Source organism: Hydrococcus rivularis NIES-593, from assembly GCF_001904635.1.
GTDB classification, from domain to species: Bacteria; Cyanobacteriota; Cyanobacteriia; order Cyanobacteriales; family Microcystaceae; genus Hydrococcus; species Hydrococcus rivularis.
On the sequence record NZ_MRCB01000023.1, the window covers coordinates 1 to 57671 of the forward strand.

Consider the following 57671-nt stretch of genomic DNA (forward strand, 5'->3'; position numbering starts at 1 on the left):
CTGGCAAGCTTTACAGCCTTAGCGTAAGTTTCTGTACGGTTGCTACCAAAACGCCTATGTTTACGCTGTCAACATTGATGAGCGAAAATAGAGTTAAGAAAAATTACGAAGTCCTATGCAGTTCAAAAAAAACTATCACCACGGAGATCTACGCCAAGCTTTGATTGACACGGCTATAGAATTAATCGCAGAACGAGGCATGAGCGATTGGTCGCTCAGAGAAGTGGCGCGACGCATCGGCGTGTCTCATACCGCTCCTTATCGACATTTTGCCGATCGCGAAGCTCTCTTGGCAGCCGTTGCCGAAAAAGGGTTTCAAGAGATGAGTAACTATTTGCTCCAAACCCTAGAGAAAATACCGAACGAGCATTCCCAACGATTGCAGTCCATTGGCGTTGCATACGTGCAATACGCGATCGCGCATCCCTGCGAATACGAGGTCATGTTTCGCTACTCTCAGAAAGACAAACGACGATATCCTGCCTTAAGCGAAGCAGCTACAACAGCCTTTATGGTGCTAGTCAACGTTATTGTTGAAGGTCAAAAAGCCGGAGCCTTTCGTGCGGAAAATCCCAAGGGATTAGCCTGGGTTGCTTGGTCTCTGGTACACGGCTTAGCCATGCTGCTCGTTGACGGTCAACTTCAAGTTCCAGAAAACAGTACGGTAGAAACTTTAGCTAGCTTTACAACGCAAATGTTGACTGAGGGCTTACAAGCTGATAGATAACGATTGATTAATTAATACACATTACAGATATTTAAGTAAAAGCTTATCAGCCTACAGACTTTCCATAAATGTCATTGACAGCCGTCACAAATAATCTACGTGCAATCACGGAACCTTACGAAAATTCAGCAAGTTAATTCCCTGTTACTACCGATGGTCTCAAAGAAAGATTCCCATAGGATGATATCAAGCTAAGAAATTTAAGCTTATAGATTAGCTCGATAAACATGAGGATATTTATCCTATGGTCTATACTCCAACCAATTCCAACCCCGGTCAAAAACTCTTTCTCAAAACAGCAGAACATACTCTAAAAAAGAAATATCCTAAAAAGCACCATCACTTTCGCTGGGAAGATTTCTTCGTCTTCCAAACTCAAAGCGGAGAAATTCTCGATTGGAACGAATCCCGTAACATTTTAGCGAGCGAAGACTTCATCGTCGGATTGATCGAAGGTTTAGAGCAAGAAGTCGGTAATGCCTCTGGCGTTGTTATGTACAACATCGGCAAAGAATGGGGCAAAAGAGATGCCGAATTTTTCCGAAACTGGTTTATCAAAGAGTACGAGTATGAGACCGAAATCAGCCAACTCAATCTGCCCTACGTGCTAGAAGCGTGGTGGTGGCCCTTTACCGCTCAAGGCTGGGGCAACTGGGATTTCGATCTAAGCGACCAAAAAAATGGCTTCATGTTCGTCAACATCTTCGATTCAGCCGTAGCCCGGACATTAGGCGATGTCGGCAAACCCGTTTGTCATATCTATGCAGGTCTTCTAGCTGGATTCTTCAGCAGCCTAGTTAAAAAAGAATTGAACTGCATTGAGATCCAATGCTACGCCATGGGAGAAACCTACTGCAAGTTCCTCTTAGGCAAACAAGACCGCCTCGATGCCGCTACCTTCTGGATGTACGAAGGCGCGACAGCAAGAGACATTGAAACGCGCTTGCAAGATGGGGAACTCAGATGAATGAGGTAACTTTCTGGCAATGCCTAAGCGTCCAAGATTTTTTTGGCAATTCCAATTGGGAAGGTCGTCAGCTTGCCGCACAAGGAGAGTTTTTTGAAAATGCGATCGCGCCAACTTCCTGGCTGTGTCTGAGTCTCGAAGACTTCCTCAACCAAAGTAACTGGGAAGGCAAGCTTCTCGGCAAACAAATTTTCTACCAGCAGGCACCTAAAGAACTGTCACTTACCCTATCAGTTGGCGAATTTTTCCAAATGAGCGCATGGGACGGCAAACCAGGAATGGCTCCTCTTGCCTCTCGCAAATCTACTCCTGCGTCGAATCCCATCCCTTCTCGAAACCAACAAATGAAACTCAGTAATTTATCCGATTTATTTTAGAAAGAACTCCTATGCATACTGACTTTGAGGCTTTGTTTCAACAAGCCGAAGATCGCTACCTGCAACGCATGGAAATTAACGCTTTCAATCTTCAGGTTTCGTCTTTAGCCAAACGACTCGAAACCTATAAATCCTTGCGCGACCAAGAAGTCGTTGTTTTCCAACCCGTTGCCGACAAACTGCTAGAAACTTTTCCTAATGAAAACTCTAAAACTCTAGAACGCGCGCTCAAGCACTGGCTCTCAGTCATGCGCTACTGTGCTATGGCAATGCTGCTAAACAATCCCGAATATTTAGAGCGCCGCCTGCTCGAATGGCTCACCGATATCATCAAAGCTCACCAAATGGAGGCAATTGAAAAGCACCTTTACGAATCGTTAATCTTCAGCTTGCGACAAGAACTACCCGCCGAGCAATTCGTCCTAATTCAACCTTTCCTGGCACAAGCCTATAAAACCCTGGTGGGTGAAGCGTCCGTAGAAGCCAATACTAACAACTGATAACGGGGTAGGAAAAATAATGATTAATATTGCAACTTTAGTTAAAGAACGTTCCTCGCTAGGAAATTATTTCGCTCCCGATGCCTACGTTAAAGGCGAATTTGAATTCGGTCTAATTGAAAACCGCAGTGGCTCTCGCTTGCTGGCTTTACCCCATACGCTGCTGCAAGCCATCTATACAGGACTCGAACAAGAAGTCGGTCAAGAAGGATCGGGATTAGTCATGTTCAACTGCGGTCGCTGGTGGGGCAAAAGCTTCTTCAAGCGATTCTCTGAGGAAGTCGGCGAATACTATGGCAAGCCTATCGTTCAGATGGAGATGGTAGAGTTCTTACAATGCGTTAAGCAATGCTGGAAAACCCACGGTTGGGGCGTTATCGATATCGACTTCGATTTCTACCAAAAAGGATTTCTGGCTGTCAAAGTTGAGAATTCTGCCTTTGCTCGAGTGGCTCCTTCGGGAAAGCAACCTATGTGTTTTTTTGAAGCAGGGATTCTGAGCGCCTTCTTCAGCCAGCTAACCGGACGCAACTTGCACTGCGTGCAAACTGCCTGCGAATCGATGGGTGCAGAATGCAACTTTTTTATCTTAGGTTTAGCCGAGCGACTCGAATCCGTAGAAGCATGGCAAGAAGAAGGACACGACCATAACAAGATTATGGAACTACTGTGCGCAAACCAATCATAGGAGGGTAAATTAAGTGGCTAAAGTCGTTAAACTCGACCCCATTAACACAGAAATAGCTATCCAAACTAACGACAATCTTTTGTCTGGGTTGCTCAAAAATGAGTTGAACATCATGAAAGAATGCGGTGGTCGGGGAATGTGTGCCACTTGCCACGTATTTATTAAAGAAGGCATGGAGAGCTTGTCTCCAATGAACCGCCGAGAACAGCGAACCCTCGAAGTCATTACCACCTGCAATCAATTATCTCGCCTAGCTTGCCAGGCGAGGGTAATGGGAGAGGGAGTTGTGATTGAGTTGCCTTCCGGTACTTACGTCAACCAGATCGAAGACGTTGAATCCTTGATCGGTCGCCGAGCCGAACAAGATATTCTGCATCCTTTAACTGGTGCCGTTTTAGTCGAAGCCGGAAAGTTAATCACCCGTACCATGATTACCCAACTCAAAGATACGAAGGGACAAGTCTCGGAGTATCTAGCGAAAACGAAAGACGCTTAATTGGTTGGTTAATGGTTAGTCGTTAGTGGGATGAATGCCACAGCTATTAATTAACAGTTTTATCGAGGAAATTTAGGACAATGTTGAAACAATTGGCTCGTTTGAGTGTGGACGTTGAAGGTCGTTACGCTACTGACAAAGAGTTACAGTTTCTCGAAGCATATCTTGAATCTGTCAAAGATCGTCTGAGCGCTTACGAGAAGATTCGGGACAATGAAGAGCAAATTATCGCTCAGTGGGAAGCTCAAAAGCGCAGTCGCAATGAAAATCTCTTTGAGCTGAACGGAAAGGATATTACCGAAATCTGCCGTCGAGACATGACAAATATATTGCGCTGCTCTGCTACTTTCATGCTATTTGATGACTTGGATCGCCTGCAAGACGGTCTGTTGCTCTGGTACAAAACCATCGTCAAGTCTTTTGGCTATACCAAATACGCTCAGATCAACTATCAACTCATTCAAGATGTTATCAAACTATATCTGAGTGCTGAGGAAGCAGCACTCATGCTCCCTGTCTTGCAACTCGATCGCGCGGTTTTGGGCGCTGCTTAACTCAGTCTACTCTCTCAGCTCAATTTTCTAGATTATGAACGACAAAACCTTTTCCGTCACTTTAGTCAACGAAGCCAAGGGAACTCAGGAAGCGATTCAAGTTCCTAGCGACCAATTCATTCTCGATGCCGCACAAGAAAGAGAAATAGAACTTCCTTACTCTTGTCGAGCGGGTTCTTGTTTCGACTGTCTGGGTAAAGTCGTTGAAGGGAAAGTAGAGCAAACAGGACAAGCCTTAAGCTTCCTAAAATCTGATGAAATCAAGGCTGGTTTCGTTCTTCTGTGTTCTTGTTCTCCGGCCTCAGATTGTACGATCCTTACCCATCAAGCAGAAAAATATCTCTCATAGTTTGTAAATAATTTAGAACATTTTATTCAAAGGTAGCGTGACACTATGGAAAAGCCATTAGAAAATCCCCAAGCAACCGTCAAAAGCGCTTCTGGGTTAAATACTTTAGATATTATTGCCTTAGTTAGTGCTGCTGGCGGCTCGGTTGCCTCGCTCGTTTTTCAACAAGTTGCCTTCGCTGCGATTCCCCTATCTGCCTCAGTTGCCTTTCATGTTTTCAATCGCAAGCAACTGATGACCCAGATGGCTGACAGCCAGCAAGTCGCGATCGCGCAATTAAACCAGCAAATTAGCCAGCAACTTAGTGGCGTACAAAAGAGCATTGCCGAGTTGAATCAATTTCAGCAAAAGTCTGTTGCTCAACTAAGCCAACAAACGCAAGCCCATCAAGCTAGCCTCGACACCTTATCGGGACAACTTGGGGAACTTCAGAAATTTACAGCTAATCTCAACCAAGAAACTCACAAGTTAAACGACTTCGATCGCGCCCTAGAATCCCAACAAAAGCAGTTGGAAGCCGTCGTGCTGGAAATGCGAGAAATCCAAGAAATCACCCAGAAAATGTCGGCTAATCCCAACTCGGCTGAATTCTATTTCCAACGCGGATTTAGCCAAGAGCGTTTGGGAGACAAGCAAAAAGCCATTGAAGATTACAGCGAAGCCATTCGCCTCGATCCCACCTATGCCAATGCTTACTTCCATCGAGGCATGCTCAACAAAGATATCGGACATCGCAAGATGGCGGTTGAAGATTTTCGCAAGGCAGCTAAATACTTTCTCGAACAGGGAGATATCGGGAATTACCAAAAAGCTAGAAATCTTAGCCAAGGAATGCACGACTTCCGCACTGTAGCCAAACACGAGGAACCAGAAACTAATAATCATTTCTCTGAAAGAATCCCTGTTAGCGGATTGTTTGAATAAGAAAGAGTCAGAAGTAACTGTACGGGCGGGTTTAGATTGTTTCCTGGGAAAAGATTAATGATTTTGACAAATCAACCCGCCTCCACCACTGGTCACTGATAAACATGCAGCGCTCCAAATACCGAATTTTGGGTCAGATAGGACAAGGGCAATTTGGTCGAGTATTCTGTGCCGTCCACCGCGAAACCGGAGAGATAGTAGCGCTCAAAGACCTCGACAAAGACAGATTTCCTACTCGGCTATTTTTAGGCGAATTTGCCCACCTTACCAGCCTGAAACATCCTAACATCGTCAGTTGCCAGGGGCTTGAATATGGTAAGACTGGGCGCTATCTCGTGATGGATTACTGCGAGGGCGGAACGTTACGAGACGTGATGGAATCTGAAGGTAAGCTTAGTCTAGTGCATGGTCTAAAAATTATTACCGATGTTTTGTTGGCATTAGAACATGCTCACAGTCGAGATATCGTTCACTGCGATCTCAAGCCAGAAAATATTCTCCTCAAGATCGATCGCTCTGGTTGGATCGCTTGCATATCTGATTTCGGGATCGCTCGGCTCAAGCTAGAGGCAGGCGGGAAAGGGACGGGACGAGGATACACAGGCAGTCCCGCTTATATGGCACCAGAACGGTTTTATGCACAATATTCTCCTGCCTCCGATTTCTATGCGGTTGGCGTGATGCTCTACGAACTAATTCTTGGCAAACGACCTTTTTCTGGAATGCCTGGGGAATTACAGTCAGCTCACCTCAATCAACCCATAGAAATTCCTAAAAGCGTGCCTTTTCTGTTGCGTTCTACCATTCTGACTGCCCTACAAAAATTACCCCAAAGGCGATTTTCCTGTGCCAGCGAAATGTTAAAGTCGGTTCGGTTAGCGGCTGAAGTCTTGGCAGCCGAGAAGTATCCAACCGGCTTTTTATCGCTTGCTCCCTTAGAAGTCTCCTCTAACGATCTGAAAATTCTCTTTCAAGAACCTCTTTCAGAACCCATTACTCATTTAGCTGTTGACTCGCAGCAAGTGTATTTAGCCATTGGCAATCGCGTTTTGGGTCGCATTTATGCCAGTAACGAGCTAACTGGCAATCCCGTACAGCAGTGGCAAGTCAAATTTGATGCGCCTGTCGTCGATTTGAACGTGCGTCCTCAAGGCGGATTTGTCACCACGAAGTCCCACCAGGAGACTTATGCGATCTATTGCTTGTCCAAAAGCGCCATCGATTTAATATACTGCTTATCTGGCGGTGCCAACGATTCGGAAACATCCGAGCTAGTACCTTTATTTTCTCGCAACGCTAAAACTCTCGTCAGCGCGATCGAACCCCAGGGACATTGGATCGCGATCGCTAGCGATACCCCATCCAAGTCGCTACAAATTTTCAAATTACCAGATTTTCAATCCCTTGGAACATCGATCGATTCTCCTCTACCTTCTCAATTAATTGCTCTCGATCGCCATCATGGACTCGCGATCTTTTCTCCCCTCGAAGAGGGCAGCGACGGTACGGTATTTCGATTGTTTAATCGTCGCGGAAGACTAATAAATGCTTTTTTGTTACCCATTACCTTACATCGCATTACGCCAAGCGCGATCGAACCCTATCGCCTCTTTGCGATTGAAAAAAGCGATCCGATTATGGGCGTACTCATCAATCTCAAACCTTTGAAAGTTACTCGCATTGCTCTCGAAATCGTCCCAGAATTTATTCTCGAACGAGAGTGGGGTTACATTCTTGTGGATCGTTCGGGGCAATTCCGCCTCTTGGATCGAGAGGGCAACCGTATCGGACGATTTGAAGTGCCTTTCCCTCCCACGACAATGGCAGCGTTTGGAGAATTTAAATTGTTAGTTGCGACGTGGTCCGAACGCAAAGGAATGTTGTTTGCGATTGATTTCCAAAAAATTGTTAATTTCAAGAAAGATGATGAAGGAGATTAACGAGAGTTAGATTCGATACCAAGACTAATGTTTACTACATCTTCTACCAATTTTCAGGTTTTCGCGATCGACATTCTTCTCCCCTCTCCCAAATAGGGAGAGGGGTTGGAGGTGAGGGCGATCGACTATCTCTGTCATTAATGAATGAAAAATGGTATTGTTCTATGACATTTGTCATAGTCTGAATCGGGATTGCGATCGAGGCGAGCCTTTTCAGTGTTTAGTTTATTTTTAGTTTATTTAAATTCTTTCCTGCATACTTCTCACAATTTTGGTCACAAGATTTCTGGGAGTAAACCTAACACTGAGAGTCAGCAGCTTATTTTTTAAACCGGGGACGACAACCGTTTGGTTGTTCATTAAGCCGCGATAGCCTATCTCGGCAACAGTTTTCGCATCCATAATGCGTTTTCCGCTCACCAGCTTGGATCGCTCTATGTTGGCTCTCGCTTGAAAGCCAGATTCTGTCGGTCCCGGACAAAGCGCCGTGACGGTTACTCCCGTTCCTTGTAATTCATTGGCAAGTGCTTCAGAAAATGAGAGAACGTAAGCTTTAGTAGCATAATAAACTGCCATCAAAGGACCTGGCTGAAAAACAGCAGTAGAGGCAATATTTAAAATTTTCCCCTGCCCTCTAGCCACCATTTCCTTGAGAAATAATTTGGTTAAATGGGTCAGCGCTACCATATTAACTTGCATCATTTGCAGTTCGGCATCCAGGTCGGTTTCCCAGAAAAAACCATAGGCAGCAAAGCCAGCATTATTGACTAGAACGTCAATTGCGATCGCGTCTTGTTGCAGTTTTTGAAAAATTTTTGTTGGCGCATTTGGTATAGATAAATCTTCAACAATAATCCTCGCTAAAGTGCCAAATTTTTCTTGGAATTCATCGGCAACCCGACTGAGTTTTTGTTCGTTTCTAGCAATCAAAACTAGATCGTAACCGCGATTGGCAAATATCTTCGCCAATTCATAGCCAATGCCGCTGGAAGCACCGGTAATTAGGGCGGTTTTGGAAGAATTAAAATTGTTTGTATTCATATCAAATCCGTTTAATTAGTCGTAATATGTAGTGCGTTCGCGTAGCGTGCGCGTAAGCGCATACGTCCCGCTCGCGACTCCTGTTGGTCGCACTACTGGTTATTGTGGTCGTTCATCCGGATTTGATATCACGATCTTAAGCCTTATTCAAACTTTGCATTCATTGGCTGAGAGCGAGCCCGAATGAATAACTGTGGGATGTAATACCAATTTTCAGGTTTTCGCGATTGACATCTTTTTCCCTCTCCCAATTTGGGAGAGGGGTAGGGGGTGAGGGCAATCGACCATCTCTGTCATTAATGAATGAAAAATGGTATAAACTTCTCCTCTTAATCCCCCCTTTTCAAAGGATAAGTGGGGATCGGGGTAAGGTCAGACCTTCAATTAAAGAGTCTTCAGGAACTCAATCAATGCTCGCTTGTCTTCATCCGGCAGATCCGTGCCAAAGTAGTGTCCGTGGTCTTCGATGAAATCAGGTGATTGGTTGTTTTTCAACAGCAGTGGAGCAAGCACATCATCGGGAATAAATCTAGCCAGCAATTGCAGCTTCTTAACCCCTACTTCCGAGTCCAACTTCCTTTGCAGGATCGCTGGGGTATTGCGGGGGTCTAGATTTGCCAGCAGGTTAATCGGCGTGCTTTCAGGAACCGTCGCTTTGAGTCTGCCGATTTCTAGATAAGTTTCTCGATCCGTTCGCTCGATCCTTCCCTCCCGCTTTTCGGGCCACAGAAGCTTTTCAATCGCATCGTTGAAAGCTTCCATCCGTCCGGCTACCGAGGGATCGCCATTATATTTACCCAGCTCATTATTGTGGAAGAAGGGAGCGCTCGACCAAAGACTAATCAGCGATGGAGTTCGATAATAGCCCGTGCCTCCGGCTGGAATTTTAAACGCGATCGGCTTATCTTTGTCAAAAGGATTCTCAAGCGTAAGCTTACCCGGCGATGGGAGTTCTTTGTAAGTCTTCGACGAGAATTGCTCCCAAACATGACCCTGCGCGGCATTAGTTGCCAATGCGCGGGAAGCATTGGTGCCAATCAGCGTGACTGGTTTGCGCAGATCGTCTGACAAGAAGTTATGGTCGAGAAAATCCGAACTCACAACCGACTCGCGATACCATTGCTTGGCCTGTTCGGGATCGGCTGCAATTTCAGCAGGTGGTTGCTTGCTAGAATGACAAGTCGCGCAAGTATCGGCAAAGACAATTTTTCCGCGATCGAAGACTGTTTTATCGTTGGTTAAGTAAGCTTTCCCTCCAGGTGCATCTGCCAGATGCATCGGTTTGAGAGTCTTCAAGAAGGCTTCGGCATCTGCCATGCGTGCTTCCGTTTTAGACCAATATTCGCATTCTTTCCTAGCTGTTTCAATATCAAACGGCTTCTGCGGCTTTCTTCCTAGCAACGGATCGTGGAGTGTCAGCCAATAATCCGAACACGAGCCGATATTGATATATACGCGTTCCGAAGCAAGGGCAACGCCAACGGAGTCCGCACCATCTTTGAGAACGTTTGGCACTCCCTGGGTTGTCCCATCGTTCATGACTTGTTGGTGACCGGGCTGATTTGCCAAGTTCAGTCGATCTTCGAGATTAAAAATCGCGTTAATCGCATTAGGGTTATTGATATGGTCGGTGGCGATGCGAGAGGTATCGGAAGTCCCTGGCGGTTGTCTGTCAATCACCTGTCTGCGAAAATCGTTGGCTGGTAGATTGCCGCTGAATAAAGCTCCTTCCTTAAGATACTGGTTGCCGATCGCCGACGCTAGATTCTCCCATCTCGGATTTTCTGCATCGGCAGGGGGTTTGAGAGGATCGTAGGCGATGTGGCAAACGCCACAAGAAATCCCGATTCGGTAAGGAGGTTCGAGCTGCGCTTTTTCGTCTCCGGCTGCATAATATTTGGCTAAATCCCATTTCTGGGGATCGAAGTTGGGATTGGGAAACTTACGCGCTCCCATAATTCCCGCCGCCTGGGGATCTTTATCGCATTTATCCAGCCATAAGCCATATTCGTCTGGTTCTGTTGCTTGTTTGCATCCAGGATCGTTAATGGCTCCAATGGTCTTAAAACGCTCGTTGCGTTGAGTGTGATGGGTGTCGCCTGGCAACAGTTCGCTATCGGGACGGGCATCGAGAAGGCTAAAAAAATCAGCTTCCCCGTGGGTTTGCTTGGCAAAATCGCGGAAGAATTTTTCATTGCCGCCAGTCCAAAAGTACCAAGTTTGCAAACCGCGCTTCTCGGCTTCGGTTAAATCGCCATAATAATTGTCGGGCACATAACCGAGATAATCGCGATCGTAGGATTCTGCATTTTTTGTAGATTCGTTCTGGCTATACTCAGTTGCTTGTGTAGATGGATTTGTGTTTTGGTCGTATTTGGGCGATGCCGAAGAGACATCAGCTTTAGGTGCATTAGCTGCCTCGGCTTGTGCTATCAACTCTCTGAGGCGTTCTACAGACGTCGTTTCGTATTCATAGGGGGAACAACCCAGAAGCATTAGCATCAGCACCACTAAACAGGCGATCGCGCCCATACGTGGCTTATTCATAAATTTCTCCTGTCGGATATTAAAGCTTCGATTAGGGAACTTTTTATCAACTGTGATTTCATATACTACACTGTCTTTTTGTTAGAAATAAATCTCGTATTTGTAATAATTTGTAATTTAAAATCGGCTTATTTTTTTAATATTTGTTACATTAACTTTATGTTAAGAAAGGTTGCTATTATAAACAGGTTAAATAGCCTACAGTTCAAAACCTATTAACAATTAAAATTGCTTCAATGCAACAATTTGACAGATCGTGCTTAGCCCATCTTCTGTTACTTGATGGCGAGCGAGTCTCAAAAGCTTTACCAGGATAAGGATACTAAAATTGTATCTATTGTATCGCTACTTCTGTTAAGAGCGGATTAAATAGACATTTAATCTATATTTTTTTTGAATAACCATAGAGTATTAATAATTTTACTTGCTTTTATTAAAGAGTCTAATCCTCTCATAAAGCTCTCGAACGGCTTAGCAAGACAATGATTCGCCTCAAAGATAAATTTTTGTCACAAATAGGCTTTCAATCGGGCGATCGGTAATGTATTGTGGGGTAGAAATCGTCTAAATATATTAAAAGAACGGTTAAAACTAAGCAAAAAATTCCTGAATTGTTTAAGACAGAGAGAGATTTAACGAGATTCTACGGAAGTCAAACGTGGATAAAAAAACTCTTGTGCTTATCCCTCGATCCCACTGTATTTCCCTCAATACCGCTTAGTGATTACTTCATAAAAATTACTTCCGAATCGGTCTATCTTTAGCATTGCTACAGATCTAGATTCGGTTAGTAGTGCATCGCAGCAAATTTAAGGGATTGCCAATAAAGCAAAACGCGCATGGAAAACGATATTATTTTTCAACCGCTGGAATTCCGCCATCTAACCATTAAAAATCGGATCTTTCGCTCTAATATCTCTGGAAGATTTGACAACTACGATGGTTCGGGCAATCAGGCAAGGATAAATTGGGAAGAGAAATTTGCGCGAGGCGGTGTCGGAGCAATTGTTTCTTCCTTCGTCCCCGTCACGATCAAAGGACGAATCGTTCCCAATTACGCGACGATTGACCGCGACGATTGCATTCCTTTTTGGCATCAAGTCGGCGAAAAAGTCCACGAGTACGATTGCAAGTTTATCATGCAACTGAGCCATTCCGGTCGTCAGCAGGACATACAGGGCGTTGAAAATGATTATATACGCCAGAGTTCGACTGGTCGTACCGAATCATTCCACGGATTGGAGTGTCGGACAATGAGCGTAGATGAAATTAAACAGGTCGTGCAAGCGTTTGGCAAAGGGGCTAAACGCGCTAAAAAGGCAGGATTAGATGGTGTAGAATTGCATGGAGCGAACGGCTATCTGATTACACAATTTCTCAGTTCGGGGATCAACGATCGCACGGATGCATTTGGCGGTTCTTTAAAAAATCGCGCTCGCTTTCTGCTAGACATTATCGAGGCAGTTCGCACAGAAGTCGGAGACGATTTTCACTTCCAAGTCAAAATCAGTGCCGAAGACTTTAACAACGCAGTCATTCCCTGGGAAAAAACCGGAAATAAGCTAGAAGATACCGTTCAAATTTGTCAGTGGATGGAAGAGGCGGGAGTAGACGCGATTCATGTTTCGGTTGGCAGCCTTTTTCCTCATCCCTTGAATCCGCCAGGAACATTTCCCCTCGAAGGCAAGTATGCCACCGATAAAGCTGAAAACACCTACGATACGATGCTCTCTAGCGGCAACCAAACCTTCCGCAATTATCTCCTATTCCGTTATCGAGCCTTGCATAAGATTTTTGAGTGGCTTTGGTATCGGATTCCGCGAAAAGTATACCGAGAGCCGAATCTCTTGCAAGGATTGCCCGTCAAAGCAGAAGAGTTGCACCCCGATTTTCGTAAATTTGTCTCGCCGCAAGAGCTACAAAAGCTCCTAGAGACTTATCAGGGAAGAAATCTCGGCTATGCACGGGAAATTAAGAAGAATGTCAAGATTCCAGTTATCTGCACGGGTGGATTTCAGCAAGCATCCTATATTCGCAAAGCCATTAGCGAAGGATTTTGCGATGCGGTGAGTATCGCTCGTCCTTTAGTGGCGAATCACGATTTGGTTAAGCAATTCGAGCAAGGAAAAGACCTTCCAGAGAGACCTTGCACTTACTGCAACCGTTGCTTGCTCAACACCTTAGAAAACCCGTTAGGATGCTACGAGCCAGCACGCTACGGCGACGACTACGAGGCAATGATTCGAGAAGTGATGACCGTATATAACCCACCACCATTTAAATGATTTTGGATTGAAAATTTGCATGCAGGCGATCGATTTATGAGCGAACAAGAGAAACAAGAGAAGGCAGCAGGATTTAAAGCGATTTTTAAGCAAATTTTGATGTTTGTGGGTGGAGTCGTCGTAGTTGCGGCTCTCATCGTCTTCATTCTTGTCTTGCCCATAATTAGCAATAACGGATCTGTCAGATATGCAGACATTAACGAACATTTTAAATATGGGTCGATTGGCGGCGAGAAGGCTAATGGCATTCCTTATTGGATCTGGAAAGTGCTTCCAGTCGTGTTTGCCGATAAATTACCCGGCGAAGGGTATACCTCTTTAGGCTTCATTCAAGAACCCGGACAAGATCTTCCGATAGGCTTCTCGAAAAGTAAGATTGGGTTTGAACGGGTCGCTCAAAACTGCGCTACCTGCCATGCTGGAAGCTTGCGAGAGACACCCGATAGTCAACCGCAAATTATTACTACCATGCCTTCAAATACCGTCAATTTGGGGGCGTATATTCAATTTCTCTCCGACATCGCGATCGACGAGCGGTTCAATGCTAGGGAATTGATGCCGCAGATTGAAGCGATAGGAGCCAAACTCAACCCGCTTGAGAAATTGGTTTACCGCTTTTTTGCGATTCCGCAAACGCGAGATGCGCTGCTCTTGCAGAGAAGTAAATTTGCGTTTATGGATGACCAATCAGAATACGGTCCGGGGAGAGTCGATACCTTTACTGGCTATAAAACGCGCCAGTTTAATTTTCCCATAGAGAAGCTCTCAAAAGACGAACTGAACGGCATCGCAGATTTTCCGATCATCTGGCAGCAGAGACCGCGCCAGGGAATGCAGCTACACTGGGATGGCAATAACGATTCCATTGACGAACGCAATAATAGTGCGGCTTTGGCATTAGTTACCCCGACCACCATCGACTTTGATGCGATTCACCGCGTTAAAGATTGGCTCCTAGACCTTCCTGCTCCTCGCTATCCATATTCGATCGATGAAGAATTGGCAGCTGTCGGGAAACCCATTTTTGAAAACACTTGTGCCAGTTGTCATGCATTTGGGGGGTCTGGGGTAGGTAAAGTAGTCCCGATTGAGGAGATTGGCACCGATCCCGGTCGTCTGGATTCTTATACCTACGAGACGCTCTCGAATCAGAATACCCTCTTTACTGACGTTTCTTATCGAGGTGTGGATCGGCGATTTCAACATTTCCGCAAGACGAATGGCTACGCCAATATGCCTTTAGATGGGGTGTGGTTAAGAGCGCCCTATTTGCACAATGGCTCTGTACCGACGTTAAGAGACTTGTTAGAAGCTCCCGAAAAGCGACCCAAGGTGTTTTATCGGGGGTATGACGTTTTCGACCAAAAGAACGTCGGCTTTGTCTCCAATGTCGCCTCAGAAGGCAACAAGCAATATTTTAAGTTCGATACAACCTTACCCGGTAATAGCAATAGCGGTCACCTATATGGCACAGATTTCTCGTCCGAAGACAAAGAGGCATTGGTTGAGTATATGAAGAAGCTTTGAAGGAGAACGCATGAACGTTTATGCAAAATGGTTTGGGCGAGTTGTCTGGCTGGGGATTGTCGTCAATCTGTTTTTTGTCGTTCCCCTACTTTTCTTTCCAGAAGCACTACTTTCTTTGCTAAGGATGCAAATTCCCGTTCCGATTATCTGGGTGCGTGCGGCTGGGTTGCTGCTTTTAGAAATTAGTATTCTCTATATTCCCGGCGCGATCGACCCCTTTCGTTACAAGGCAACGGCTTGGATGTCGGTATTGGTGACGCGAGGGGGTGGGTCGTCGTTTTTCCTAGTTGCCGTCCTCTTCTTCGGTCAAGAACTGGGGTTTGTGACGATCGCTTTAGTCGATCTTTTCTTCGGAGTCGTCGAGGGCATTCTCCTATATCTTGCCATGCGTAACGAACCGACGGCTGTTAAAGCGATGGGGTGATGGGGAAGACGGGGAGACAACTAACCACTAACTACTAACCACTAACTAAAAAATGGAAATATTAAAGAGTAAATTAGCAAGAGCGATCGCAGCTATCGCTATTAGTCTAAGTCTCCTGGTAGGCGTGGTGGCTTACGTCGGTTGGTATAACCTCTTTCGAGAAGTTCCCACCTACTATGAATCGCCAGAGGAACATTTTAAATATGGTTCCATCGGTACGGAAAATGCCGAAGGAATGCCCTATTGGGTATGGCTGGTACTTCCTCGACTGTTCCCAGAAAAGTTGCCAGGACCCGGTGGCTATACTTCTCTAGGACTGACTTGGGAAGAGGGAAAAGAGACTCCCGTTGGGATTTCTAAGAAAACGATCGGGTTTCCTCGTCAGGGAATTACTTGTGCGGTCTGCCACAACACCATCTACCGAAAAGACCCTAAAGATAAGCCTACTATCGTTCTCGCCGGACCGGCTAACAAATTTGATTCTCAAGGCTACTTGCGATTTTTGTTCGCCTGTGCCAACGACCCCAGATTTACTGCCGATTACATTCTTCCGGCGATCCAATATAATCATCAATTGTCTTGGTTGGAAAAACCACTATATCGCTATCTGATTATTCCGCAAACCAAAAAAGCAATTCTCAAACAACAGCAATCTTATACCTGGATGGATTTTCGACCTAATTGGGGTCCCGGACGCATCGATCCGTTTAACCCAGTGAAGTTTAGAACCCTAAGTCTGCCGCTAGACAATACGATTGGGAATTCTGATATGATGTCGCTTTGGAATCAAAAGCAGCATCAAGGGTTTGCGCTGCATTGGGATGGCTTGGAAACGTCGCTGACGGAGACTGTGAATACGGGAGCGATCGGCGACGGCGCAACGCGAAAGTCAATTCCGATCGCAGATCTCCAGCGCGTAGAAGACTATATTACTCAACTCGACCCACCCAAATATCCCTTTGCGATCGATCGCGCTTTAGCTGACAAGGGAAGTAAGATTTTTGACAATAGTTGTGCCTCCTGTCATGCCTTTGGTGGCGAAAGAACGGGAACGGTTATTCCGCTTGAAGAGGTAGGAACCGATCGCCATCGCCTCGATATGTGGACTCAGCAAGCGGCAGATGCCTATAACCAATATGCAGAAGGCTACGATTGGGACTTTGACAACCTTCGCAAAACCGATGGCTATGTATCTGTCTCTCTCGACGGACTGTGGTTGAGAGCGCCTTATCTGCATAATGGTTCGGTTCCCTACCTAACAGACCTTCTGGAAGTTCCAGAGAAACGCACTCCGGTTTTTTATCGAGGCTACGATGTCTACGATCCAGAAAAAGTCGGCTTTGTTGCCCAAGGACAAGAAGCCCAGAAAGTTGGTTTTAAATACGATACCAGGGTTGAGGCCAATGGAAACCAGGGACATCTCTACGGCACCGATCTGCCTGCCGACGATAAAAAAGCCTTGATCGAATATCTCAAAACTCTATAAGTCCGCCCTACTTCAAGGTAGTAATAGCCTCAGGAGGCTAATATGTCTAATTTGCTCAAAATTCTCTCGATCGATGGCGGGGGAATTCGGGGGATTATCTCAGCGATAATTCTCGCCGAAATAGAAAAGCTGACGCAAAAGCCAATTTCCGAGTTGTTTGCTCTGATTGTCGGAACTTCGACGGGTGGGATTTTAGCGTTGGGTTTAACCGTGCCCAATGCCGAAGGAAAACCTCGATATTCGGCTGAAGATCTCATCGCTCTTTATGAAAACGAGGGAGGGCGAATATTTTCCCGATCGCTCTGGCACAAAATTCGAGCGGCAGGTAATCTATTGGAAGAAAAATACCCATCAGATGGGATTAAAGGAGTTTTAGCCGAATATTTTGGAGAAACTCGCCTTAAAGAAGCATTGACTGAGGTTCTCATCACTAGCTATGAAATCGAACAGCGCATTCCCTTTTTCTTCAAAAGTACTTCGGCAAAAGATTCGCTCAAAACAGCAAGCCGCGATTTTTTCATGAAACAAGTTGCTAGGGCAACTTCGGCTGCGCCAACTTATTTTGAGCCTATTAGGATAGAAACGGATGACTTAGCAAAATCCTATGCGTTAATCGACGGCGGCGTTTTTGCCAACAATCCAACTATGTGTGCGTTGGTTGAGGCGAAAACCACTTTTCCAGATGTCAACGATTTTTTAGTCGTCTCGCTGGGAACTGGGGAACTCATCCGTCCTATTCTCTATGAACAAGCGAGAGAATGGGGGAAAGCCGAATGGGGTCAACCGTTGCTAAGTGTTGTTTTCAGCGGCATCAATAAAACAGTAGATTATCAACTGCATTAAATATCAAATGTAGTGCTCTAGATCCTTCGCTATCGCTGCACGATTATTATCCCTCGAAGCTTTTTAGACAAGAACTCTATCAAGTAACGAGTCAGCCCCAAATCGAACGACATCGGTGCAGGGAAGCCCGGTTTCTTGCTTTACCCGTTCGATCGCTTCTTGCGCCGCTTCTGCATCGAGATGAGACGTGTTGAGCGCGATCGCTTTCACTTTAACCTGCCCAAACGCCCCAGCCGCACTCGCTACCATCTCATAAAGCTTCACGACTTCTGTTAATGGCGGGATTAAAATATCTGGTAAATCCCGGATATGCTTTTGTCCTGCCCGATGAACCAAAACCAATCCTGTCGGTTGACTGCCTCGAATCAGGGGTAAGGTAGCAGTGGAACCAGGATGTAGCAAAGATCCCTGTCCTTCTATAAATAGTACCTCATGCTCGTCTTCCCAATCGAGTACCATCTGTTCCACCGCCCCAGCCGCAAAATCGACTCGCACGGCATCGAGGGCAATTCCATCCCCGGCGATCGTCAATCCGCCTTGTCCGGTTGCTAGAAACTTAGATTTAATTCCCCGTTTCTGTGCGGCTCGATTTAACTCTATACTGGTTGACATCTTGCCGATCGCCATATCCGTACCAACTGTTAAAATCCGCTTACCTAAAAGCGATCGCGCCTTTCCTTGACCGATGTGCAATTCTTTCGGTTCCTGACGAATATCCCAAATCCACTGCCCTTCGCGCAACTGTCCGAACCGATTTGCCATTGGCGTATGCAAACCGTTTGCTATAGATAACCCGGCAGCAATACCACATTTGATTTCTTCCCACCAAGCATCGGGTAATGCACCTCCCGATGGGGCAATGCCGATTAATAAAACGTCGGGATTGTAGCGCAATGCCTCTGTCACATTCCCCACAATGGGAATGTCTTTCTCAATCCCCGTCAAGGCAGCTAAAGACTCTCCGGCACATTGCGCGTCGATCGCCGCTACGACGGTTGCTTCTCCGTAGCGCAAATATGCCAACCCCGTTTTTCCATGAGTTCCGCGAATTCCTTCGTGGAGTAATATGGCAACTCGATTCTGAGCCACTATTCGCATAAGTTTAGTACTATTTCAATGGTTATTGACATGGTGCTAAATTCCTACGATACTGCACTCCCAATCCTGGTAAATCGTTGGGAAGCAAGCGCCCTTCCTCTAAGATAGCCCCGGCAAAAGGATCGTCAGCTAAATTGAGATGGCTGTCCAAGTCAAGATAATCTGCTAAAGGAGCGAGGTGAGACATAGCTGTATTGGCTAAACTGCTATCGGAATAGCAGCCAAACATGATTTGTAACCCGCACGCCTTCGCTACATGGATCGATCGCATTACTTCGGTTAAACCGCCCGCTTTCATCAGTTTGAGATTAATTCCGTCTGCATAGTTGGCAAGTCGGGGAATATCGCTACTGGTAAAGCAACTCTCATCAACAAAGATCGGGATGGGCGATCGCGATCGCAATTGTAACAAATCTTTCTCTTCTCCTACTGGCAATGGTTGTTCTACATACTTAACCCCTTGCTGTGCCAGCCAATCGCACATTTCTATTGCCCCTTCGAGATTCCATCCCCCATTGGCATCTACGGTTAATTGGGCACGGGGGGCTTCCTCGCGAATTGCCAGCAACATTGCCCGATCTGCTTCAATTCCTTCTGGACTTCCTAGTTTTACTTTCAATACTTTTGCCCCCATCAATGCTATCCACTCCTTAACCCGTTTTCTAGCCCCTTGAGGCGTATTAATTCCAATTGTCACCGAAGTTGGTACGATGCGATCGCGATTTAATCCCCACAATCGCCACAAGGGTAAACCCGCCCGTTTTCCCAACCAGTCGTGGAGTGCCGTGTCGATGGCTGCCCGCAGCGATGAAGCCACCTGCATTTCTTGGAGGATTTTTTCAATTTCTTGTCGATCTAGCAAGCTATATTTTTCTAAAGTTGGGATAATTGACTCTAATTCTTTTAAAAGTTCGTCGGTATTTTTGCGATCCTCTCGAACGATAGAAAATGGTGAAGCTTCTCCCCATCCTTCAATCTCATCTTGTTCGATCCGAACTAAAATATTTGTTGTTTGAGCCGTTGTACCGCGACTAATCGTTAACGGAAACCGCTTATTAACGGTAAAAGTTTCAAGAAAAATTTGCATCTTGAATTTTCAAAGATTTTATGGATAATTTAATTATTGCTTAAGTCGCGACTGCAGATGAAAGAAATTCATAAGTGGAAAATTCTTAATTCTAAATGGGTTATTAACAATCAGTGGTGCAAGGTTAGGCAAGATAAAGTAGAGCTAGCAAATGGAAAAATCATCGACGACTACTTTGTCAACGTTAGACCAGAAATTACTGTTGTTTTACCCATTACCAAACAAAAAGAAATTGTTTTTGTTCGTCAATATCGTCATGGCATAAAAGATATCTTATTAGAGCTTCCAGCAGGAACTTTTGACGGGCAGAAAGAAGATAGTTTAATTGCAGCTCGTCGCGAACTAGAAGAAGAAACAGGCTATCTTGCCGAGCGATTAATTAAATTAGCAACTATATACGACAATCCCGTTAAAGACACCAATAAAATTCATATTTTTATTGCGCTTAATGCCTCGCCTATTGGCAAGCAAAGTTTAGATGATACGGAGGATATCGAAGTAGTTTTAATTCCTATCGAAGAGGTAAAACAAAAGATAACTAGCAAAGAAATTTGTGTTGCTGGAACAATTACAGCAATTTTTCTAGGATTAGATTTTCTGGAGAGTAAGAATCATCCCAATGTTGATTAATTAATCGAGAGAGAAATGCTATTTTGGATTGTGGATTTTGAATTGTGGATTTTGAATTATGAAATACTGTTCTTATTTTTGAATTTTGGCGAAGCCGCCACATGCTCCCGGACTGCTTTCGAGAAAACGGCGCATAAAAGGATGGTGAAAGACTATTTTCATTAGATTTTGGGTAATCCATCGATCGCAATCATTTTTTAAATTAGGAATGGGTGGATACTTTAAAATTAATGTATAATATCCAGTGCGATCATCTTGCTCGCTTTTCAAGACAAACTAACTATTAGGCTAATTAAACGGATTTGATATCACCCGCCAAGAAATTAATTGTCCAGCGAAATTTGAAGCTTCTGCAAAAGTTCTCTTGAAATTCTATAATCTCTGGAGCACTTTTACCAGGATTGGATTTTCTTGAGAGTAAATAAATTCACCCCGATCGCTCTTAACTAGCTGTTAGTTAACAGCCAATTCCTCGCTACTCAATGTCGAGATTTCCTTTAATTTTTCTGCTACTTTACCTTGAACTAACATCGCCTCTGCTAAGGCAAAACCGGTTTTTAAATCTTCGCAAACGCCACATCGCCAGAGATAAAACCCACCATTGAAAATAGCTGCATCCATCAGTTCGCAGGGTTGGGCTTGCAATACCGATCGCATCTGTTCGATTGCTTGGTCTGTCGATTCGAGAGGCACGTCTTTGGAACTGAAATCGTAATCGCGAGGGTTTAATAACAGACGCTCAAATCTAGGCGGATCGGTAGGTTGTCCTAAACCGATAATAGCAGTGCGGCTGCAAGCGAGATCGCAACTTCCTTCCAAGCCTTTGACCGTCGTATAGTAATTAATGCCCCGCATGGGAAGGGTTTCTTGAAAACGTTCTTCTGTGGGAGGATGAACGAATCCGGCGACGAGATGAACCTTGCCTTCACAGGGCGACCAAATTAATTCTGCCGTGGCGAAAGGAGGGCGTTTGCCAATTTGATCGCGGTAGGGAACGAGATCGTGTGCCTGAGGAAAATGTTTGGGAAGATAAATAAACCCCAGTCCGGTTTTCTTCAGTAGCTGTCGAACTTGCGGGAAGGATAAAGAAGTAAAATCGACTCCCAATTTCTGCCAAATTTCAACCAGAGGAATGCCGTATTTAGTTGGCATGCGATCGCCGCCATGCATCACGACTGGTACGCCTGCTGTGGCTAAGATGAGAGTTGTAATTGGCGTGACGGGAACGGTACGCGATCGCCCGTCGTAGGGAGTACCTATGACAGTAACGGGTTTTTCAAAAGGCAAGTTGGCGACATCGATTTTTGGTCCTAGGCGATCGTAGGCATCTAGGATTCCCGCCAGTTCTTCGGGGGTGGGACGCTTGATGCGGTGCGCGATTAAAAATGCCCCAATTTGCGCTGGCGTTGCCTCCTGTCGCAAGATCGCTTCCGTCGCCACCTCTGACTCTTGGCGGGTTAAATTCTCTCCCGTGTGGACTCCACTGCCAATTTTTTTGAGTAGTTCTCTAAATATATTGCTCATCAGGGATCGGTTTTCAATAGAGACGAGTCGGATCGCCTCTGTACATTAACTATCAGCGTACTAAAAATAATTTGCCGTCGATCGAGTGTTGATGTTCGGCGGCATGGGTTAATTGTCGGACTAAATGGCAAAAGTGAGCAATAGGGGGAATTTGCAAGCGATCGCTGGTAGTGACTAATACGACTTGACGGGTTAAACTGCTTTTGAATCTGCCATTAGACACGACTGTAGCGGCGGAGTCGGTGGGCGGGGCGATCGGGCGCACGGCTAGGGTAGGATCGTGATAAGCTTCTACTAAGGCACTTTTGGGCAGCAGGGCAATCATTTCTCCCTGCCTTACCACGCCCCGGAAGGCATCGAGCGTGTTCAGTTCCATCACGGCTTTGAGAGTGGCATTTTGGCGGGAAAACCATTCTTGTACCAACCTTTGCATTCCATAGCCGTCTTTAAAAACGACTTGGGGACAATGCACCAATTCCGACCAAGGAACTTGTTCGTACTGCGTCAGAGGATGGTCGCCTGCCATTAAAATTTCGATGTCTTCTTCGTAGAGTAACTCGACGACGACTTCGGGACTCGACTTTAAAAAGCAATTGTTCATGACGATCGCTACATCGACTAAACCATCTCGCAGGACTTTTAGAGCGCGATCGCTTCCCAATGCCGTTACCCGCAGTTGAACTTCTCGATAGTTGCGGCAAAATTGTTGTAAAACGGGAGGTAAGTAATAGGAACAGACGGAGTGGATCGCGGCAACGCAGATTTCTGGCTGTTTTCCAGCTTGTAGGTCGGCGATTTCTTGAGTAACCGTCGCCCATTCCTGGCAAATTTTTCGAGCGCGAGGCAATAGTTTTTCTCCTGCCAGGGTGAGTTTAGCTTGAGAGGTTCGATGAAACAGGGGCATACCCAAGTCCTGTTCCAACGCCTGAATTTGTCGGCTAATGGTAGACTGGGTTACGCCACATTTGTGCGCTGCTTGTCCGAAATTCCCCGTTTCTGCAACTGATAAAAAAGCCTGTAACTGCTCGATCCGCATTATTTAGCTTTGCTTGCTCCCATTATTGTCATAATTTTTTGAAGATAGCGAATTTAGTATTTGAGTTCGGTAGAAATTGATACATCTAATTGTTTTATACTAGCCGTCTTCATGCTCAAACGCCCCCTGAAAGCAGTTTCTGTTCCTGAAACTCCAGCAGAACTGACGCACAGAAATTAGGTACAGATCTTTTGAATAGAGACGCAAGCGATCGCGTTCCGTTTAACCCCGTCAGCTTATACCAATTTTCAGGTTTTCGCGATCGACATTCTTCTCCCCTCTCCCAGTTTGGGAGGGGGTTTGGGGGTGAGGGCAATCGACTATCTGTGTCATTAATGAATGAAAAATGGTATTATTACTCTCATCAGGCGAAAAAAGACCAGTTTATCCAACGAACAAATGCCGATCGCTTCATCGTCGTTCATACTATAAAGTAGGAGAGAGTAAGCGAGGTGGTTGCGGATTGGCAAAATTTGCCAGTCTGAGGAAAGTCCGGACTCCCGAAAGACCAAACTTGCTGGGTAACGCCCAGTGTGCGCAAGCGCGAGGATAGTGCCACAGAAACATACCGCCAATTAGTCATTTGTCATTTTGTTTTTTACAAAGGACAAAGGACAAAATTGGTAAGGGTGCAAAGGTGCGGTAAGAGCGCACCAGCAGCATCGAGAGGTGCTGGCTCGGTAAACCCCGGTTGGGAGCAAGGTCGAAGGGACTACGGTTGGTCTTTTACCAGTCCCGCTTCTAGAGAACCGCTTGAGGTGTCTGGTAACAGACATCCCAGATAGATAACCGCCGGTGCAACAGTTAGCCGATTGCTGTAAGCTAAGCTACTGGTTACACTAACAGAATCCGGCTTACGTCCTACTCTCTCCTTTTGTTTCTCTGTAGCTATGAAAGCTCAATTCTTTTCTCGATCGGCAATTGTTCTATCGATCGCAGTTGCTGGGTTGGCAGCCTTCCCAGCTTGGGGAATTCCTTTTAAAGAAATCCCCGTCCATCGATACATCGCTCACTACGATATCGACGAACTCGAAGGCGTTGAAAAAGCGATTCGCGCCAATCCTAACGACGCGAATGCTTACATGCATCGCGGCATGATTCGTTCTCACAGCCAAGAAGACTTTCCAGGCGCGATCGCAGATTTTAGTCGGGTCATCGAACTCGATCCCAATCGCGCAGAGGCTTATAACTACAGAGGAACTTCCTATTTCTGGCTTAAAAAATTTCGACAAGCCTTAGAAGATTATAACCAAGCAATTCGTCTCGACCCCAAACTGACTATCGCCTACTATAATCGCGGCTACGTTCGCATAGAACTGGGCGATAAGAAGGGGGCGATTGCAGACTTTCGCCAAGGTGCCGCTCTATCCAAACAAGAAGGCGATATGATGTCCTACGAGCAAGCCTTAGAAATTATTCAAGACTTAGAACAATCCCAAAAACCCGATTAGGGTATAGTTACACCCTATCTCGCTTCCAATATGATTTTCGATCCTCGACGCAGCAAGCAGTTACAAACATTAGTGCAAAAATTGGGATTACCTGCAACAGCCCCCGTTAATTGGTCGCTGCTAGATTTAGCTTTAACCCATCCGAGTATTTCTAAAGAAAGAAATTATCAGCAGCTAGAGTTTGTTGGCGATGCAGTGGTGCGACTGGCGGCGGCTGAAGTGCTGCTAGAAACTTATCCCGATGCTGCCGTCGGAGAATTTGCCGCCGTGCGATCGATTATGGTCAGCGATCGCACCCTGGCTGAGTTTGCTGAAAGTTATGGATTAGAGCGCTATTTATCAATCTCTAGCAGTGCTGCTGCCGACAAAGCGGGAAGAGTGTCGCGCTTGGCAGATGCCTTTGAAGCAGTACTGGGAGCGCTTTATCTCAGCACCCAGACAATGGCATTGGTGCGCCCGTGGCTAGACGATCTGCTCAAGGAGAAAGCGGCTGAAATTCGTCAAGATCCCGCTCGTCAAAATTACAAAGATGCCCTACAAGAATGGACGCAGGCGCAGTATAAAGTTTTGCCTCAATATCGGGTAAGAGAAATTCAACCGGCAAACGGCGATCGAGAACGCTTTACAGCAGAAGTCTGGCTCAACGATCGCAAATTAGGTGTGGGCACGGGCAGATCGAAAAAAGCTGCCGAACAAGCAGCCGCCAAAGAAGCATTTTTATCAGTGATTCGCAGCTAACAAAAAACTTACCAAGGACTGCCGATTAAAGTAAAACTCGCCCAGTAGAAGGGATGGGAGAGATTGGTTTCTGGGCTTTCGGCTAAGGCTGGCGGCAGGGAAATATCTCCTCTAGAATTGACGAGTTGCCTTTCTCGTAAATAGACTTTTCCCTTGAGCATGGAAATTTGTGTCTGTCTGAGCGCCTCTGCTTTTAGGGGTATATTTTTCAACTGTTGATAGAATTCGCTCATCAGAGCTAACGTTCCGGCATCGCTGACGTACCAAAGGCTTGCCAATGCCGATCGCACGCCCGATTGAAGGGCTAAACCAGCAAAACCCATCTCGGCAGTGCGATCGCCTACCGCTGTCTCACAGGCACTCAGGACCAACAACTCTACGGGAGGCTCTTTCCAGCCTAGCTCGTTGAGCTGGTCTAGGGTTAATTTGCGATCGGAAAATTGAATGTATGAATCGCGAGGCTTTCCGGGAACAAAGTCGGCATGGGTAGCTAAATGAATGATTTGAAAAGGTTCGCGATCGCGTTGAACTTCTAAATTTTCGACAGTAAATTCTTCATTGAGAATTGTCTCTCCTTGCCAAGGATCGGGAGTAATAGCCGATAATTCTACAGCTACGGCAGGCAAAGAGGCTTGCTCTTTAAATTCGGTAGCACCCATTGCCAAAACTTTTGCATCGCTCAAATTTCCGCGACTTATCGGCGTTAGATAAAAGCCAGGAATTCGGGTGAGGCTGTATTTTTCTATTAAAAAACGCTCCCCATCATATAAGGCAGCGAAGGGAAGCGTCCGCAATCCACCTCCGAGGCACATAATTAAAGTATCTATTTGCTCGGCTTCTAAGTAAGGCTCGATTGGAGAAATCAGCCACCGATGCAATAACCGTGCCGAGGCAAGATAACCGTTAGAAAGATTGCTAAGTTTTTCGACAAAATCTTGGGAGACTTTTGAGAGCGTTTCTCGATCCGCTGCCCGAATTTCTTGACTAACTGGCGCTCCTTGAGGCGTAATCAAAAGCAAATTAAGTTGTTTTGGCTGCGACATTACCCATAGGACGGCGGCTTTTTTCCCAGTTTCTCTACTTATTTCTCTCAGTTTTTTGGCGATTTGTTCGGGAGTTAGCTTCGAGCTGGTAAAATCTTCCTCAAAATATTCCTCGTATTGTTGTTCCCATTGACTTTCAACTCCAGTAATGACGCTGCCCCAATTCTGTGAGCCATCGCTTGTTGCTTTTTGGCGATTGTCTATCGTAAGTCTATCTATACTGCGATCGCGCCCTTTACTAGGAATCGCTTGTGAATGACTGGTGAAGCTACTAATAGCAATGACGCAACAAATTGCTATGAAAAATAACAGAAGTTGTCTGGTTGTTTTTCTCAACACGACTTATACATCTAACTCATACAAGTTTCAATTTAGTAGCTACAGCTACTCTAAATTATGCAAATAGCGCTACGGATCGAAATACTTTTTTAAAAGCAGGATGCGATCGAGATCCATTGTCAGAATTTCCAATGAATGCACTATGTATTATGGCTAATTAAACGGATTCGATCTAATTGCTTTTTTGATAAAGAATGCGATCGCCGATCTAGCAATAATTTTTTTTATGAGGCGATCGCGCCCTTTTTTGTTTCTTGCGTTTTCGTCCCTACTAACTTTGGCAAGAACAATCCCGAATCGGCTTTATAGTCTTCAAATTCTCGATAGCGAGAAAGCGACTTATCTTTTTTGAGCATGTTGGGAACGAAAACGAGACTGAAAAAGAATCCTAAAATAACAAAGGGCAGCCAATGTTGAACCAGTAGAGCAAAGCTGAGATAAATTAATACTTCTCCGAGATAATTAGTATTGCGGCAACGAGCAAAGAAACCTTCTGTAATCAATCCGGGTCGATATTTAAGAGTGTAGTATTTTTGCGCGTCGCTGCTATAGTGTACAAAGACTCCGAATAGATTAATCGCAACAGCAGCAGCAACGAGAGGAGGTGCAGGTTCGATCTCGCGACTGATGAGAATAAAGGGCGCAACCCAATACAATCCCAGCAGGATAAAAGTCGTCATGCCCATCCCAAAAGAAATTTCTTGTTCCCACTGTTTATCGGGATAGATGCGATCTTTGAACAGCCATATGAAACCGTAAGTTCCGTGAAGGGCTAGGTAAACCCAAGCTCCGGTAGTAAAGTTATCATAAACTACCATTAATCCGAGAATGACTAGGAAGGTAAAAGCTTTATGGAGATTGATTGCGTGTTTAATTTTCATCGATCCGAATTTCCAATGAATGCAGTAGTAACGAACGATAATCGCTTTTTTGATAAAGATTGCGATCGCTCTTAGCGTAACCTATCCTATTGAACATCAGTTTCCAAATTCCAGACTCAAGAGGTATGGCAAGTCCAAGAACCAGCTATTCGAGTATTGTAGAAATCTTGCGCGATCGCGCTCTCTCCCAACCCCAGCAAATTGGCTATACTTTCCTCGCCGATGGAGAAACCGAATCCGGTCATTTAACCTACGAAACCCTAGATCGACAAGCAAGAGCGATCGCAGCTTACATGCAAGCGTTAGGTGCCACGGGATCTCAAGCGCTGGTCGTCTATCCCTATCACGCTGGTTTAGAATTCATTGCCGCCTTCTTTGGCTGTCTCTATGCGGGAGTCGTCGCCGTTACCGACAATCCCCCGCGCCACGGCAAAGCACTCGATAAACTGCAAGAACGGGTCATTTCCTCGCAAGTAACCGTCGGCTTGACGACGAAAGAACTTTTAGAGAACATTCAAGAAAAACTAGCCCAAAATCCCGACTTAGCACCTAAATTAGCTCAAATCGACTGGATAGCCACCGATGAGATTTCTGCCGCTAGCGCCTCGGACTGGCACGAACCCAAACTGACTAGAGATACCCTTGCCTTCCTACAATACACCTCTGGTTCTACCGGAAAACCAAAAGGTGTGATGGTAACTCATGGCAATCTCGTGCACAACTCAGAAATCATCTATCAGTCTTTCGAGCATCGGAATGACAGCCGAGGAGTGATTTGGCTGCCGCCTTCCCACGATATGGGACTAATTGGCGGCGTAGTGCAGCCTCTTTATGGCGGATTTCCCGTTGTTTTGATGTCGCCCGTGGCATTAGCGCAAAAACCTTTATATTGGTTGCAAGCCATTACTCGCTACAAAGCTACTACTAGCGGCGGACCCAATTTTGCCTACGATCTCGTAACCCACCTAGTTACTCCCGAACAAAAAGAAACCCTCGATCTCAGTTCTTGGGAAGTCGCCTTTTCTGGCGCCGAACCCGTCCGTGCAGAAACCTTGGAGCAATTTGCTACTACCTTCGAGCCTTGTGGATTTCGTCGGGAAGCCTTCTATCCCTGTTACGGAATGGCTGAGACGACTTTGTTTATTTCTGGGGGAGAGAAAAAAGCCCGTCCAAAGATTCAGTATGTCGATGGAAACGCCTTGGAACAACATCGCGTCATTCCCGTCGAACCTTCCCGAGAAAACGCGAGAGCGATCGTCGGCTGCGGTCGTCCGTGGTTGGGCGACAAAATTATTATCGTCGATCCCGATGCTTTAACTCAATGTCGCGATCGCTGTGTGGGAGAAATTTGGGTATCGGGTGCAGGAGTCAGCAAGGGCTATTGGAATCTACCCGAAGAAACCAAACGCAATTTTCAAGCCTATCTTGCCACGGGAGAAGGACCTTTTCTGCGCACTGGCGACTTAGGCTATCTCGACAATGACGAACTGTTTATTACAGGTCGCATCAAAGATTTAATGATCCTATGGGGACGCAATCGCTATCCCCAGCCAATCGAAGCGACGGTGCAAAAAAGCCATCCCGCCTTGCGACCCAATTGCGGGGCTGCTTTTTCAGTAGAATTAGCAGGAGAAGAACGATTGATTATCGCTCACGAGGTAGAACGAAGCTATCTACGACGCTTAGTCGTCGAGGAAGTCGTGGCGGCGATTCGTCAGGCAATCGCTCAAGAACACTCGGTTGATGTCTATGCGATTCAACTGTTGAAAACGGGCACCCTTCCCAAAACGACCAGCGGAAAGATTCAACGCCGCACCTGTCGGGCTAAATTTTTGGAAGGCAGCCTCGATGTCGTCGGCGAATGGCGCAATCCCCATCCAGAGGAAAATAGAATTTCCTATTTAGGATAGATGGCTTATTGAGTTGGAGAGTGGGGGAGGGAGGGGAGACAAGGGGAGACAACCAACAACTAACTACTAACCAATAACTACTATGAAAACTATAGAACAACCCATCTCCAAACAGAGCCGGGAAACGAGCAAACACTATAAACTTAAAAAGCAACTAACGCCTTATTTATTTTTGCTTCCCGCTTTAATCGTGCTGGGAGTGACAGTATTTTATCCAGCCTTGCAAGCCTTTTCTTTGAGTTTTACTCGTTATGAAGGATTTACCCAACCCCCTCAATGGATAGGATGGGAGAATTTTCAACGGTTGTGGACAGATAAAGTCTTCTGGGAAACGCTAAAAAATACTTTTCTCTATCTCGTCGGCGTTGTGCCTATTTTGGTCGTTGCCCCTTTAGGGCTAGCCATTCTAGTTAACCGAAAACTGGGAGGCATTCATTGGTTTCGGCTATCTTTTTATACGCCCGTCATCATTTCTACTATCGTCGCTGGAATTGCTTGGCGGGCGTTGTATGATACTAACGGTATCTTCAATCAGGGGCTGAAAGCGATCGGTTTTACAGAGTCGATTCGCTGGTTGACTAGCCCACAATTAGCCCTTTGGAGCGTGATGGCGGTAACGATTTGGAAAGGCTTGGGCTATTATATGGTTATTTATTTAGCCGGGTTGCAATCGATTCCCGCAGAACTGTACGAAGCTGCCTCCCTCGATGGTTCGGATGGATGGAAAAAGCATTGGTATATTACTGTCCCGTTGATGCGTCCCTATTTACTGCTAGTTGCGGTTATCTCTTCGATTTCTGCAATGAAAGTATTTGAAGAAGTCTATATCATGACTCGCGGAGGTCCGCTCAATAGTTCCAAGACGGTCGTTTATTACGTCTACGAGCAAGCCTTCACTGCTTCAGATTACAGCTATGGTTGCACGATCGGCTTAGTTTTGTTTTTATTCATTGTGGGATTGTCAATTCTCAACCTCAATTTGTCCCGCCATTCGGGAGGAGAGAGAAATTGGCAACTTTAAGCGAACTCTCATTTCCGCAACCAGAACTTGCAGGTTAACGAAGAGACTTATATTCTTAATTAAGAGCGGATATAACCTGAGGTTGCTAGTTGCAGCAATATTTCTCTAGCTCAAGGCAGTCTAGCTGCGATCGCAATTGTTGCACGAGCTTGAGAAAAAGTAGAGTTATGAATCGGAAAATCAACCAAATTCTACGAGAACTTGCAGCTCGAACGCCTGGAATTGAGGGAGTCGTTTTGGTGTCGTCTCAGGGAAAACCACTCACGTCATCGATAGGTATAGGGTATGAAAGGGCATTGATTACCGCAATTGTGATGCTGAGCTTGGGAGAGCACATTCGTCAGGAATTTAGGTGGGAAAGGGTTCAAAAAATTTCCGTACAAGCAGAAGAAGGTTACATTACCCTAATTCCCTGCTACCAGCAGATTTTTTTGTTGATGAGAACGATTAAGGCTCCATTGGGTTTTTTCGAGGATGACCTCAAGCGCGCGATCGCAAAACTAAAAGCCGAATTTGAGAAAATTAATTCAGTCGAACTGGCACTGTTTTTAGACAATCCCCAAACTAGAAACGCCGACATAACGAAAACCCAGGTCGATTCGGCTTTCATCCACGATTGCCAACAGGAATTAGTAGAATTTATCGGTCCCATCGCTCCGATCGTTTGCCAGCACGTCCTCGCTCAAAATCCCGAATTGTCGGTATCTGACTTCGTAGAAGCCATAGCCAATCAAATTCCCGATCGACAACAAGCGATCGAGTTCCAACAGCGTTTGCTCTCCGATAATTAAGCTCATCGCATTTCACGGGGGATGCGAGCCTCCTTTGTCACTTGTCATTTGTCCCTTGTCATTGGTTGTTTTTCAAATAACCAATGACCAATGACTTTCGCTGATGCTCCTGTTACGTACTTCGCTAATTAGCTGTCAGAATCATACTATTAAAGATTAGAGAAATATAATTTAATTTCGGTCTATGCTCTTACAATCTACTCCAGCCGTAAGGCAATTTCTTGGCTTGGAAGCCACATCGACTTACGAAGCTGCCAAAGTCGTGATTTTGCCCATTCCCTACGAAGCCACCACCACCTTTCGCAAAGGTTGCGAAAAAGGTCCCGATGCTTTGCTAGAAGCATCCGACCAACTAGAAGCCTATGATGAAGAACTCAAACGGGAAACCTGTATCGAAGTTGGGATTTACACCCACTCCGCCATTGCCGATACGCGCCAAAATCCCAATATTTCTGCCGACGAAATGCTAGCAGTCACTACCGAAACTGTCTCTCGCTTCATTGCCGACAATAAATTTGTTATTGCTGTAGGCGGCGAACATGCGATTACGACTGGAGTCGTAAGAGCATACCAGCAGGCAATCGACGAACCTTTTACCGTCGTGCAAATAGACGCTCACGGCGATATGCGCCACGAATACGAAGGTTCCTTGCACAATCATGCTTGCGTGATGCGTCGGGTTTTAGAAATGGGATTGCCAACGCTGTCAGTCGGCATCCGCAGTATTTGTCAAGAAGAAGCACTATTAATCGAAGAAAAACAAATTCCCGTCGTTTGGGCGAGAGATATTACTAACAATCCGAATTGGATAGAAGACGCGATCGCGCAGATATCAACCCCTAAAGTTTTCATTACCATCGATGTAGATGGGATCGACCCCAGTCTAATCCCCGGCGTAGGAACCCCAGAACCTGGAGGCTTGGATTGGTATAGCATCACTAAATTTATGAGGCGAGTGTTTGAAACCCATCAGGTTATCGGTTGTGACATCATGGAATTAGCCCCCATCGCCGATTCCGTCGTTTCCGAGTATACCACTGCCAAATTGCTTTATAAATTAATCGGTTATCAAGCACTTACTCAAGGATGGTTTTAGTCAATGACCAATTATTAAATTTTCGATGAAAGGATTGGTGAGAGTTAGTAGTTAGTGGTTAGTAGATTGTCTTGTTCTTCTTCGGAGTCCCCCGTCTTACCTGCCTCTCCTGCTCTCCACTAACCAGTTCCAACTTCTGAATTCTTCCTTTTTCCAATAACAAATGACTAATGACTAGCGACCAAAAATGCTATGTTTATGGGGAGAAAATTAACAATAGAGATCGTAGTTGCGGCAAAGGCATGACTTACCATCGAGTTTTACTCAAGCTGAGCGGCGAAGCATTAATGGGGGATTTGGGTTATGGCATTGACCCCAAAGTCGTCGCAGACATTGCTCAGGAAATTTCAGATGTCGTTCAACTGGGTACCCAGCTAGCCATCGTTGTTGGTGGTGGTAACATTTTTCGCGGGGTAAAAGCAGCCGCAGCAGGAATGGATCGGGCAACGGCTGATTACGTTGGCATGATTGCGACTGTCATGAATGCCATGACCTTGCAAGATGCTCTAGAGCGAAATAATATTCCAACGCGGGTTCTCACCGCGATCGCCATGCAAGAAGTGGCAGAACCCTACATTCGCCGTCGAGCCATTCGCCACCTCGAAAAAGGGCGCGTGGTAATTTTTGGGGCGGGTTCGGGCAACCCTTTCTTTACCACGGATACTACGGCAGCGCTCAGAGCAGCAGAAATCGATGCTGAAGTCGTTTTTAAGGCTACCAAAGTCGATGGAGTCTACGATAGCGATCCGCACGTCAATCCTAGCGCCCGTCGCTATCGGAGCTTGAATTACGGTCATGTCCTTACCCATGACTTGCGAGTAATGGACGGAACGGCGATCGCTTTGTGTAAAGAAAATAACATTCCTATTGTTGTTTTCGATCTTTCGGTTCGAGGCAATATCCTTCGAGCCATCAAAGGAGAACCTGTTGGAACCATTGTCGGAGGTTTTTGTGAAGTTAGCTGACGTTCAAGAAAACATGCAAAAGACCATTGAAGCTACCCAGCGAGCGTTTAATACGATTCGCACGGGTCGCGCCAATGCTGCGCTGTTAGACCGCGTTACGGTAGATTACTATGGGACTGAAACCCCGCTTAAGTCTCTGGCGAATATCAGCACGCCCGATGCAACCACGATTATCGTTCAGCCTTACGATAAAAGCAGCATGGCACAAATCGAAAAAGCTATTTCAATGTCAGATGTGGGTTTAACGCCGAATAATGACGGTCAGGTCATCCGGTTGAATATTCCTCCCCTAACCGCAGAACGACGCAAAGAACTGGTCAAATTGGCGGGGAAATTGGCGGAAGAGGGTAAAGTTGCCCTACGCAATATTCGTCGCGACGCGATCGATTCGGTGCGCAAGCAGGAAAAAAATCACGAAATTTCCGAAGACGAATCCAAGGATTTGCAGGATCGAATCCAAAAAATCACCGATCGCTTTACCGCTAAAATTGACGAGTTACTGGCGGCTAAAGAAAAGGATATTACAACGGTTTGATCCGACTCAAGAGGAGACTATCAATGCAGGTCAAACGGCTTCTAGCTTTGTCTGATAATTACATTTTTCTCCTCCACGATCGCGAACAAAATACAGCAGCGGTCGTCGATCCGGCAGAAGCTCGACCCGTCCTGCGCTGCTTAGAAACCCTGGGAGCGGAGTTGGTGGCGATTTTCAACACTCACCACCACGGCGATCACGTCGGGGGCAACCGAGAACTGATACAGCACTTTCCCAACCTCTGCGTCTATGGCGGAGCAGAAGATCGCGGGCGAATCCCCGGACAGCACGTGTTTTTGCAAGAAGGCGATCGCGTTGAATTCGCCGGAAGAGTTGCCGAAATCTTTTTCGTTCCCGGACATACCCGCGCTCATATCGCCTATTACTTTCCTCGAGCAACAGCAGGCGATCCTGGAGAGTTATTCTGCGGGGATACGCTCTTTGCAGGCGGATGCGGCAGACTATTTGAAGGCACTCCCGCCCAAATGGTCGATTCTTTGAGCAAACTGCGGGCGCTGCCAGACAACACGCGCGTCTGGTGCGCCCACGAATACACCCAGAAAAATTTACAGTTTGCCTTAACGGTAGATCCCCAAAACTCAGACTTGCAAACCCGCTATCGCCAAGTGCAAGACGCACGCCAGCGAGGAGAAGCAACCGTTCCTTCTCTTTTGGGAATGGAAAAGCGCACTAATCCTTTTTTGCGATGGGACGATCGCGCCTTGCAGTCAGTCGCGAACAGCAACGATCCCGTTAGGGTTTTCGGTCGTTTGCGAGGGATGAAGGATCTTTTTTAGCTCTTTTCTAGCTGCGAGCTAATCTCCCGTCGCGGCATAATAATATTTAGAGAGTTTATTGAGTCAAATTCCTCATGCCAAAAGCAATCTGGAGTGGTACCGTTTTAGCCCAAAGCGATAAGTGCGAAATCGTAGAAGGGAACTACTATTTTCCTCCCGACGCAATTAACAAAGAATATTTTAAAGACAGCAATACTCACACGATTTGTCCTTGGAAAGGAGAAGCAAGTTACTACACCATTGAAGTAGACGGGCAGCAAAATAAAGACGCCGCCTGGTACTATCCCAATCCCAAAGAAAAGGCAAAAAATATTCAAGGATACGTTGCCTTTTGGAAGGGAGTAAAGGTAGAACCATAATTTCTCAAACAAACAACTTTAGAGACGCGATATATTGCGTCTCTACAAAACCTTAAAAAAATTTTGTCAGTTAATTTTTTTATGCAAATAACAAAATGCCTTCATACGGCAATTTTAGTTTCTAATCTGGAGAAAGCCGAACATTTTTATGGCAAAGTTTTAGGTTTATCTAAAGTCGATCGCACTTTAAAATATCCTGGGGCTTGGTATCAAATCGGCGATTATCAAATTCATCTCATCGTTCATCCCAATTTCTCTACAACCCTACCTAACACAGAAAAATGGGGTCGTAATCCCCATTTTGCCGTAGCAGTCGATAACTTAGGCGAAGCGATCGCCCTCTTGCAATCGCAAGGATATCCCATACAAATGAGTGCGTCCGGGCGATCGGCTTGTTTTACTAAAGATCCCGATGGGAATATTATTGAAATTGGGCAAGCGTAATTAGAATTCAGAATTTAAAATTCAGAATTCATCCCATGAAAATTATCGCCTATTCCTACAGCGACCCTCTCCTAGAATCTCCGCCAGATCGATCGATTTGGGGATTAGAAGTCGATAAAATTTATCAAGATTTGGGCAAGCGCCAGCAGTTATTTCAATTATTGGAAGATTGTCAAATAAATACTCCAGAGTACTTATTAATTCGTAACCTAGAAGAATTAGGAGATTCTGTAGAAGAAATTAGCGATCGCATGACTCAACTTGAAACTCTCGGCGTAGCGATCGTTGCCACAGAACAAAATTACAATTCTTCCCAACTAAAAAACGCCGATCCGGCAGATATTAGAGCCAATTTAGCCAAAATTTTCCAGGAAATTCAAAACATACAGTATCATCGCCGCCTCCGTCAAGGGCACGCCCGCAACCGAATCAAAGCTTTACCGCCGCCAGGAAAAGCCCCCTACGGCTATCGTCGCGGCAAAGATCGCTATATTCTAGATCGCAGCACTGCCCCAGTCGTTAAAGAGTTTTTTGAACGCTTTTTGCTATTTGGTTCCCTACGCGGTGCCGTCCGCTATCTAGAAAAAAGGTACGGGAAAAAAATTTCGGTATCTACAGGTCGAAATTGGTTGTTCAATCCAGTTTATCGAGGCGATCTTGCCTATCAAAATAATGAGATTGTCCCCGATACCCACGTCCCCATTATATCGAGAGAAGAAGCGGCTCAAATCGATCGCCTGCTGCGCCGCAACGGACGTTTGCCCTCTCGGACTGCTAGCGCCCCCCGTTCTCTAGCAGGTTTAGTTATCTGTGGGCAGTGTCAATCTCACATGACAATTACCCGCGTGACTGCCAGAGGGAAAAAAAAAGAATATCTCTATCTGCGTCCGATGAACTGCCCTTTGCTTCCGAAATGTAGCGCTATTTCCTATCAGGAAGTCCTCGAAAAAACTATCGATCGCATCTGCGAAGATTTACCTCGAACAGTAGCGAAATTAAACTTACCTAATCCAGAGGGACTTAAAGAAATGCTCAGATCGGAAATCCATACAAAAAAAGCAATTATCGAGCAATTATCTTCTCTAAAAGAACAAGGAATTTTAGATGAAGAAACGGCTGAATTACGCCGTTATAAACTGCAGACAGAAATTTCTCAATTGACAAGTAAACTCGATAGTTTACCGCCTGGAGATTTAAAAGTTATCGCTAAAGCTGTATCTCTACCTCAGTTTTGGCTCGATTTATCAGAAGCAGAACGGCGATTTTATTTTCGAGAATTTATTCAAAAAATTGAAATTATTCGATCTCAATCTCAAACTTGGGAACTAGAAGTCACCTTTATTTTTTAACAGACCCAAAAATAGAAATTCTATTTTGCGATCGCTTCGGGGTTTTATTGAATTTGATTTCTGAACCAATTTTAATCTAAAAAAAGATTGATTTTATTAGTAATAATTTTCTATATCTCTGATAAAATTTTGAGATTTACTAGAGTAAAAAAATGTTATTTAAATTTGACAGATATCTCCACTATATTGTCATCTAAACCGATATATTGAGCGCGAATTATTATTCCAGATTTTACGGGAATTGCTGGTGTCATTGTTCCTAAAGATAATAAATCTCCTTTTTTTAGAAATTTCCCTCGCGATCGCAATTCATCTCGCAACCAAACAATAGCTTTTACCGGATCGCCTAATAAAGTTTTACTCTCTCCAATGGCTAGTTGTTTTCCCTCGCGATCGCGAATAATTAGTTGAATTTTTTCTAACTTTTCTTGCCATTCATTAACCTTAGTTAAAGAAATTATTTCTCCCATAATTCCTAATCTAGCTCCAACATTAATAGCAACTATTTTTGGGGCAGTTAATTTGATATTTTCTGCATAAACTAGATCGGGCAATTCTAAAAAAGGAATAACGGCATCGAGTGCGGATAAAACTTCTTGTGGCGTTCTGGCAGTATTAATTGTTTCGCTACCGACTCTGACCATCAAATCGCCTTCGATTAGAGGTCGAGTGCCGAAATTCGCTGGAACAGTCGCACCACTTTTGAGTAACATTTTTTCTAACAAGATGCCAGAAACGGGGCGATCGCTATTAAATTTAGCCTGTACTTCTTTATTAGTCAGTCCAGCTTTATAACCAACTGGCTTGCTATAACTCGGAACCAGAAGTCGAACAAATTGGTCTTGAACTTGTAAGGCTTGCTCTAGGGTTAAATTATCGGGAAGCGATTGGAGAGGAATTTTTTTGAGATAGCGATCGGCAATTTCTTTAGCTAAAGCTTGAGGATTAAATTGAGCGATCGCTATCGACTTTTGATTTTGCTTAAAACGCGATATCTCTTTTCCTATTTCGGATAAAGAAATACTTGGTGTAGCTGACTGTAAAAATATGATTTGAAGGGCAATTAGAAAAGACAAAACAAAAACTTTATTTGTTTTCATAGTTTGATAGAGTGAGTAAGAAGTAAGATTGTTTAAATATACTCTCATGCCAAAAGAGCAAGTTTCCATAACCAAATCTCAGGCGATAAAAATTCTGGGAATGATTTGGTTAGCGAGTAACTTGTGCGATCGCCTGTGGTTGGCTTTGGATCGTTCTGTTCCAGCTTGGGATCAAAGTAATCACCTCTCTCTCTCTCTAAAATATTTAGATGCTCTCCAAAATCCTCAATTAAATCCTCAATTATTCGACGGGCAATGGTGGCGAAGCTTTTGGATGCTTTCGACGAAATATCCGCCTCTGACTTATATTCTCACTGCACCCTTTCAACAAATCTTTGGAACGGGAAATGACCAAGCATTACTGGTCAATTTCCTCTACAGTGCGATTTTGCTGATTTCAGTATACGGCATCGGTAAAACCCTCTTCAGTGGGCAAGTTGGTTTATGGGCGGCGGGGTTGTGCGTGCTGTTGCCCAGACTGTATGAAGCGCGACTGACTTATCTCATCGATACTCCATTGATGACCTTAACCGTCGCCTCTTTTTGCTATTTAACCATCTGGCGCAGTCAGAAAACCTGGTTAGGAGAATGGCTATGGGCGGTAATTTTCGGAATTAGTTGGGGTTTAGCCCTATTAACCAAACAGAGTGTCATGTTTTTTCTATTCTTGCCTCTGCTGTGGTTGGGAGTTAGTTATCTATGGCAGCGAAAATGGTCGAGAATCGCCCAATTAATAACAAGTTTTCTGGTTTCTGTTCCTATTTGGATGCCTTGGTATCGTACTAACTGGATTTATCTGTTCAGTACTGCCCAGAACTCAAATGCAATTCCTGCCACGCTTGAGGGAGATCCTCCCCTTAATACGCTAGCAGCGTGGACTTATTATTGGAACGATTTGCCGAAAGCCGTTTCTTGGGTATTGCTAATCGTTCCTTTAGTCGGTTTGCTGCTGCATTTATTGGGGAGATTTCCTAGAGAGTTAGATAACAAAAAAGTAACCAGAAGTATAGCTTGGTTAGCCCTTTATTTTATTAGCGCTTATTTAATCTGTTCTGCCATTTTTAATAAAGATAATCGCTATATCATGTCCTATCTGCCAATACTGGCAGTATTTTTAGCCTATTGTCTGACTCTGTGGCGAGGACGATGGCAAATCGTTCGTTGGCTGACGGTAGGATTGGCTTTTTCGGTGATGTGCGGCAAATTATTTCCCCTGGTAGGAATGGGGGGAATTGTGCAAGCGTTGAGTCCTGGCAGTTTATCCTACCCCTATCTGGGTGCAGAAGTGCCCAATCTTCAAGTCATTGAGGAAATTATTGAGACGACTCCTTATCTGCGGGCGAATTTGGGCGTAATTCCCAGTACGCCCTCTATTAATCACGATACGCTCAACTATTTTGGGGCATTAGAAAAACGTCAGGTATACGGACGAGAACTCGGTTCTACTGTAGAACAAGTAGCACAGGACGAGCGATCGCTCGATTGGTTGCTGGCGAAAACGGGCGATAATGGGATGGCACGAGAAGCACAATTAGCCCTCGCCAACCGTTTAGAGACCAATCCAGCCTTTCGTCTTCAGGAAAGTTGGCAATTACCAGATCGTACTACTCTCAAGCTTTATCATCGGCGATCGCCTTCCGTTATCGTCGAACCCCTCTCTCACACGAGGGAAAAGGTGCACTTAGATCGCGTCATCGTTCCTACTAGAGTTCCTCCTGGCGTTCCCGTCCCTATTACCTACGAGTGGTCGGGTTCCTGGGAACAATTAGAATCGGGTTTAGTATTGTTGACTTGGATTCCAAAGGAAATTTCACAATCTAACTCGAATTCTTTTTGGCTGCACGATCGCGGCATTGGCATGGGAACTTTATATTCGGGACAATCCGATTCTACCAGTCAAGCTTTTCGCGTCATCGAACAGACTGCCATGCTGCCCGATGCTGAAGTCGTCGAGGGCGATTATATCCTCACTGCTACCTATCTCAATCGCACGACGGGAGAAACCTATCCTTTAACCGTTCCCCCAGTCAGCATTGCGATCGATTCCGATGCGCCTGCCGTACCCGCACCAGAATTAGATTTGGTGACGCAATTGAGAAAACTAGCGTTAAATTTACCAAAAGGACCGAAAGGCTTGGAACTCGTTTTCGAGCAAGTTGCACGCCTGAATCAATACGATCCCATTCAAGACTATTTAGAGCAAGCAGCACAGACTTTAGAATACCGTTTGACGAAAATGTCTCCAATTGGAGACAAAAAATTAGACTGGACTTATGGGTTGGTTTTAGCCAGAGTTTTGCAAGAAGATGCGCCCAGCGCGATCGCGGCTTTAAAAAGTCTCGTCAAACTCGATCCAAACAACGCCTACTCCCATGCCTATCTTGCCTTTGTCTATCTCTATGACTGGCAACCCAAAGCAGCGCAGAAGGCACTTCAACCTGCCCTAGAACTCAAACCCGACGATCGCGAAATTCAAGCGTTAAATGGCATTGCTGCTTTGATGCAGGGAAACCTAATTAAAGCTTGGATGATTCTTTCCCCTCTTTTATAAGAATTGATTCGTACCGAATCCTACAAAAGCGCCAGCCGATAAATTAGAAGCATAAATCTCTTACTAGCGGTAGGAGAACGAAGATGAAAAACTCAGAAAAGTTCTCAAATTTCAGAACTCCTCTCGACCTAATCTTGAGAAATCCTCGGTTGACCCCCATAATCTTATTCGTTTTTGCTGTCGTCCCCTTCGTCACTCTTGCTCTGATTATGGCAATTCTCTTTCTTGACCTGCCTGCGGGGTGAGTAATTCACTTTGCTTTAATTAAAGATGCTAACCCAATACAGGGAAAAGGAGTGCATCTTCTAGGGAAAAATATCCCTTTCCCCCTTACCCTTTCCCCTTTCCCCCGACTTCTGCAAGAAGTCTAATAGTTATAGAGACGCGATCGCGCCTTTAGCCATCTGCGCGATCGCGCGTTCGTTGGCTTTAGGCAGGTGATAATATTTGCCGCCTGCTTTGAGTGCTATCTCCTTGGCAAATCCAGTCGATACGAACTTGCTTTCCGTATCGATGACTAACAGCTTCATCCCCAGGGCACGAAGCTTGGCAGCAATTTCTAACAACTCTCCCTTGATATCTGGCTTTTCTCCTTCGGGTAAGGGTTCGCCCAGCGATCGCGCCAAGGGAATATTCCCCCGTCCGTCAGTAATCGCCACGATGACCACTTGACCGATATCGCCAGACAGCTTGGCATTCATCCCCACGTGTACCGCCTGCGTCAAACCGTGGGCTAGTGGAGAACCTCCGCCACAGGGTAAGGTTTCTAAGCGCCGTCGCGCTAAAGCAATCGAACGAGTCGGCGGCAACAAGACATCTGCCCTTTCTCCCCGAAAGGGAATCAAGGCAACTTGGTCGCGATTCTCGTATGCCTCGGCAAGCAATCGCAAAACTGCGCCTTTAGCCGACTGCATGCGATTGAGCGCCATCGAACCGGAAGCATCCACCACAAATACGATCAATGCCCCTGCTTTTCTGGCGAGTCGCTTTGACCGAATATCCCCTTCTTCTATAATCACCTTGCGACCGGGATGGCGCAAGCGGCGGGCTTTTTGGTAGGGGGCAGCCGCCCGCAGGGTGGCATCTACCGCGATGCGTTTGACCTTGCCCTTGGGCAGCATCGGCTTGATATAGCGCCCTCGATCCTCCGAAAAAATCAAGCTGCGGCTTCCCGATTTCCCTTGTCGCTGCGCCATCTGCGCGAAGTAAAGCACGGCAGGATCGAGAACGACTCCTTCGGGATCGAACACGAATTCCTCTGGGATGCCTGGGGGTTCTTGTTCGGGTTCTTCTGGGTTTTCCTCTTCTCGTTCCTCTTGGTCTTGCTGCGATTCGTCTTTGGGCTGTTCTTGAGGCGGTGGAGGCGGCGGGGGAGCCTCTTCCGGTGGCGGTTGCAGCAGAGTCGCCCTGGGAACGATAACGAATTCTACTGCCCTTCGCAAGTCTTCTGCCGTAACGCGATCGCGTCCTTCTAGGGCAGCGGCGGCTTTGGCAACTCGCACGGCAAAAATTTCCGCCCGATGCCCTTCTACCCCGCCGCGAATGGCTTCTTCGACGAGATAGGCAATCTGGTCGCGGCTAATCTTGACATCTTTCAACCATTCCCGCGCCAGAATAATCTCGGTTTTGAGGTCGTCTATCTCGTCAGCATACTGCTCGATAAAAGCTTGGGGAGAATTGGCGTAGGCGATCGCGTGGTTAATAGCTTCCACTCGCTGGTCTAAATTTAACACGCCATCCGCCGAAAGCGCGATCGCGATGCGATCGAGTAAATGCTCTCGCAGCGCCCCTTCTTCTGGATTGTAGGTGGCAATTAAGATAGGTTTGCATGGATGCTGAAAGCTAATCCCTTCCCGTTCGATCTGATTGCGCCCTTCGCTTAAAACGGTTAGCAGTTGATTGGCAATTTGGTCGTCGAGCAAGTTAATCTCATCGACGTACAACACGCCTCGGTGCGCCTCTGCCAGCAATCCGGGTTGAAAGATGGGTTCTCCTCGTTTGACCGACTCTTCCACATCTACCGATCCCAACAGTCGATCTTCTGTCACGCCTAAAGGAATTTGCACGAAAGGCGCAGGAATGACTTCAGTAGGAATTTCTGCCGCATTTCCATACAATTGCTGCGTTTTGTCGTCCCATTCGTCCGGGTGAGCCGGATCGCAATTAAATGGGCTGCCTTTAATGACTTCAATCGGCGGCAGTAAGGCGTGAATTCCCCGTGCTAATACCGATTTTGCCGTCCCCCGACGACCCGCGATCGCCACCCCTCCCAATCCCGGATCGACGGCAGCCAATAGCAGAGCGAGTTTGATGGCTTCTTGTCCGACAACGGCAGTTAAAGGAAAGCTTAGGCTAGCGCGAGGAGTCGTTAGGGCAGGCATTTGAATGAAGGATGAATTTGGGTTGGCACGATCCAGTTTAGAACACAAGGGGCTTCGGCTTCAAAGGTTATAGCGCGATCGCGCTTTTGGCAGCTCAACGAATTGATAGTGCCATCGTCTCTATCTTATCCAACTTAGTGCGGCGAGGGATATCCCGCTCGCCCGAAGGGGACGCGCCTTAATGTGCGGATGCAGGTTCCACACTCAGCGATCGGGAATCGCCGCGATCTATAACTAGAACTGAGGGGATGATTATTTCTCAACATAAGTCTTTAATGGCTCAAGAGTAACACCGCCGCAACTAGCCGTCCAGAACAAGGGCTTGGTGTAGGATCGATTTACTGTATCCTCAAACTCTTGACGGATTAGTCTACTAGAAACAGAGCCTTAAAACCCCTTTTGTCATTGATTGACATTTGTAGACGCTAGTATTGAGTGTTCTAGTTGCGGGATGAGAGTCGAAAAAACCTTGAAAGATAGAGTACATGAGTGTTCTAGCTGTAACCGGTCGATTGATAGGGACTGGAATAGCGCACTTGTGCTACTGAGTCGTGGACTTGGGGCGGTTGGACTGCCGCTGACTGGCTGCGGAGGTCAAGAGGGGACTCAACCTACGAGGCAGCAATTTTCAATCGTGAGATTGGAAGCCCCCGCCTGAACCCTTTGGGTTAGACGGTGGGAGATGTCACAATCCTGATAATCTTAAAAGATGAAACGTTAGACGGATCGCGCAGGGTGAAAGTTCTAGTTGTTGGAAATGGGGGTCGGGAACACGCTTTAGCCTGGAAACTGCTACAATCTCCCCAGGTAGAAAGCTGCATTTGTATCCCCGGTAATGGTGGCACGGCAGGGCTAAAAGGCTGTCAGAATATCGCAGTATCGGTAGACGACTTCGACAGCATCGCCCGCATCGCCCAAGAAAGGGGAATCGATTTGGTGGTAGTCGGACCGGAATTCCCTTTGTCTGTGGGAATTACCGATCGCCTCCAACGCGATAAGATTAAAGTCTTCGGACCTACTCAAGCGGGAGCGCAAATCGAAGCGAGCAAGTCTTGGGCAAAGGCGTTGATGGAAGAGGCTGGCGTGCCCACCGCTAAATCGGCTACCTTTACAGAAGCCGAAGCCGCTAAAACCTACATTGCCCAACAGGGTGCGCCGATTGTCGTCAAAGCCGACGGTTTGGCAGCCGGAAAAGGAGTTATCGTAGCAGCTACCGTAGAAGAAGCGCAAGCCGCGATCGATACTCTATTTCGAGAAGGCTTTACCAAACTAATCGTTGAAGAGTATTTGCTAGGCGAAGAAGTCTCGGTACTCGCGCTAACTGACGGTTTTACCGTCCGTTCCCTACTCCCGGCACAAGACCACAAGCGCATTGGGGAAGGCGATACGGGCAGCAATACGGGAGGAATGGGCGCTTATGCCCCAGCCCCCATAGCTACGCCAGAATTAATGCAGCAGATCGAGCAAGACATCCTCAAACCGACTGTTGAAGCCCTGCGCCGGCGAGGAATCGACTATCGAGGCGTTCTCTATGCGGGCTTGATGATTTCGCCTCAAGGCGAGCCTAAAGTACTAGAATTCAATTGTCGCTTTGGCGATCCGGAAACCCAAGCTATTCTTCCCCTGTTAGAGACTCCGCTAGACGAACTGCTCTTCGCTTGCACAGAACAACGACTAGCCGACTTCCCGCCGCTGCGCTGGAAAGCAGGCAGTGCGGTGTGCGTAGTAATGGCTTCTGCCGGATATCCGGGGGCATATGAAAAAGGAATTGCGATCGCGGGAATAGATAAAGCCGAAGCATCAGGCGCAATTGTCTTTCATGCCGGAACGAAACTCCAAAACAGGCAACTCGTTACTGACGGCGGTCGCGTTCTCGGCGTAACCGCAACGGGAGATACGTTTGCCGATGCGATCGATCGAGTCTATCAAGCCGTAGATTGCATCGAATTTGCAGGCAAGTACTACCGACGCGACATCGGTTATCGAGTCAGGAAATAGTTCTGTTGCACAAATCGATAAAGAGTCCACTTCAGTAGACTTGGTATATTAGCCAAGAAATTAATGTCTTGGCCTATGAGGAATTTTAAAGGCTAAGAGCTTAATCTTCTCCTCCTCATTGCTACTAGCGATCGCCCTCTCATCTAAAGCTCCTACTCGCCTAACCAAAAACTATGAGCGGTTTGATTGAAAAAAATTTAGAAAAAACCTCCCTACGCCGACTTCTCATCATCCCCTTTGTCTTGCAAGTTTTTGCGGCTGTCGGACTGACAGGATATTTCTCATGGCGGAACGGACAAAAAGCGATCGACGACCTTGCTAGTCAACTACAGCAAGAAGCCAGCTTGCGTATCGACCAACATCTCGATTCTTACTTAGCCGTTCCCCATCAAATCAATCAAATAAACGAGCACGCGGTTCGTTTGGGTTTGTTGCAGCTTAACGATTTAGAAAAGCTGGGACAGTATTTTTGGAAACAAATGAAAGTGTTTCCTATCGGCTATATCAACTACGGCGATGCCAAAGGTCATTTTATTGGCGTAGAACGGTTAAATAATGGCGAGCTTCGTATAGTTGAAGACGCTTCTGAATCTTCCACGCGAGACAACATTTATGAAACTGACAACTATGGCAAGAGAGTTCGTCTCATAGAATCAGTTGACGTGGGAGCAGATCATCGAGAAGAAGATTGGTATAAAGGGGCTGCTGAGGCGGGTAAACCGCTATGGAGTAGTATTTATCAGTGGGAAGATAAGCCAGAGGTACTTTCCATTTCTCTAAGCTACCCCGTCCATAACTTAAAAGGACAATTTCTTGGCGTGATAGGGGTAGATCTAATCCTCTCTCAAATTAGTCAATATCTAAGGCTGATTAAATTCAGTCCTGGGAGTAGAATTTTTATTGTCGAACGCAATGGACTATTAGTTGCCAGTTCGAGTCGCGAGCAGCCATATATCGTCGTCGAAAAAGAAGCGCGACGACTCAATGTCTTTAATAGCAAAGAACCTCCGATTAGAGCTACTGCCGAGTACTTGCGGGATCTTTTTGGTAACTTTAATGGCATAAAAAGCGCTCGCCAGCTCGATTTTAGATCGAACGGCGAGCGTCAGTTCGTCCAAGTTACACCATGGCAAGACAAGTACGGTTTGGATTGGCTGGTAGTGGTAGTTACGCCAGAATCAGATTTCATGGCGCAGATCGATGCCAACACTCGGACTACAATTTTGTTATGCTTGGGTGCTTTGGCAATAGCAACCGTCTTGGGAATTTATACGTCTCGCTGGATTAGCCAACCCATCTTGCACTTGAGTAAAGCGTCCCAAGCTATTGCAAGCGGTCAATTAGACCAACAAGTTCGAGTCGAAGGAGCGAGCGAACTGAGAACTTTAGCCCGCTCTTTTAACCAAATGGCGCAACAGCTTAAAGAGTCTTTTACCGAGCTTCAAAAGACCAACGCCGAACTAGAAATCCGCGTCGAACAGAGAACCGCTCAATTCAAAAAAGCCGTGCAAGCCGCAGAAGCCGCCAATCGCGCCAAAGGACAATTCCTGGCAAATATCAGCCAAGAACTGCGGACTTCTCTCAATAGCGTCATTGGTTATTCCAATCTCTTAATGAACGATCGCGCTCTATCTCCCCAACAAGCCAAAGGAGCCGAAATTATTCAGCGCAGCAGTACCCAGCTACTAACCCTGATTAATGACATTTTAGACTTCTCCAAAGCCGAAACCAGCAAGGTCGAACTCGAACTCAGCGATTTTCATTTTCCTAGCTTTTTAGAAGAAATCTGTAGCATCATCGAGATGCGATCGCAAGAAAAGAAACTCCTGTTTCAGTGCCAGACGACAGACGATCTCCCTACTGGCGTGAGAGCTGATGAAAAACGACTCAGACAGGTATTGATGAATTTGCTCGGCAATGCGGTCAAATTTACCGACCAAGGACAAATACTCTTTAAAGTTAGCGCGATCGGCACCGAGAATGCGATCGCGTCTTTGCCCCAACAACAGATTCGCTTCCAAATCATCGATACGGGTATTGGCATTGATCCCTCGGATCTAGAAAAAATTTTCCAACCTTTTGAACCAATTGGCGATCGCGAACGCCTGCGAGGTGGTATTGGGATGGGCTTGGCGATGAGCAAACAACTACTGGAGTTGATGGGCAGCCAATTGCAAGTAATAAGCCAACCGGGACAAGGTTCGATTTTTTGGTTCGAGATCGCTTTACCCGTTGTTGAGATCGCCTCGACGACACAAGCAAATGCGATCGCACGAGTAAAGGGTTACCTCGGCAACAGACGTAAGATTTTAGTCGCAGACGACAAACAAGAGAATCGCTCGCTTCTGCACAGTTGGCTCGATCCGCTAGGTTTTGAAGTAGTGATGGCAAAAGATGGCGAGCAAGGATTAACCGTCGCTCGCCAACTCAAACCAGACCTAATTATAACCGATCTGTTTATGGGCGTTAAAACTGGCTTGATGATGGCGCGAGAAATTCGGCAAACCGACGAGATTAAGGACGTGCCGATTATTGCTGTCTCAGCTAGCACCGCTGAGATGATAGAGGAAGCAAGTCGGCGAGTTGGCTGCAATACTTTTCTGCCCAAACCTATAGACGAGCAAAAGTTGTTGGTGCTACTGCAAAAGTATTTACAGTTGGAATGGATTTATGAAGGTCAATGACGAGTTCTGCTTGATAAGTACGGACTCAAAATGCTGCTCAAGGCGCGATCGCAACTCTAGTAAAGCGATCGCTATCGAGTTTATTAAGTTATGAAACTTTGACTTGACTGAGATCGTTTTGTATTTTTTAATACAGAAATGTAGAGGAAATTGTCTTCTTAAAAGAGGTTTTCCGAAAAAACGCAGTTAACCTGGCACGACTAAACCTGCCAAACTTTTTTATCCCCTTTAAGCTGTCGCGGAAACCACAAATATCAAACGCGAGGAAAGGGTGAAAGATATTGGTCTTTTCTCGCTGTGCTATGACAAGTTTGCACTTGCCTAGCTGCGATGGGAAGATTTTACAGGGATACCAAGGATACCAAGATGACACTATCCAATATTGCTCAAACAGGCTCTAACGTTCAATGGCGATTGCTTCCCTCTCCCCAACCGAATAGTTGGGTAAGACTGTTAGAATGTCTTAACCCTTTCTGTCACGATGAAGCATTGCTTCTATGTCAGGAATCGGAGTCTGAATGGGTGGCTTGGATTCCCGACCATGGCGAAGCTATTCTGCATATCAGCCAGTTTAGTTTGATTCGCTGACTAGATACATTAAATTGCTATTAGTCGTGCTGTCTTTGAGCAAGTTTTTCCCGAATTACTTAAAGACCATCACAACTGGTTTATTATTATTGAGCTAAATACTGGAGATTATTTCATCAATTCTGATGAAAAAGTAGCCGTGCAAGCAGTATCTAAAACTAGGATAAATAATTCGATAGATGAAGAAGGTATAGTAAATCTCATCACTTGCTTTTCATTTTTCGGATTGCACATATCATTTTTGATTGAGTTTTTATAGACAAGACTTTCTAAAATTCGACATCCTTTTTTATCAAGAACTAAAAATTTATAATGGATAGTCCTGCATACCAAAAAAATGATTGTTTTAGAAGAACAAAAGCGTTGATAATAAAAAGCAGTAAACCAAAAAGTATAATAAAAGTTATTGATTGAAAATCCAATCCATCCTCAATAGTAGCAAATTGATATATTCAGTTTAGAATATAGCATTCTTTTTCTTATGTTCCATGTTTATATATAAAACCAATTTTCATTATGTACTAAAATACTTCGCTACCGGATGATAAGTAATAATCGCCGTGGTAGACTGTTCGGGATATAGCTGTTCGCTTTCATCCATGTACATATTAATGCGATCGCACTTCAACAACTCCAACTGCTTATACTGATCCGCAATATTTGGACAAGCAGGATAACCAAAGCTGTAACGAGATCCTTGATATCGCTGTTGAAGGACATCGCGAATATTATTCGGTTCTTTATCCCCAAATCCTAATTCCCGCCTTATCCTGGCATGCGTCCATTCTGCTAGCGCTTCTGCCGTTTGGACTGCCATGCCGTGATAGTAGAGATAATCGGTGTATTGGTTGCCATCAAATAGCTTCTTGGCGTATTCTGTGGCAATTTCTCCAACCGTCACCGCCTGCATGGGGAAGACATCGATCGTACCAGAGTCTTTGGGTGCAAAGAAATCGGCGATGCAGAGGCGACGCGAGGATTTTTGGCGAGGGAATTCAAAGCTAGTAATTGGTTCTAAATTATCTGGAATCTTGCCGTTAGCTTGTTGGATAATTTCTGGGTCATAAACGTACAGCGTATTCCCTTCCGACTGACAGGGGAAATAGCCATAAATGACCGTCGGATGCAACAAATTCTCTTTAACAATTCGTTGCTTCCACTCTTCTAAAATAGGATAAACTTTCTCGGCTAAAAAGCGATCGTATTCTTCCCGCGATTGTTCTTTGGGTTTGCGGAATTGCCACTGTCCGACGAATAAAGCTTGCAGATCCAAATACCAGAAAGCTTCCTCAAGAGAAATTTCTCCTGGTTGTAAGATTTTTGTTCCCCAGAATGGCGGTGTAGGACGATTGATATTAACTTCAACTGCTTCAGAACGTCTAGTATCTATTTTTTGGGATTCAGTTTCTTGTCTATCTGCTTTATCGATAATTAAAGTATCGGGATTAACTTGAGATTCTGATTCAATTTCTTGAGGTTTTCCTTTGCCATTCTCTTCGGCATATTCGCCTAGAAAACCTTGAATGTCGTCCCATTGATTTGCGGCTTTTGCAGGCATTAATTTATCCATAAAATGAAGGTCGGCAAAGGCATCTTTTCCGTAAACGACTCGACCTTTATAGGTATTTTGACAATCCTCATAAACAAATTTTGGCGTTAGTGCTGCACCGCCTAAAATAACGGGAACGGTAATGCCTTGTTCGTTAAATACTTCTAAATTCTCCTTCATAAACGCCGTCGATTTTACCAATAAACCACTCATGGCGATACAATCGGCGTTGTGTTCTCTATAAGCTTGAATAATATTTTCTACTGGTTGTTTAATTCCTAGATTAATAACTTTATAGCCATTGTTAGAAAGAATGATATCGACTAAATTTTTACCAATGTCGTGAACATCGCCTTTTACCGTTGCAATAACAAACGTCCCTTTAGCGCCTCCATTGGTGTCTGATTTTTCCATGAAAGGTTCTAAATATGCTACCGCCGCTTTCATCGTTTGTGCCGATTGCAACACAAATGGTAGCTGCATTTGTCCCGAACCGAATAATTCCCCTACAACCTTCATTCCATCCAACAGGAAGGTATTAATAATCTCTAGTGGAGGATATTGCTTGAGTGCTTCTTCTAAAGCTTCTTCTAAACCAATCCGTTCGCCATCGATAATGTGGCGCGTTAGCCTTTCTTCTACAGGTAAATTAGCATCGGCGGACTTGTCGCGTTTAGTGGTTTTTCCAGCAAATAATTCGGTTAATTTTGTGAGAGGATCGTAAACGCAGATATCTCCTTCAAATTTACGGCGATCGTAAATTAAATCTCGACAAACTTCTTGATGTTCTGGTTCAATTTTAGAGAGGGGTAAAATCTTACTAGCGCTGACAATCGCGCTATCCAAACCAGCTTGCATTGCTTCGTGTAAAAACACTGAATTGAGTACCTGACGCGCGGCAGGATTTAAGCCGAAAGAAACGTTAGAAACCCCTAAAACGATATGGCATTCTGGAAATTCTTGACGAATGCGGCGAACAGCTTCGATGGTTGCTTTGCCATTTTCTCTGTCTTCTTCAATCCCCGTAGAAATGGGCAAAACTAGCGTATCGAAAAAGATTTCGCGAGGCGGAATTCCATATTCAACAGCAGCATGATAGGCGCGTTTGGCAATTTCAAATTTCTTATCTGCCGTTCTTCCCATTCCTTCTTCATCGATAGTGCCAATAACGATACCAGCACCATATTTTTTGGCTAATTCTAAAACTTTTAAAAATCTTTCTTCGCCATCTTCATAGTTAGTGGAATTGAGGATGCACTTCCCGCCAGCAACTTTTAATCCTGCCTCCATTTTTTGCCATTCTGTCGAGTCCAACATCAGTGGCAAGGTGACATTATTGACTAAACGAGAGACCAATTGGCGCATGTCGCGCACGCCATCCCTTCCTACATAATCTACGTTAACATCGAGAACGTGTGCGCCTTCTTTGACCTGAGATTTTGCCAGAGAAACTAAACCATCCCAGTCTTCTGCATTTAACAAATCGCGGCATTTTTTAGATCCGCTGGCATTCAATCTTTCTCCAATAATTAGGAAAGAATTGTCTTGGATATAAGGTTGGGTGGTGTAAATTGATGCCGCCGATGGTTCGTAGTGAGGATGACGTTCTTTGGGTTTTAAATCCTTCGCCATCTCGGCGAGTTGTCGGATATGATCGAAACGAGTTCCGCAACACCCCCCAATGATTTGTACTCCCAAATCTTCGACAAAGTGCATCAATGCCATTCTCAACTCCATCGGAGTCAATCGGTAGTGTGCTTTACCGCCGACGTTTTCTGGCAATCCTGCGTTGGGAATACAAGAGATAATGAAGGGAGAATTTTCACAGAGATATCTGATATGAGGTTTCATTAAATCGGGTCCCGTCGCGCAATTGAGACCCAAAATGTCGATGGGATAGCGTTCTAAAATCGCTAACGCCGCGCCAATTTCCGTTCCAATGAGCATGGTTCCCTGTTGTTCTATAGTGACAGAAACCATGAGTGGAATGCGATCGCTTTTTTTGAGAAAAACTTCTTCTATGGCATTTAGCGCCGCTTTAATTTGCAGGACATCCTGGCAGGTTTCGACGATGAATAAGTCAACTCCGCCGTCATAAAGTCCTTCTGCTTGTTCGACATAGGCATTTTTAAGCGTATCGAAGTCAATATGTCCCAACGTTGGCAGTTTGGTCCCCGGTCCCATCGAACCCGCCACAAAGCGAGGTTTTTCAGGCGTGGAATATTCTGCGGCGACTCGCTTGGCTAGTTGGGCAGCAGTTTTGTTGAGATAATAAGCCTTGTCTGCCAAGTCGTATTCTGCCAATACAATGGAAGTTCCGCCAAAAGTATCGGTTTCAATTACGTCCGCACCCGCCTCCAAAAAGCCTCGATGTACCGCCTCTACAGCTTCTGGTTTGGTGTGTACCAGATACTCGTTGCATCCTTCATATTGAGAACCGCCAAAGTCTTCTGCGGTCAAATTTTGCATTTGCAGGTTAGTTCCCATGGCACCGTCGAAGATGAGGACGGGACGTTGTGGACTGCGAAGGCGATTGAGAAAGGAACTATTCATAGGTCAATGCGACTCATTTAAAGCGATAGGCGTTAGCTTTCTCTAAAAATATACGATCTTTTGCCTTTTACCATTATTGTGTAAAAATCTGGGGAGTTGGGAGGGGCGCAGAAGAAAAAAGTTCCGATTTCGATATCGTTGACTTCAACGATTATCTATTTTGTTCTTAAGAAGTCGCAGAGCTTGATTGAGGTGAGAGATTTGGGATGGAACAACTGGAAAGTTTATTCTCTCTGTAGACAGATGCCCATGCAAACAATCTATGGTCCAACTCTTACCGAAGGCAGAGGAGAAAAAGCTCCTGGGCAAGATTTTACCGATTTTTTTATTAAGAAGTGTAAAATTGACGGCAACGTTGCTGACCAACTGATGCTAACTCAGCTTGAGGTGTCATAGGCAAAATGGAAGTTGACATCTATAATTAATTCCCCCATACTCCCCTGTTAATTATTAATTTGCCGTTTATCATGCAAATCTTTAAACCCGTTGCCGAACCGAGTAATTCAATCCTGCCACTGCGGACAGCCACTTTAGTCCTTTTAGGAATAATAGGGTTTTTCGGAGCGATCGCAACTGCCTGGTTTCTTGAGGAAAGAACGATTTCAGAACTTTTTGAACGGTTGTATTTCTGGCAAGAAAATCCTCCCTTTTGGTTAGCCGTACCGGAGTTTAGCAATCCCTATTTTTTATTATTTCCGACAATAATTCTCTTTAGTATTGTATACACAATCATGAAGTTATCGCCCCAACCCAAACCTTGGTCGCGGACGATAGTTGTATGTATTTTACTGGCGTTAACCCTTCGCTATATCCTATGGCGATTGTTCTCTACGCTAAATCTCTCCAATCCCCTCGATGGAATTTTTAGTCTTGCCTTATTGTTCCTAGAAATGATGGTGATTGCTGGAGGAACCATTCAGCTATATTTAATGCTAAATATTAAAGATCGCCGTCGCGAAGCCGACCGATACAGTCAAGCCGTCCAAAATGGCACCTACTTACCTTCAGTCGATATTTTAATTCCCACTTATAACGAACCAGAATTTGTTTTACGGCGAACGATTATTGGCTGTCAAGCTATAGACTATGCTAACAAAAAAGTTTATTTATTAGATGATACCAAAAGACCAGAAATTAAGAAATTAGCTAAAGAACTAGGCTGTTATTACATCTCGCGAGCCAAAAACAATTATGCAAAAGCTGGCAACTTAAACAATGCCATTCAAAAAACCAGAGGAGAACTGATTGCTGTCTTCGATGCCGATTTTATTCCTGCCAAAAACTTTTTGACGCGCACGGTAGGTTTTTTTCAAAATAACAAAATTGCGTTAGTTCAAACGCCGCAAAGTTTTTACAATAGCGATCCCATTGCTATCAATTTAGGATTAGAAAAGATTTTACCTTCTGAAGAAGAAATTTTCTATCGCCAAGTTCAAACGATTAAAGATGGTGCGGGTAGCGTCGTTTGTTCGGGAACCTCTTTTATCGTCAAGCGTAGCGCGCTTTTAGAAGTCGGCGGTTTCGTGACGGATTCGATCAGCGAAGATTATTACACGGGGATTCGCCTGTCGGCAAAAGGTTACGAATTAGTATATCTCAATGAAAACTTGAGTGCGGGACTAGCAGCCGAAAGCATGGCTGCCCATATCCTTCAGAGAATCCGTTGGGCGCGGGGCACGCTACAGGGACTTTTTATCGATTCTAATCCTTTCACGATACCAGGATTGAGCTTGCGACAAAGATTGGCGCATTTAGAAGGATTTTTGACTTGGTTTGCAATTATTCCTCGTTTGTTTTTCCTCATGCTGCCGATAATCTACACTTTCTTTGGCATTGAGCCGCTTGTCGTCAGCATGCAAGAAATGCTTTATTTCTTCGTTCCTTATTATTTTCTCCAGTTAACTGCTTTTTCTTGGTTAAACTTGCGATCGCGTTCTTTAATCTTCTCCGATGTCTATGCGATTCCATCGTGTTTTCCCCTATTTATCACGGTTATCAAAGTCATGCTCAATCCCTTCGGACAAGGGTTTAGAGTGACGCCAAAAGGGATTTTTAGACATAAAAGTCAGTATAATTGGTCGCTAGCTTTACCTTTGATCGTATTTTTTATCGGAATATCTATCAGTTTTTGTAGTAGTTTAGGGCTGCTCGATTCTACTCATACGAATGGTTTTAGTCTGATTTTAGTTTGGGATGTTTACAACTTAATTATTCTTGGCGTTGCTTTATTAGGTTTGCTAGACGTTCCCAAAACAGACATTTATGAATGGTTGCCCGTTCGGCATAAGGTACGCTTAACCAACAGCGAAGGGACTGTCTGGGGCACGATGACAAAACTTTCCGAAATAGGGGCTGAAATCGAATTGAAGCAACCTGTCGATTTAAACAGCGTTTTTACCTTAGAAATTCCCGAAGAAGGATTAAAGCTGCAAGCGCAACTGATTTACACTAATTTGACCAAAAAAATGCTAAGAGTACGAGTTAATTTTGAAACGCTCGATCTCGATCGCTATCGACGTTTAGTAGAAATTCTCTTTTGTCATCCGGAACAATGGCAGCGTCGAGATGCGCCAGGAGAATTGCGATCGCTTTGGCTTCTAATAAAAATTTTACTGCGACCGATTGTATTTTTAATTTGGTCGAATAAGAAAGCAAAAGTACTCTTGCCTAAATCTACTTAGCCATGACTAGAGATGGGGAATGAATGAATTCTTCAGTTATCAAAAAGCGCTCTAGATGAAGATTTAAGATTGAGAACTAATACCATTTTGGATGAAAGGATTTTGGTCGCCGTTGTGCTGGAAGTGCAAGGTACTCCGCCAAGTGAGCGGCGGAGCCTGAAAAGCACTTCGTCAATTCCAGCGGCGTGCGGCGACTGCTCAGACGCAGATTTTAGATTGGGAAACCCTTTCTAAGATTGAATTGTGTAAATTCATCTGTCGCCTTCTTATTTCAAATTGGTATAAGCTTCAAAAGCCTACCTTGCACTGAAACAGTTTCGAGTTTACCTCCCGCTTTTTCTATAGCAGAAAATAGTTTTGTGCTAGGACGAAAAACAAATACTTCAGATTTATTTTCTGCCAAGATTTCTCGAACTTTTTCTGGATTAGTCGGATAACTAAACAATGCGAGGCGAACGTCGGAATCGAGTATATAACCTAAAGAAAGTAAGTCGCCAAGATTAGTCCAATCGTCGCCGCGATCGCTAATTAATAAGGGCGACGAACTCGCGTTTATTGCTCTGGCAATTTCCCAATTATGAAAGCTCAAATCTTTGCTCCAAGAAGTATCGGCTAAAGCATTAAGCATACAGGAATAAATAGTAACTGACATTATCGCTGCAAAAATTATTCGCCAAAACGGTTTTCCTTTGATTAGTAATCGAGCCATTAAATAACTGACAGCTAATTGCACGCCTGGAAAGCTAGGAAGGAGATAGCGAGTCACGGCAGAGCGCTTTCCTCCTGAAATTAAATCTGGCAGTGCGAGTAACAAGAAAGGAACAAAAATTGCTGTAATAATAAATAGCCAAGTCGATCGCTTTGTTTGGCGACAGACAGCATAAGTAGAGAAAAAAATCAGTAAAATAAACGGAAATCTTATGGCGTAAGTTTGGATATTATCAAAGCCAAAATCTAGATCGACAAATAGAGAAGTAAAACTCAAAGTCCAGAGTTTAATTAAATAGGATAACTCGACCCTCAAACGCGCCCAGTCAGTCGTATTTAAGGCACGTTGATAGTTAGTAGTGAGGACAAATATCCAAGGACTATAAAGAATAGCCGTAGCAGCGATCGCCAATCCAAATGATAAGATTTTTTTGATTGCTAACTTATCAAATAGCCAAACACCAACAAGAAAAATGGCATGACCGATTAGCGTCAAAATAAAAAAGGGATGGGTATAAAATCCAACCGTACAGGCTACAGTATAGAGACTCCAACTTTTCCAGTTAGAAATTTTTAAGGCTTTTAGAAGCGCTAAACTACTAGCAATTACTGTCAATGTTAGTAAACTATATTGTCGCGCTGTTTGAGCAAAAAGAATATCGCAAGGAGAGAGGGCCAAAAAAATTGTCGCGAGTATGGCAGCTAGTTTTGAAGAAAATAATTCTAGGGATAAAAGATAGATTAATGGTAATGATAAAAGGCTAATCAATACGGGTAAAGTTCGCGATGCCGCCAGAGAACTGCCGAAGCTTTGCATCCAAAAACGAGCCATTAAAAAATACAAAGGTGGATGCTGCGGATCTTCTATGACAAGAGAGTTAATCGTATCTTTAAATGTACTTCCTGGCTTAATTTTCTGAGCTTTTTGCAAGTCCTCAACTGAAAGTAAACCATCTGGAAATAGATCGCGATCGAGTTCTGTACGAGTATAGCCAGCCGCTCGCATAGAAGTATAGGCTTCATCGTGCCAATAGAGTTTTTTATCGAGATTGAAGAAGTGAAAAAAAATCCCGATGATTAAGAGGATAGCTAGTAGCAATTGAAACCATCTTTGATGAGTTAGAGAAGTTTGTCCTCTTTTCCAAGCAAACCAATTTTTTTTCATTTATGCCTTAATAGTTTTGATACAAATTAATAAGGTTGTTTTCTTTGTAAGTTAAGAAATTTAGTTAATTCAGGCTGAAATAACAGTTTGACAGTGCCTGTAGGACCATTTCTATGTTTGGTAACGATAACTTCTGATATGCCGCGATCGGGGGTGTCTGGGTGATAATATTCATCGCGATACAACATAATAATTAAATCTGCATCTTGCTCGATCGAACCCGATTCTCTCAAATCTGACATCATCGGACGCTTATTGGTTCGCGATTCGACGGCGCGACTGAGTTGGGATAAAGCAATAACAGGCGTCTGAACTTCCCGTGCCAATCCTTTGAGAGAACGAGTAATTCTCGACAATTCTTGTACGCGATTATCGCTGCCGCTTCCTTCCATTAATTGGAGGTAATCGATTAAAACTAATCCGATTTCTCCTTTATGTTCTGTTTGCAGGCGACGGACTTGCGATCGCATTTGCATGACTGTTGCATTGGCAGTATCATCGATAAAAATGGGTAGACTAGAAAGCGTTCCTAAAGCTTCAAATAAAGGTTCTAATTCTTTCTGAGAAAGTCGCCCCGATCGCAATTTATTACTTTCAATTCCTGCTTCGCTAGCTAGCAACCTTAAGGCTAGCTGTTCTTTAGACATTTCCAAACTAAAGATAGCAACTGGAAGATTTTGTTTGGCAACATTATGAGCGATATTAAGAGCAAAGCTGGTTTTCCCCATTGACGGTCTTCCAGCAATAATAATGAGATCGGAACGTTGAAAACCGCTAGTCATAGCATCCAAATCATAAAAACCGCAAGGAATTCCGGGCTGAGCAACTTTTTGATGCAGTTTTTCAATATCGTTCAAGGTTTGAACTAAAGTATCGCCAATAGGGATCAAACCTTCTTGAGGACGCTTTTGAGTCAGGCGAAAAATTTTCTTCTCTGATTCATC

Annotated in this window: 49 protein-coding genes and 1 other RNA gene (1 of these 50 running past the window's edge); 37 read left to right on the top strand and 13 right to left on the bottom strand. The window is 45.0% G+C overall.

The features are described from left to right. The first annotated feature begins 115 nt into the window (after nucleotides 1-115). The 10 genes from NIES593_RS16660 to NIES593_RS16705 all read left to right on the top strand — a co-directional run bounded on the left by NIES593_RS16660 (nucleotide 116) and on the right by NIES593_RS16705 (nucleotide 7522). Nucleotides 116-727, top strand: coding sequence for a TetR/AcrR family transcriptional regulator (locus NIES593_RS16660; protein ID WP_073600656.1), 612 nt, complete (start codon nucleotides 116-118; stop codon nucleotides 725-727). 244 nt (nucleotides 728-971) lie between these two features. Beyond that, the gene (locus NIES593_RS16665) at nucleotides 972-1694 is read left to right on the top strand and encodes a V4R domain-containing protein (RefSeq protein ID WP_073600657.1); all 723 of its coding nucleotides are present in this window, start codon (nucleotides 972-974) and stop codon (nucleotides 1692-1694) included. After that, nucleotides 1691-2071 (top strand): hypothetical protein, encoded by a 381-nt coding sequence (locus tag NIES593_RS16670; protein WP_073600658.1) that lies wholly within the window; start codon nucleotides 1691-1693, stop codon nucleotides 2069-2071. Before NIES593_RS16665 ends, NIES593_RS16670 begins: the two co-directional genes overlap by 4 nt. Before the next feature lie 11 nt (nucleotides 2072-2082). Beyond that, entirely contained in the window at nucleotides 2083-2571 is a 489-nt protein-coding gene (locus tag NIES593_RS16675) for a globin family protein (RefSeq protein ID WP_073600659.1), read from the top strand. Nucleotides 2572-2590: 19 nt separating this feature from the next. Then, a complete protein-coding gene (locus NIES593_RS16680; protein WP_073600660.1) occupies nucleotides 2591-3259 on the top strand; it encodes a V4R domain-containing protein in 669 nt (222 codons plus the stop codon). 13 nt (nucleotides 3260-3272) lie between these two features. Further along, complete coding sequence (locus NIES593_RS16685) at nucleotides 3273-3755, top strand: 2Fe-2S iron-sulfur cluster-binding protein (protein ID WP_015142594.1); 483 nt, start codon at nucleotides 3273-3275, stop codon at nucleotides 3753-3755. 80 nt (nucleotides 3756-3835) lie between these two features. After that, a complete protein-coding gene (locus tag NIES593_RS16690; RefSeq protein ID WP_073600661.1) occupies nucleotides 3836-4309 on the top strand; it encodes a globin family protein in 474 nt (157 codons plus the stop codon). Nucleotides 4310-4343: 34 nt separating this feature from the next. Then, nucleotides 4344-4658 (top strand): 2Fe-2S iron-sulfur cluster-binding protein, encoded by a 315-nt coding sequence (locus tag NIES593_RS16695; protein ID WP_073600662.1) that lies wholly within the window; start codon nucleotides 4344-4346, stop codon nucleotides 4656-4658. A 45-nt stretch (nucleotides 4659-4703) separates the two neighbouring features. Beyond that, nucleotides 4704-5582, top strand: coding sequence for a tetratricopeptide repeat protein (locus tag NIES593_RS16700; RefSeq protein WP_073600663.1), 879 nt, complete (start codon nucleotides 4704-4706; stop codon nucleotides 5580-5582). A gap of 104 nt (nucleotides 5583-5686) precedes the next feature. After that, nucleotides 5687-7522: a serine/threonine-protein kinase gene (locus tag NIES593_RS16705; protein WP_073600664.1), complete on the top strand. Its 1836-nt coding sequence runs from the start codon at nucleotides 5687-5689 to the stop codon at nucleotides 7520-7522. Between the two features lie 240 nt (nucleotides 7523-7762). Here NIES593_RS16705 and NIES593_RS16710 read toward each other — a convergent pair whose 3' ends face one another. Next, on the bottom strand, nucleotides 7763-8563 hold the full coding sequence (locus NIES593_RS16710; RefSeq protein WP_073600665.1) for an SDR family NAD(P)-dependent oxidoreductase: 801 nt from the start codon (nucleotides 8561-8563) through the stop codon (nucleotides 7763-7765). Nucleotides 8564-8947: 384 nt separating this feature from the next. Further along, complete coding sequence (locus tag NIES593_RS16715; protein WP_073600666.1) at nucleotides 8948-11110, bottom strand: hypothetical protein; 2163 nt, start codon at nucleotides 11108-11110, stop codon at nucleotides 8948-8950. An 839-nt stretch (nucleotides 11111-11949) separates the two neighbouring features. Between NIES593_RS16715 and NIES593_RS16720 the strand changes: the two genes are divergently transcribed. From NIES593_RS16720 to NIES593_RS16740, 5 genes are read left to right on the top strand one after another with little or no spacing between them, the layout of a single operon-like run. Continuing rightward, nucleotides 11950-13395 (top strand): NADH:flavin oxidoreductase, encoded by a 1446-nt coding sequence (locus tag NIES593_RS16720; RefSeq protein ID WP_073600667.1) that lies wholly within the window; start codon nucleotides 11950-11952, stop codon nucleotides 13393-13395. Between the two features lie 36 nt (nucleotides 13396-13431). Continuing rightward, entirely contained in the window at nucleotides 13432-14922 is a 1491-nt protein-coding gene (locus tag NIES593_RS16725) for a c-type cytochrome (protein ID WP_175561165.1), read from the top strand. A gap of 10 nt (nucleotides 14923-14932) precedes the next feature. Continuing rightward, on the top strand, nucleotides 14933-15346 hold the full coding sequence (locus NIES593_RS16730; protein WP_073600668.1) for a hypothetical protein: 414 nt from the start codon (nucleotides 14933-14935) through the stop codon (nucleotides 15344-15346). A 52-nt stretch (nucleotides 15347-15398) separates the two neighbouring features. Continuing rightward, the gene (locus NIES593_RS16735; RefSeq protein ID WP_073600669.1) at nucleotides 15399-16832 is read left to right on the top strand and encodes a c-type cytochrome; all 1434 of its coding nucleotides are present in this window, start codon (nucleotides 15399-15401) and stop codon (nucleotides 16830-16832) included. A gap of 42 nt (nucleotides 16833-16874) precedes the next feature. Further along, nucleotides 16875-17675 carry a patatin-like phospholipase family protein gene (locus tag NIES593_RS16740; protein WP_073600670.1) on the top strand — a complete coding sequence of 267 codons (801 nt, stop codon included), beginning with the start codon at nucleotides 16875-16877 and terminating at the stop codon, nucleotides 17673-17675. 63 nt (nucleotides 17676-17738) lie between these two features. Here NIES593_RS16740 and NIES593_RS16745 read toward each other — a convergent pair whose 3' ends face one another. Together NIES593_RS16745 and NIES593_RS16750 are read right to left on the bottom strand one after the other, a co-directional pair. After that, a complete protein-coding gene (locus NIES593_RS16745) occupies nucleotides 17739-18773 on the bottom strand; it encodes an N-acetyltransferase DgcN family protein (protein ID WP_073600671.1) in 1035 nt (344 codons plus the stop codon). A gap of 22 nt (nucleotides 18774-18795) precedes the next feature. After that, nucleotides 18796-19860 (bottom strand): dipeptide epimerase, encoded by a 1065-nt coding sequence (locus NIES593_RS16750; RefSeq protein ID WP_073600672.1) that lies wholly within the window; start codon nucleotides 19858-19860, stop codon nucleotides 18796-18798. Between the two features lie 57 nt (nucleotides 19861-19917). On the opposite strand from NIES593_RS16750, the gene NIES593_RS16755 reads away from it, so the two are divergent. Beyond that, a complete protein-coding gene (locus NIES593_RS16755; RefSeq protein ID WP_073600673.1) occupies nucleotides 19918-20490 on the top strand; it encodes an NUDIX hydrolase in 573 nt (190 codons plus the stop codon). A 453-nt stretch (nucleotides 20491-20943) separates the two neighbouring features. Here NIES593_RS16755 and NIES593_RS16765 read toward each other — a convergent pair whose 3' ends face one another. Together NIES593_RS16765 and NIES593_RS16770 are read right to left on the bottom strand one after the other, a co-directional pair. Continuing rightward, nucleotides 20944-22014, bottom strand: a complete 1071-nt coding sequence (locus NIES593_RS16765) for an anthranilate phosphoribosyltransferase family protein (protein ID WP_073600675.1) — start codon at nucleotides 22012-22014, stop codon at nucleotides 20944-20946. A gap of 52 nt (nucleotides 22015-22066) precedes the next feature. Continuing rightward, a complete protein-coding gene (locus NIES593_RS16770; protein ID WP_073600676.1) occupies nucleotides 22067-23050 on the bottom strand; it encodes a LysR family transcriptional regulator in 984 nt (327 codons plus the stop codon). A gap of 440 nt (nucleotides 23051-23490) precedes the next feature. Here NIES593_RS16770 and rnpB point away from each other — a divergent pair. From rnpB to rnc, 3 genes are all read left to right on the top strand, one after another. Continuing rightward, nucleotides 23491-23922, top strand: an RNA gene (gene rnpB, locus NIES593_RS16775) — RNase P RNA component class A. Between the two features lie 18 nt (nucleotides 23923-23940). After that, nucleotides 23941-24501: a tetratricopeptide repeat protein gene (locus tag NIES593_RS16780; protein ID WP_073600677.1), complete on the top strand. Its 561-nt coding sequence runs from the start codon at nucleotides 23941-23943 to the stop codon at nucleotides 24499-24501. Between the two features lie 30 nt (nucleotides 24502-24531). Continuing rightward, the gene (gene rnc / locus NIES593_RS16785) at nucleotides 24532-25239 is read left to right on the top strand and encodes a ribonuclease III (protein ID WP_073600678.1); all 708 of its coding nucleotides are present in this window, start codon (nucleotides 24532-24534) and stop codon (nucleotides 25237-25239) included. 8 nt (nucleotides 25240-25247) lie between these two features. Here rnc and NIES593_RS16790 read toward each other — a convergent pair whose 3' ends face one another. Continuing rightward, on the bottom strand, nucleotides 25248-26621 hold the full coding sequence (locus NIES593_RS16790) for a CHAT domain-containing protein (protein ID WP_073600679.1): 1374 nt from the start codon (nucleotides 26619-26621) through the stop codon (nucleotides 25248-25250). A gap of 224 nt (nucleotides 26622-26845) precedes the next feature. Next, complete coding sequence (locus NIES593_RS16795; protein ID WP_073600680.1) at nucleotides 26846-27502, bottom strand: methyltransferase family protein; 657 nt, start codon at nucleotides 27500-27502, stop codon at nucleotides 26846-26848. Between the two features lie 125 nt (nucleotides 27503-27627). Here NIES593_RS16795 and NIES593_RS16800 point away from each other — a divergent pair, with 125 nt between their 5' ends. The 10 genes from NIES593_RS16800 (at nucleotide 27628) to NIES593_RS16845 (ending at nucleotide 36769) form a co-directional block, all read left to right on the top strand. Further along, on the top strand, nucleotides 27628-29412 hold the full coding sequence (locus NIES593_RS16800) for a fatty acyl-AMP ligase (RefSeq protein WP_073600681.1): 1785 nt from the start codon (nucleotides 27628-27630) through the stop codon (nucleotides 29410-29412). Nucleotides 29413-29494: 82 nt separating this feature from the next. Further along, entirely contained in the window at nucleotides 29495-30433 is a 939-nt protein-coding gene (locus NIES593_RS16805; RefSeq protein WP_073600682.1) for a carbohydrate ABC transporter permease, read from the top strand. A gap of 167 nt (nucleotides 30434-30600) precedes the next feature. After that, complete coding sequence (locus tag NIES593_RS16810) at nucleotides 30601-31224, top strand: roadblock/LC7 domain-containing protein (RefSeq protein WP_073600683.1); 624 nt, start codon at nucleotides 30601-30603, stop codon at nucleotides 31222-31224. 184 nt (nucleotides 31225-31408) lie between these two features. Then, nucleotides 31409-32320, top strand: coding sequence for an agmatinase (speB, locus tag NIES593_RS16815; RefSeq protein WP_073600684.1), 912 nt, complete (start codon nucleotides 31409-31411; stop codon nucleotides 32318-32320). Between the two features lie 242 nt (nucleotides 32321-32562). Next, nucleotides 32563-33285: a UMP kinase gene (pyrH, locus tag NIES593_RS16820; RefSeq protein ID WP_041392607.1), complete on the top strand. Its 723-nt coding sequence runs from the start codon at nucleotides 32563-32565 to the stop codon at nucleotides 33283-33285. After that, nucleotides 33272-33820 (top strand): ribosome recycling factor, encoded by a 549-nt coding sequence (gene frr, locus NIES593_RS16825; protein ID WP_015142063.1) that lies wholly within the window; start codon nucleotides 33272-33274, stop codon nucleotides 33818-33820. Before pyrH ends, frr begins: the two co-directional genes overlap by 14 nt. Before the next feature lie 23 nt (nucleotides 33821-33843). Then, the gene (gene gloB, locus NIES593_RS16830) at nucleotides 33844-34617 is read left to right on the top strand and encodes a hydroxyacylglutathione hydrolase (RefSeq protein WP_073600685.1); all 774 of its coding nucleotides are present in this window, start codon (nucleotides 33844-33846) and stop codon (nucleotides 34615-34617) included. A gap of 74 nt (nucleotides 34618-34691) precedes the next feature. Next, nucleotides 34692-34976: a DUF427 domain-containing protein gene (locus tag NIES593_RS16835; protein WP_073600686.1), complete on the top strand. Its 285-nt coding sequence runs from the start codon at nucleotides 34692-34694 to the stop codon at nucleotides 34974-34976. Between the two features lie 81 nt (nucleotides 34977-35057). Next, a complete protein-coding gene (locus NIES593_RS16840; RefSeq protein WP_073600687.1) occupies nucleotides 35058-35420 on the top strand; it encodes a VOC family protein in 363 nt (120 codons plus the stop codon). A 35-nt stretch (nucleotides 35421-35455) separates the two neighbouring features. Further along, on the top strand, nucleotides 35456-36769 hold the full coding sequence (locus NIES593_RS16845; RefSeq protein WP_073600688.1) for a recombinase family protein: 1314 nt from the start codon (nucleotides 35456-35458) through the stop codon (nucleotides 36767-36769). A gap of 155 nt (nucleotides 36770-36924) precedes the next feature. Here the strand turns inward: NIES593_RS16845 and NIES593_RS16850 are convergent, their stop codons facing one another. After that, nucleotides 36925-37869 carry a 2-keto-4-pentenoate hydratase gene (locus tag NIES593_RS16850; protein ID WP_073600708.1) on the bottom strand — a complete coding sequence of 315 codons (945 nt, stop codon included), beginning with the start codon at nucleotides 37867-37869 and terminating at the stop codon, nucleotides 36925-36927. A 46-nt stretch (nucleotides 37870-37915) separates the two neighbouring features. Here NIES593_RS16850 and NIES593_RS16855 point away from each other — a divergent pair, with 46 nt between their 5' ends. Then, entirely contained in the window at nucleotides 37916-40420 is a 2505-nt protein-coding gene (locus NIES593_RS16855; protein WP_073600689.1) for a phospholipid carrier-dependent glycosyltransferase, read from the top strand. Between the two features lie 83 nt (nucleotides 40421-40503). Further along, nucleotides 40504-40665: a hypothetical protein gene (locus NIES593_RS24285; protein ID WP_175561166.1), complete on the top strand. Its 162-nt coding sequence runs from the start codon at nucleotides 40504-40506 to the stop codon at nucleotides 40663-40665. Between the two features lie 129 nt (nucleotides 40666-40794). Here NIES593_RS24285 and bchD read toward each other — a convergent pair whose 3' ends face one another. Next, nucleotides 40795-42801 (bottom strand): magnesium chelatase ATPase subunit D, encoded by a 2007-nt coding sequence (gene bchD, locus NIES593_RS16860; RefSeq protein ID WP_073600690.1) that lies wholly within the window; start codon nucleotides 42799-42801, stop codon nucleotides 40795-40797. Between the two features lie 409 nt (nucleotides 42802-43210). Here bchD and NIES593_RS25645 point away from each other — a divergent pair, with 409 nt between their 5' ends. The 4 genes from NIES593_RS25645 (at nucleotide 43211) to NIES593_RS16885 (ending at nucleotide 48071) form a co-directional block, all read left to right on the top strand. Continuing rightward, the gene (locus NIES593_RS25645) at nucleotides 43211-43459 is read left to right on the top strand and encodes a zinc ribbon domain-containing protein (protein WP_217651943.1); all 249 of its coding nucleotides are present in this window, start codon (nucleotides 43211-43213) and stop codon (nucleotides 43457-43459) included. Nucleotides 43460-43536: 77 nt separating this feature from the next. Further along, on the top strand, nucleotides 43537-44799 hold the full coding sequence (purD, locus tag NIES593_RS16875; RefSeq protein ID WP_073600709.1) for a phosphoribosylamine--glycine ligase: 1263 nt from the start codon (nucleotides 43537-43539) through the stop codon (nucleotides 44797-44799). A 173-nt stretch (nucleotides 44800-44972) separates the two neighbouring features. Then, entirely contained in the window at nucleotides 44973-47483 is a 2511-nt protein-coding gene (locus tag NIES593_RS16880) for an ATP-binding protein (protein WP_073600691.1), read from the top strand. Between the two features lie 366 nt (nucleotides 47484-47849). Beyond that, the gene (locus NIES593_RS16885; RefSeq protein WP_073600692.1) at nucleotides 47850-48071 is read left to right on the top strand and encodes a hypothetical protein; all 222 of its coding nucleotides are present in this window, start codon (nucleotides 47850-47852) and stop codon (nucleotides 48069-48071) included. A gap of 514 nt (nucleotides 48072-48585) precedes the next feature. Here NIES593_RS16885 and metH read toward each other — a convergent pair. Next, nucleotides 48586-52173 carry a methionine synthase gene (metH, locus tag NIES593_RS16890; RefSeq protein ID WP_073600693.1) on the bottom strand — a complete coding sequence of 1196 codons (3588 nt, stop codon included), beginning with the start codon at nucleotides 52171-52173 and terminating at the stop codon, nucleotides 48586-48588. A gap of 201 nt (nucleotides 52174-52374) precedes the next feature. On the opposite strand from metH, the gene NIES593_RS16895 reads away from it, so the two are divergent. Together NIES593_RS16895 and NIES593_RS16900 are read left to right on the top strand one after the other, a co-directional pair. Continuing rightward, on the top strand, nucleotides 52375-52569 hold the full coding sequence (locus tag NIES593_RS16895; RefSeq protein WP_139253730.1) for a hypothetical protein: 195 nt from the start codon (nucleotides 52375-52377) through the stop codon (nucleotides 52567-52569). A gap of 71 nt (nucleotides 52570-52640) precedes the next feature. Continuing rightward, nucleotides 52641-54854 (top strand): glycosyltransferase, encoded by a 2214-nt coding sequence (locus tag NIES593_RS16900; protein ID WP_073600695.1) that lies wholly within the window; start codon nucleotides 52641-52643, stop codon nucleotides 54852-54854. A gap of 271 nt (nucleotides 54855-55125) precedes the next feature. Here the strand turns inward: NIES593_RS16900 and NIES593_RS16905 are convergent, their stop codons facing one another. Continuing rightward, the gene (locus NIES593_RS16905; RefSeq protein ID WP_073600696.1) at nucleotides 55126-56727 is read right to left on the bottom strand and encodes a glycosyltransferase family 39 protein; all 1602 of its coding nucleotides are present in this window, start codon (nucleotides 56725-56727) and stop codon (nucleotides 55126-55128) included. A gap of 26 nt (nucleotides 56728-56753) precedes the next feature. Continuing rightward, a protein-coding gene (gene dnaB, locus NIES593_RS16910; RefSeq protein WP_073600697.1) for a replicative DNA helicase crosses the window boundary here: on the bottom strand, nucleotides 56754-57671 show its 3' portion. It continues 432 nt past the right edge of the window; only the last 918 of its 1350 coding nucleotides appear in the window; its start codon lies beyond the right edge, outside the window — the gene reads right to left on this strand; it ends in the stop codon at nucleotides 56754-56756.

Excerpts from the sequence above, each read along its gene's own strand:
- NIES593_RS16715 (WP_073600666.1), bottom strand. The coding sequence starts at position 11,110 with ATGAATAAGCCACGTATGGGCGCGATCGCCTGTTTAGTGGTGCTGATG.
- NIES593_RS16795 (WP_073600680.1), bottom strand. The coding sequence starts at position 27,502 with ATGAAAATTAAACACGCAATCAATCTCCATAAAGCTTTTACCTTCCTA.
- NIES593_RS16695 (WP_073600662.1), top strand. The coding sequence starts at position 4,344 with ATGAACGACAAAACCTTTTCCGTCACTTTAGTCAACGAAGCCAAGGGA.
- NIES593_RS24285 (WP_175561166.1), top strand. The coding sequence starts at position 40,504 with ATGAAAAACTCAGAAAAGTTCTCAAATTTCAGAACTCCTCTCGACCTA.
- NIES593_RS16800 (WP_073600681.1), top strand. The coding sequence starts at position 27,628 with ATGGCAAGTCCAAGAACCAGCTATTCGAGTATTGTAGAAATCTTGCGC.
- NIES593_RS16705 (WP_073600664.1), top strand. The coding sequence starts at position 5,687 with ATGCAGCGCTCCAAATACCGAATTTTGGGTCAGATAGGACAAGGGCAA.
- speB (WP_073600684.1), top strand. The coding sequence starts at position 31,409 with ATGCTCTTACAATCTACTCCAGCCGTAAGGCAATTTCTTGGCTTGGAA.
- NIES593_RS16745 (WP_073600671.1), bottom strand. The coding sequence starts at position 18,773 with ATGCGAATAGTGGCTCAGAATCGAGTTGCCATATTACTCCACGAAGGA.
- NIES593_RS16755 (WP_073600673.1), top strand. The coding sequence starts at position 19,918 with ATGAAAGAAATTCATAAGTGGAAAATTCTTAATTCTAAATGGGTTATT.
- NIES593_RS16805 (WP_073600682.1), top strand. The coding sequence starts at position 29,495 with ATGAAAACTATAGAACAACCCATCTCCAAACAGAGCCGGGAAACGAGC.
- rnc (WP_073600678.1), top strand. The coding sequence starts at position 24,532 with ATGATTTTCGATCCTCGACGCAGCAAGCAGTTACAAACATTAGTGCAA.
- NIES593_RS16885 (WP_073600692.1), top strand. The coding sequence starts at position 47,850 with ATGACACTATCCAATATTGCTCAAACAGGCTCTAACGTTCAATGGCGA.
- NIES593_RS16725 (WP_175561165.1), top strand. The coding sequence starts at position 13,432 with ATGAGCGAACAAGAGAAACAAGAGAAGGCAGCAGGATTTAAAGCGATT.
- NIES593_RS16735 (WP_073600669.1), top strand. The coding sequence starts at position 15,399 with ATGGAAATATTAAAGAGTAAATTAGCAAGAGCGATCGCAGCTATCGCT.
- NIES593_RS16690 (WP_073600661.1), top strand. The coding sequence starts at position 3,836 with ATGTTGAAACAATTGGCTCGTTTGAGTGTGGACGTTGAAGGTCGTTAC.
- NIES593_RS16660 (WP_073600656.1), top strand. The coding sequence starts at position 116 with ATGCAGTTCAAAAAAAACTATCACCACGGAGATCTACGCCAAGCTTTG.
- NIES593_RS16880 (WP_073600691.1), top strand. The coding sequence starts at position 44,973 with ATGAGCGGTTTGATTGAAAAAAATTTAGAAAAAACCTCCCTACGCCGA.
- NIES593_RS16845 (WP_073600688.1), top strand. The coding sequence starts at position 35,456 with ATGAAAATTATCGCCTATTCCTACAGCGACCCTCTCCTAGAATCTCCG.
- NIES593_RS16700 (WP_073600663.1), top strand. The coding sequence starts at position 4,704 with ATGGAAAAGCCATTAGAAAATCCCCAAGCAACCGTCAAAAGCGCTTCT.
- NIES593_RS16855 (WP_073600689.1), top strand. The coding sequence starts at position 37,916 with ATGCCAAAAGAGCAAGTTTCCATAACCAAATCTCAGGCGATAAAAATT.
- NIES593_RS16810 (WP_073600683.1), top strand. The coding sequence starts at position 30,601 with ATGAATCGGAAAATCAACCAAATTCTACGAGAACTTGCAGCTCGAACG.
- NIES593_RS16850 (WP_073600708.1), bottom strand. The coding sequence starts at position 37,869 with ATGAAAACAAATAAAGTTTTTGTTTTGTCTTTTCTAATTGCCCTTCAA.
- NIES593_RS16680 (WP_073600660.1), top strand. The coding sequence starts at position 2,591 with ATGATTAATATTGCAACTTTAGTTAAAGAACGTTCCTCGCTAGGAAAT.
- NIES593_RS16840 (WP_073600687.1), top strand. The coding sequence starts at position 35,058 with ATGCAAATAACAAAATGCCTTCATACGGCAATTTTAGTTTCTAATCTG.
- pyrH (WP_041392607.1), top strand. The coding sequence starts at position 32,563 with ATGACTTACCATCGAGTTTTACTCAAGCTGAGCGGCGAAGCATTAATG.
- NIES593_RS16750 (WP_073600672.1), bottom strand. The coding sequence starts at position 19,860 with ATGCAAATTTTTCTTGAAACTTTTACCGTTAATAAGCGGTTTCCGTTA.
- NIES593_RS16835 (WP_073600686.1), top strand. The coding sequence starts at position 34,692 with ATGCCAAAAGCAATCTGGAGTGGTACCGTTTTAGCCCAAAGCGATAAG.
- NIES593_RS16730 (WP_073600668.1), top strand. The coding sequence starts at position 14,933 with ATGAACGTTTATGCAAAATGGTTTGGGCGAGTTGTCTGGCTGGGGATT.
- NIES593_RS16905 (WP_073600696.1), bottom strand. The coding sequence starts at position 56,727 with ATGAAAAAAAATTGGTTTGCTTGGAAAAGAGGACAAACTTCTCTAACT.
- NIES593_RS16765 (WP_073600675.1), bottom strand. The coding sequence starts at position 22,014 with ATGAGCAATATATTTAGAGAACTACTCAAAAAAATTGGCAGTGGAGTC.
- NIES593_RS16900 (WP_073600695.1), top strand. The coding sequence starts at position 52,641 with ATGCAAATCTTTAAACCCGTTGCCGAACCGAGTAATTCAATCCTGCCA.
- NIES593_RS16670 (WP_073600658.1), top strand. The coding sequence starts at position 1,691 with ATGAATGAGGTAACTTTCTGGCAATGCCTAAGCGTCCAAGATTTTTTT.
- NIES593_RS16665 (WP_073600657.1), top strand. The coding sequence starts at position 972 with ATGGTCTATACTCCAACCAATTCCAACCCCGGTCAAAAACTCTTTCTC.
- gloB (WP_073600685.1), top strand. The coding sequence starts at position 33,844 with ATGCAGGTCAAACGGCTTCTAGCTTTGTCTGATAATTACATTTTTCTC.
- bchD (WP_073600690.1), bottom strand. The coding sequence starts at position 42,801 with ATGCCTGCCCTAACGACTCCTCGCGCTAGCCTAAGCTTTCCTTTAACT.
- NIES593_RS16675 (WP_073600659.1), top strand. The coding sequence starts at position 2,083 with ATGCATACTGACTTTGAGGCTTTGTTTCAACAAGCCGAAGATCGCTAC.
- NIES593_RS16720 (WP_073600667.1), top strand. The coding sequence starts at position 11,950 with ATGGAAAACGATATTATTTTTCAACCGCTGGAATTCCGCCATCTAACC.
- NIES593_RS16740 (WP_073600670.1), top strand. The coding sequence starts at position 16,875 with ATGTCTAATTTGCTCAAAATTCTCTCGATCGATGGCGGGGGAATTCGG.
- NIES593_RS16780 (WP_073600677.1), top strand. The coding sequence starts at position 23,941 with ATGAAAGCTCAATTCTTTTCTCGATCGGCAATTGTTCTATCGATCGCA.
- NIES593_RS16770 (WP_073600676.1), bottom strand. The coding sequence starts at position 23,050 with ATGCGGATCGAGCAGTTACAGGCTTTTTTATCAGTTGCAGAAACGGGG.
- NIES593_RS16710 (WP_073600665.1), bottom strand. The coding sequence starts at position 8,563 with ATGAATACAAACAATTTTAATTCTTCCAAAACCGCCCTAATTACCGGT.
- metH (WP_073600693.1), bottom strand. The coding sequence starts at position 52,173 with ATGAATAGTTCCTTTCTCAATCGCCTTCGCAGTCCACAACGTCCCGTC.